We start from the raw sequence: 54,378 nt of genomic DNA on the forward strand, positions 1-54,378 counted from the left end.
TCATATGGGAAGAAGCGTGATACCAGACTTTCCCTACGGCCAGTCATCCGCAATGCCCGCACTATGCCGAGCGAGCTGTACGCAGGAGGCCGTGCCCCAACCAGGTTTCCATCCCTGGTCGACCACCTGTGTACAGCTCGCCCTGTTTGATGCTGCGTGGTCATTGATGCGCGGTGATCTCCTGTGGGAGCTGGCTCCCACATTTGAACGCATTCCACGTCAAAAACAAAAAAGGCGACCTATCCAGGTCGCCTTTTGTCATTGCGCGTACTGCTTGCTCAACCCCGGCGGCACGCCCTGCACGTCGGTTTCTTCCCATGGCCCGTTGGGGCTGATGGCGCGGCTCCAGCCGTTGCTCCAGCGGTAATAGGTGCGCTGACGGTAGAAGGTATCGGGCTGGTCGTCGAGCACGTAGACCTGCATCTTGCCGTCCCAGTGGCTGGCGGCGCCTGGCGGTGGGGCGAAGGTCGGCGATTTGGTTGGCAGTGGCTTGGGCGGCGGGGCCACCGGGCCGGACGGTCTGGTGCTCGGCTGGGTCGACGGGCCTGACGGTGGGATCGTCGGGCCGGTGGGTGCCGGAGGTGGGCGGTGGACCGCACAAGCGCTTAAGCCGAGTACCAGGCTGAGCAGGGTGATGCGTGCAAATGCGGTCATGGGCGTTTCCTCGATTTACTTATCCGGACTGTCGATGGTCAGCTGTTGCAACGCAGTGGTGCTGCTGGCCAGCGGTTGGCTGCGGCCGATCCATTCGCCAGCTGTCGGAACACCTGCCCGGGATATGCGCGCAACCAGTTGGACTTCGGGGAAGTTGGACAGTTTCAACTGCGGCATCATCGCGTCGGCATCGCCCAGTTCGACGGTGATGGGCAGTTCGGCGACGGTGACGCGCTTGGCCGCCAACGGTGCCGGTGGGCCAGAGACGGCACGGGCGAAGATGAACACGCTGTCGGTCGGCAAGGCTTTGGCTTTCGCCTCGGCGGACAAGTCCACACGCACGTTCATGACTGCCTTTTGCGCGACAGTACCGCCGCTCTCTTTAAGCTTCTCGGCAGCGCGGTCGATCCCGCCTTGCAGGGCAATACGAGAATTATCGGCTGGCGGCAGTTGCGCCAACAGACGGTTCCAGTAGTCGATCGCTTCCTGATAACGCTGGCCTTCAAAAGCAGCGATACCGAGCAGGCCGAGGCTGGTGACTTCCTTGGGATCGAGCTTCAAGGCTTCGTCGGTCAGCGCCTGCACCTTGGGCGACCACTGTTTGTTGTCGGCAAAGTACTGCGCCTGGGCCCACTGGCCGAGCAGCTCCGGTTGGCGCCCGGCCAACGCCACGGTGCGTTCAAAGACTTTGGCGGCATCGGCGGAACGGTCCTGGGCCATGTAGGCGCGACCCAGGAAGTAAAGGCCTTCGGCCGAGTCCGGCTGCGCTGCTGCGGCACGTTCCAGGCGCTGAGTCATGTCGGCCATGGACACCGGCGGCTGGGAGAACTCACGGGTCAGTTCGACCTTGTCGCTCGCGCCGTAATGCAGGTACAGCGCAACGCCGAGGACCGGCACCAGAAACGCCGCCAAAAATGGCAGCGGTTTGCCCAGGCGCGATTCACGGGGTTTTTCCACGCCTTCGGTATCAGCGAGCAACTCACGGGCCGCTTCGGCGCGGCCGGTGTCCAGTTGTGCGGCGTTCAATACACCTTCGTCTTGCTGCACTTGCAGCTCGGCGACGCGTTCTTGATACAGCGCCACGTTCAGCGCGGTGCGATCCTCTTCACGCTGGGCGCGGCGGCCGCGCAGTACAGGGATCAACAGAAAACTCAGGGCAATCAGAAGCAGCAAGCCGGCTGCGAGCCAGAAATCAATCATCAGTCTTGGTGTCCAGCAATTGGTCGAGGCGTTTGCGCTCTTCAGGGGACAGCGCATCGGAACCATCAGTCGGCGCGGCGCGGCGACGGCGCACGATCACCGCCATCACCACGACGCCGGCCAGCAGCAGCCCGGCGGGGCCGAACCACAGCAGCGCGGTCTTGCCGGTGAGGGCCGGTTTGTAGCGCACGAAATCACCGTAGCGGTCGACCATGAAGTCGATGATCTGCTGGTCGTCCTTGCCCTCCCCCAGCATGCGGAAGATCTCTCTGCGCAGGTCGGTGGCGATGGGTGCGTTGGAGTCGGCGATGTCCTGGTTCTGGCACTTGGGGCAGCGCAGTTCCTTGGTCAGGTCGCGGAAACGCTCGCGCTCGGCGTCGTTGGCGAATTCGTAGGTGTCGATGGCGGCGTGGGCCACACCGGCCAGGCCCAGGGCTAAAACGGCAGCGGTCAACCAACGCTTCATGGCTTGGCCTCATCGACCAGGGCCTGGTACTTGGCGGCCAGTTGCTCGCGCCACACCACTTCATCGATCACGCCGACGTATTTGTCGCGGATCACGCCCTTGGCGTCGATGAAGAAGGTTTCCGGTGCGCCGTACACGCCGAGGTTCAGGCCGAGGTTGCCGTCTTCATCGCGGATATCCAGCTGGTACGGGTTATGAAATTCCGCCAGCCACTTCAAGGCCGCCGCGTTGTCGTCCTTGTAGTTGATGCCGTAGATCACCACGCCCTTCTCGGCCAGCTTGTTCAACACCGGGTGTTCGACGCGGCAGGAGATGCACCAGGTGGCCCACACGTTGACCAGCGCCGGTTTGCCCTGCAAGTCGGCTTGGGTCAGGGTCTTGTCACCCTGCACCGTTGGCAGGTTAAACGCGGGGAACGGCTTGCCGATCATCGCCGAAGGCAACTCGGCCGGGTCCAGGTACAAGCCGCGATACAGGAACACCGCCACCAGCAAAAACAACGCCAGTGGCACCACCATCAACCAACGTTTCATACCGCCGCTCCTGAAAGGCCCAGTGCTTCACGCACCCGGCTCTTGACCTTGACCCGATAACGCCGGTCCAGCGCCGCGAGCAAACCACCAAAACCGGTGAGCAGGCCGCCGAACCAGATCCAGCGCACGAAGGGTTTGACATGCACGCGCACGGCCCAGGCGCCGTCGCCCAGGGGTTCACCGAGGGCCACATACAGGTCACGGGTGAAACCGGCGTCGATGCCGGCTTCGGTCATCATCGAACTCTGCACGGTGTAGAGGCGTTTTTCCGGGTGCAGCACGGCGATTTCCTTGCCGTTGCGCACGACGCGCACCGTGCCTTTGTCTGAGGTGAAGTTCGGTCCTTCGAAGTGCTTGGCGCCTTCGAAGATGAAGTGGTAACCGGCCAGGTCCATCGATTCACCCGGCGCCAGGCGCAGGTCGCGCTCGGCGCTGTTCTGGCTGGATAACACCACACCGAGGGCACACACCGCGATACCGATGTGGGCGATCTGCATGCCCCAGTAGCTGCGGGTCAGGGTTGGCAGGCCCTTGATCAAGCCTTTGTGGCGGGTCTTGTCGAAGATGTCGCGCACACCGGCCAGCAACACCCAGGCGGCGAGCAGGAAGGTGGCGAGCACCGCCCAGTTGAAGTCGCCGTAGGCAATACCGGCGACCACGGCCAGCGCCACGCTGCCGAGTAGCACCGGAGCGAGCATGCCTACCAGCCACTTCACCGGGGTGTCTTTCCAGCGCACCAGCACACCGACCGCCATCACCACCATCAACAGGCCCATCAATGGGATGAACAACGCGTTGAAGTACGGCGGGCCCACGGACAGCTTGGCGCCGCTCAAGGCATCCAGCACCAGCGGGTAGAGAGTGCCAAGCAGGATCATCGACGCAGCCACCACCAGCACCAGGTTATTGCCCAGCAACAGGGTTTCCCGCGACCACAGGTTGAAACCGACCTGGCTCTTGACCACCGGGGCGCGCAGGGCGAACAGGGTCAGTGAGCCGCCGACCACAAACAGCAGGAAGATCAGGATGAATACGCCACGTTCCGGGTCGGACGCGAACGCATGCACCGACGTCAGTACGCCCGAACGCACCAGGAAGGTGCCGAGCAGGCTGAGGGAAAACGCCGCGATAGCGAGCAATACGGTCCAGCTCTTGAACACGCCGCGCTTTTCGGTGACCGCCAGGGAATGAATCAGTGCGGTGCCCACCAGCCAGGGCATGAAGGAAGCATTTTCCACCGGGTCCCAGAACCACCAGCCGCCCCAGCCGAGTTCGTAATAGGCCCACCACGAACCCAAGGTGATACCGATACCCAGGAAGGCCCAGGCGACGATGGTCCACGGCCGCGACCAGCGCGCCCAGGCGGCATCGAGACGCCCGCCGAGCAAGGCGGCGATGGCAAACGCAAAGGCCACGGAGAAACCGACGTAGCCCATGTAGAGCATCGGCGGGTGCACGATCAGGCCGATGTCCTGCAACAGCGGGTTGAGGTCATGCCCGTCTGCCGGGATCTGCGGCAGCATGCGGCTGAACGGGTTCGAGGTCATGATCAGGAACAGCAGGAAGCCAATGCTGATCATGCCCATCACCGCCAGCACCCGCGCCAGCATCACTTGCGGCAGTTGCCGTGAGAACACCGATACGGCGAAGGTCCAGCCGCCGAGGATCAGCGCCCACAGTAGCAACGAACCTTCGTGGGCGCCCCACACGGCGCTGAACTTGTAATACCAGGGCAAGGCGCTGTTGGAGTTGTTCGCGACGTAGGCGACCGAAAAGTCGTCGGTCATGAAGGCGTAGGTCAGGCAACCAAAGGCGAACAACAGGAAGGCGAACTGCCCCCAGGCGGCCGGCTGCGCCAGGCTCATCCACAGGCGGTCGCCGCGCCAGGCGCCGAGCAAGGGCACCACGGCCTGGACCACGGCAAAGCACAGCGCGAGGATCATCGCCAGTTGGCCCAGCTCCGGAATAAACAGTGCGGACGTCATCACTTAGCCCTCCTTGGCAGGCTGTGGATTTGCGCCAGGCGCGGATTGGCCGCTGTCTTTCAAGGCTTTGGTGACCTCAGGCGGCATGTACTTCTCATCGTGCTTGGCCAGCACTTCGTCAGCCACCACCACGCCGTCGGCGTTGAGCTTGCCCAGGGCGACGATGCCCTGGCCTTCGCGGAACAGGTCCGGGAGGATGCCGCGATAAGTAATGGTCACGGACTTGCTGAAATCGGTGACCACGAAGGTCACGTCCAGGGAGTCGCCGGAACGCTTCAACGAGCCCTGCTCCACCATGCCGCCGGCGCGGATGCGCGTGTCCAGCGGGGCTTCGCCATTGGCGATCTGGGTCGGGGTGTAGAACAGGTTGATGTTCTCCCGCAGGGCGCTCATCGCCAGGCCCACGGCAATACTGACGCCGGCCAGGATGGCAAGGATGATCAACAGACGCTTTCTACGCAGCGGATTCACTTTTCGGTCTCCCGGCGCAGACGTCGCGCCTCTTGTTGCAGATAACGCTTGCGGGCCAGGATCGGCGCGGCAACGTTGAGGGCCAGCACCGCCAGGCAGATGCCATAGGCCGTCCAGACATACAGGCCGTGGTGGCCCATGGCGAGAAAATCACTGAAAGAAGCAAAGCTCATCCACGCGCTCCCAGGCTGGTTTGCACTTCGGCTTTTACCCAACTGGTGCGCGCTTCACGCTTGAGCACCTCAAGGCGCATGCGCAGCAGCAGCACCGCACCGAAGAAGCAGTAGAACCCCAGCACCATCAGCAGCAGCGGCGCCCACATTTCCACGGGCATTGCCGGTTTTTCGGTGAGGGTGAAAGTGGCGCCCTGGTGCAGGGTGTTCCACCACTCCACCGAGTATTTGATGATCGGGATATTGATCACGCCGACAATCGCCAGCACCGCGCAGGCCTTGGCGGCGCTGTCGCGGTTGCTGATGGCGTTGCCCAGGGCAATCAGGCCGAAGTACAGGAACAGCAAGATCAGCATCGACGTCAGGCGTGCGTCCCACACCCACCACGAGCCCCAGGTCGGCTTGCCCCAGATCGCACCGGTGACCAGCGCCACCGCGGTCATCCACGCGCCGATGGGCGCGGCGCATTGCAGGGCCACGTCGGCCAGCTTCATCTTCCACACCAGGCCGACGATGCCGCACACCGCCAGCATCACGTAGCAGGACTGGGCCAGCATCGCGGCGGGAACATGGATGTAGATAATGCGAAAGCTGTTGCCTTGCTGGTAGTCCGGCGGCGCGAAGGCCAGGCCCCAGACCAGGCCGATGCCGATCAGCACTGCGGCGAAGAGGCTCAACCACGGCAGCAGCTTGCCACTGATGCCATAAAACCATTTGGGCGAGCCGAGCTTGTGAAACCAGGTCCAGTTCATTGCAGTTTCCATCACGGGTGCTTTTCGTCGTGGCGAAAAGCTCAGGGTCTTTACTGACTCAACGTCATTAACGCCGGGCCAGACCTCATTATTCACCGACGCTGATTTTCAGGCCGGCGGCTATAGCAAAGGGTGTCAGGGTTACCGCCAGGGCGGTCAGGCTACCAAGCCACAAGAGGTAACCGGTCGCCGGCATGCCCATGAGCGCGGCTTGCAAAGCGCCGCTGCCCAGGATCAACACCGGGATGTACAAAGGCAGAATCAGCAGGGCCAGCAACAGGCCACCGCGCTTCAACCCAACGGTCAGCGCCGCGCCCACCGCGCCCAGCAGGCTGAGGACCGGCGTGCCGAGCAACAGGCTCAGCAACAGGATCGGCAGGCATTCGCTGGGCAATCCCAACATCATTGCCAGCAGCGGAGAGAGCAAGACTAACGCCAAACCGGAAAAAGCCCAGTGTGCCAGCACCTTGGCCAGTACCAGAAGTGGCAGCGGGTGCGACGAAAGGACCCACTGTTCCAGGGAACCGTCTTCGAAATCACTGCGAAACAGCCCGTCCAGCGAGAGCAGGACCGATAAAAGCGCTGCGACCCACACCAGTCCTGGGGACAAGGTTTGCAACAGTTTAGTCTCCGGGCCGACCGCCAGCGGGAACAGCGCGATCACAATCGCAAAGAACACCAGCGGGTTGGCCAGTTCGGCCGGGCGGCGGCACAACAGCCGTGCCTCACGGGCCACCAACAGCGCGAACACACTCACAGCGACCACCGCCCCAGATCCAGCTCGCGATAACCCGCGGGCATGCGCGCCAGCGTGTGGTGGGTGGTAAGTACCACCAGGCCGCCTTTCTCGCAGTGCTGGGCCAGGTGTTCTTCGAGTTGGGCCACACCTTGTTTGTCGAGGGCGGTGAAGGGTTCGTCGAGAATCCACAGCGGCGGGCCGGGCAGGTACAAACGCGCCAGGGCCACGCGGCGCTGCTGGCCGGCGGACAGGGTATGGCAGGGAACGTCTTCAAAACCCTTGAGGCCCACCATGGCCAGGGCCTGCCAGATGGCGTCGCGGGAAGCAGGATGATGCAGGGCGCTGAGCCAACTGAGGTTCTCTTCCGCAGTGAGCACGTCCTTGATACCGGCGGCGTGGCCGATCCAGATCAGGTTGCGCGCCAGCTCGCTACGTTGTTCGTGCAAAGGCTCGCCGTTGAGCCGCACAGCACCGGCCGTCGGCTGCATCAAACCGGCCAGCAGGCGCAGCAAACTGGTCTTGCCGCTGCCGTTGGGCCCGCTGATTTGCACCATGTCGCCGCCCGCCAGCCGCAGTTCGAGTTGCTCGAACAACAGGCGCAGGTCACGTTCACAGGCAAGCGCTACGGCTTCAAGAAGAGGGCTGGTCAAGAGATCGCGGGCCTTTACGGTTCAAGTCGGCGGTGCAGCGGCCGTTATAGAGAGATGCACAATAACGACTTTGGCGACCGATTTTAGAGAGCTGGATCAAATAGTTGTGAGGTTTTTACCGCTCTCTTTGCAGACGGGCGGCATTATACATGCGATGCCCTACTCTAAAGAGGGCAATTTCCCCAGAGACGACGCGCACGATGACCGGTGACATCAACCTACCTCCATTGCCTCCAGCCCCAGCGCTCAAGCCTGCCCCGCTGCCTGCGGCTGGCGAGTTGCTCAAGCTCCTGGAGCCACAGGCCGGGTTGATTGGTGCCGGAAAAACCGTAAACGCCGAGGTCATCGCGCTGAAACAAGGCAGCGAGGCCTTTCAGTTGTTGCTCAAGTTGACCCTCGAGGGCGGCCGCCAGACCTTGGTGCAAGCCAGCAGCGCCCAGCCTTTGCCGTTGGGCAGCAATGTGGCGGTGAGCCAGACGCCTGCGGGCAACCTGGCCATTACCTTGCAGCAAGCCATGAGCGCCAACGTAGCCGCCCTCACCCGCCTCGATACCACACAAATGCCGGTGGGCACGCTGCTGCAAGCCAAGGTGCTGACCACACAGATGCTGCCCCAGGGTACGGCGCAGCCGGCGATCTATCGCTCGCTGGTGAGCGTGCTCAATAACGCCCTGGCCGGTGCCACCCTGACGCTGGAAAGCCCTCAACCGTTACGGGTCGGCAGCTTGCTCAGCGCCGTGGTGCAGAACGCACAGACCCTGAGTTTTGTGCCATTGAGCGGGATGAAGGACCAACTGGCCGTCGCCCAGCAGCTTGCCACTCAGCAAAGTCGCCAAGGCTCACTGGATGCAGTGTTCACCGCCTTGCAAAACCTGCCCCGTGGCGACAGTACCTCCGCCGACCTGCGGGCGGCTGCCGAGCGTTTATTGGCGGCGTTGCCCGATTTGGCACAAGTGAGCAATCCCAAGGTGCTGGCGCAGGTCATCCAGAACAGCGGCGCCTTTTTGGAAGCCAAATTGCTCGCCGGGCAAAATCCACAGATCCCACCGCTGGATATGAAAGGCGCCCTGCTGCGCCTGGTCGCGGACCTGCTGCCCAGCCTGCCCACGAGTACCAACCTGAACGCCATCCTCGCCGCGAATACACTGGCCCAGGTGCTGCCGAACTTTGTCCGCAGCCCGTTGAACACCCTCGGCCAGGTCGGCGCCCGGCAGATACCCGCCGGCTTCCCGCTGCCAGAGCGACTGATGGCCAAACTCGAAGGTGAAGGCGACCTGGAAAACCTGCTGCGCCTGGCGGCCGGGGCGATCTCTCGTTTGCAGAGCCATCAACTGTCGAGCCTGGAACAGACCGGCACCACCGCCGACGGCCGCCTGCAAACCACCTGGCAGCTGGAAATCCCCCTGCGCACCTTGCAGGACATCGTGCCGTTGCAGGTAAAGTTCCAGCGCGAGGAACCGGCACCCGACAAGGAGCAACCCGAGCGCAGGGATAAAAAAGACCCGAAACAGATGCTCTGGCGCGTTGAACTGGCTTTCGATATGGAGCCGCTGGGGCCGTTGCAAGTCCAGGCGCAACTGACCCAGGGCAAACTGTCCAGCCAGTTGTGGGCGAGCCGCCCGTTCACGGCCAGCCTGATCGAAAGCCACTTGGGCAGCCTGCGCGAGCGCCTGGTGTCCTCCGGACTTAACGTCGGCGACCTGGATTGCCACCTGGGCACCCCACCACGCGGGCCAAAAACCGGACTGGAACAACGCTGGGTGGATGAAACTGCATGAAGAACGCCGCACCTCCCCGCCAGGCTATTGCTCTCAAGTACGACGGCCAACAGGCGCCCACCCTGGCCGCCAAGGGCGATGACGCCTTGGCCGAAGCCATCCTCAAGCTGGCCCGGGAAAACGAAGTACCGATCTATGAAAACGCCGAACTGGTGAAGCTGCTGGCGCGCATGGAGCTGGGGGACAGCATTCCGGAGGAGTTGTACCGCACGATTGCCGAGATCATTGCGTTTGCATGGACGTTGAAAGGCAAGTTCCCGGCGGGGTACGACCCGGATGCGGGGCCGGTGGAGCGGGATGTCACAGAGCGTGGGGATGATTACTGAGTAGTCACAGGCCCACGGATTCAAGCCTGCGTCCGGCCAGCGTGGTTTGACGGGGCGTTTGAGATCAAAAGCCACGTCAAAAGCACAGCAAAAGCAGGTGGATATTTACCTGATGTGTGAAGATCAAACTGTGGGAGGGGGCTTGCCCCCGATGGCGGTGGGTCAGTCCCAGATGTGTTTACTGATACTCCCTCATCGGGAGCAAGCCCCCTCCCACATTTGCACCGAGTATCGCCAACCTGAATCGGTCGGCTGTCAGGCCGCCTTGCTGTGTTTTTGATCTTGATCTCAGGCGCCCCGTTAAACCACGCTGGCCGGAATTCGATATTGATTTGGGGGGTAAACCGGCAGGGATGCCGGTTTACCCCCCAAATCCATGTCGGATTACGGGCACACCGAGCCTAGCAGCCTGTCGGACTTGAATTCATAATCTGGCATCAATAGTGGAAACGGAGAAATTTCCCTCCCACATTTTCGATCTGTGTTCAGTTCAAGACTTCACTCAAGGGAATGAAATTGACCCGATCACCGATATCCAGCGTCGTGCCTTCCACCACCTCCACAAACCCTTCCGCCCACGCCGCACTACGCAGCACCCCGGAGCTCTGGTTGCGATAGATAATCGCCTTGCCCTGCTCGATACGCCCACGCAGATATTCGCGGCGGTTGCCCGGCTTGGGCCAGGCGAACCCTGCCGGCACGTCGAAACGCAGCGGCTGCACATCCACCACACCTTGGCGGCGCAGCAAATACGGGCGCGCCAACAGCGCAAAGGTCACCAGGGTCGAGGCCGGGTTACCTGGCAGGCCGATCACCGGCACGCCACGGAAATGCCCGAACGTCAGCGGCTTGCCCGGCTTGATCGCCAGTTTCCACAGCGCCAGCTCGCCCTCTGCACGCAAGGCAATGCCGAGGAAGTCCGCTTCGCCCACCGACACACCGCCGGTAGACAGGATCAGGTCGACGCTGCCCAGGCCCGCCAGGCGCGTGCGGGTCTGCTCCAGGTCATCCGGCAGAATCCCGGCATCGATCACTTCACAGCCCATGCGCGCCAGCCAGCTGCACAGCACGCGGCGGTTGCTGTTGTAGATCTGCCCCGGCCCCAGCGGCAACCCCGGCTCGATCAGCTCATCGCCAGTCGACAACACCGCCACCCGCACGCGGCGTACCACGTCGAGCCGATCACGCCCGAGGGACGCAGCCAGGCCCAGCTCGATAGGCCCCAGGCGGGTTCCGGCACTGAGTACGCATTCACCCACCGTCGTTTCCTGTCCTTGGGGGCGGATGTTGTCACCCACCTTCAACGGCTCGGTGAAACTCACACGCTGGTCGGTATGCACCACCGCGTTTTCCTGCATTTCCACGCAGTCCGCGCCTTGGGGCACCGGCGCGCCGGTGAAGATGCGTGCGCAGGTGCCCGCAGCCAAAGGCTCAGGCGCCTGACCCGCGAAAATGCGCTGGCTCACCACCAGCGGTTCGCCGGTCCAATCCGCCAGGCGCACGGCATAGCCATCCATGGCGCTGTTGGGCCAGGGTGGCAGGTCAAGCGTCGAGATCAGATCCTGGGCCAGGACCCGGCCGTCGCACTCAGCCAAGGGCAGTGCCTGCGGCTCGCGGATCGGCGCGGCTTCGGCCATGGCCAGCAAACGCTGCAAGGCCTCTTCCACCGGCATCAGTGCGCCGGTCTTGCCTGGCTTATCCACGGGATTCACAAGGCTCGGCCTGTTTCAGGTGCGGGACGAAGTTGCACGGGCGATGGCGGTTATCCAGTTGCTCGGCGAGGATGCCGTCCCAACCCGTGCGTACGGCATTGGTGGAACCTGGCAGGCAGCACACCAGCGTGCCATTGGCCAGGCCGGCCAGGGCGCGGGATTGCACGGTGGAGGTACCGATATCGGCCACGGAGATCTGGCGGAACAGCTCGCCAAAACCGTCGACCTGTTTGTCGAGCAGGCAGCTCACAGCTTCAGGGGTGCTGTCGCGACCGGTGAAGCCGGTGCCGCCGGTGATCAACACCACTTGCACCACGTCTTCGGCGATCCAGTGGGCAACCTGGGCGCGGATCTTGTAGAGGTCGTCCTTGAGCAGCACCCGCTCGGCAAGGTTGTGGCCAGCGGCAACCAGGCGGTCGACGAAGACCTGGCCGGAAGTGTCGGTGTCCAGGGTGCGGGTGTCGCTGACGGTCAATACAGCAATATTCAGGGGTACGAAGGGCGCATCGGCCTTGGCTTTCATGGCACGGTCCGGTTGTCGAAGGAACAGCCCGATGTTATATCACAGGCCCCTCTTTACCTGCCGCAGCGGAACCGCCATGTCTCTTGAATCTTCACCTTTGCCTTGTTCGATCCTGTTGTTGGCCGGTGGTCGCGGCCAACGCATGGGTGGCCAGGACAAAGGGTTGCTGCAATGGCAGGGCCAGCCCTTAATCGCGCACCTGCAACAGCTGGCCCGGCCGCTTACAGATGACCTGATCATCTCGTGCAATCGCAACCATGAGTGCTATGCGCCCTATGCCGACCAACTGGTGAGCGATGACAACCTGGACTTCCCCGGCCCGCTTGCCGGGATACGCGCGGGATTGCTCGCCGCACGCCATGAGCATCTGCTGATCCTGCCGTGCGATGTGCCACAAATTGATGAGCGACTGCTTGCCGATTTACGTGGGACCGCCCAACGAAATCCGCAGTTGCCGGTCATGGTGCGCCAAGGCGAGTTCTGGGAACCCTTGCTGTGCATCATCCCGACCCGCCTGAAAGCCCAGGTGGAACAGGCCTGGCAAGCGGGTGAGCGCAGCCCGCGCAATATCTTGCTGCAACTGGGGGGTGTAGCCCTGCAATGCCCGGCCAATGACCCGCGCCTGGCCAATCTTAATACGCCCGAGCTGTTGCACCCACGGGCTGGCGTGTCAGAATGAGCCTTGCACAAGGAACTTTGCCGACGTCCCATACGTCACAAGGTCAGCAATTTAAAAGTATTCTCTCGGAGACAAACTCATGACTCAACGGACCATCGCCGCTCTCATGCTTGCACTGGGCCTCGCCACCCTCGCCGGTTGCGCCTCGCCAACAGTGATCACCCTGAATGACGGTCGCGAAATCCAGGCTGTCGACACCCCGAAATTTGACGAAGATTCGGGTTTCTACGAATTCCAACAGCTTGACGGCAAGCGCACCCGCATCAACAAAGATCAGGTTCGCACCGTTAAAGACCTGTAAGCCTTACGCTTGCACACAAGGCCCGCCTAGCGCGGGCCTTGTTGTTTCTGGCGTTTACCAATCGAGGGTGATCTTGCTGCGAAAGCTGCGTTCTTCACCGCTCACCGGGTCGATAAAACGTACGCCCTGGGCCAGCAACTTGAGCGGGTTGGCGTAGTCATCCTCGGCGTCCTTGATCACCTCGGGATAGAACGGGTCATTGCAGATGCTCGCGCCGAGCGCAGTCATGTGCACGCGCAACTGGTGCTTCTTGCCGGTCACCGGGAACAGGCCATAGCGCCATAAATCGCCGTTCTTCTCTCGCACTTCCACGGCCGTTTCGGTGTTGCTGGTACCCGGCCCTTCTTGCATGCGAAAGAACGGCTCGCCATCCACCAGGCGACTTTTGTGCACCAGCGGAAAGGTCAGGTTCGGCAGGGCCGGGGCGATGGCTTCGTAAAATTTGTCGATACGCCGCGTAGGAAACAGCTGCTGGTACGCCGAGCGGCTTTGTGGGTTGGCCGAGAACAGCACCAGCCCCGCCGTATGCCGATCGATGCGGTGCAGAGGCACCAGGGCGGGGTTATCCAAATGCCGGATCAGGCGCCGTAACAGTGTTTGCTCGACGTACTCGCCAGCGGGCGTGACCGGCAGGAAGTGCGGCTTGTCCGCCACGACCAAATGCTCATCGGCGTACAGGATGGTTTCCTGCGCCGGGATCACTTTCTCGTTGGGCACTTCGCGAAAGTAATAGATGCACAAGCCTTCCTTGTAGGCGAGGTCCAGGCTGATCGGGCTGCCATTGATATCCAGCACTCGCCCCCGGGCAATCCGGTCCAGCCACTGTTCTCGGCCGATGGCCGGGAAGTGCTCGCACAGGCAATCGAGCACCGTTGCCCAAGGACCGGGGGGCAGGTACAAGGTGCTGGCTTGGTGCTGGGCGGGAGAAAAACCGGAACTGGACATGCAGATGCTCAAAGCCTGGGAAACAGGCGGGCATTATCCCGCATGGCGCGCGATTGCCTAGGGCCTATCTCAAGCCTTGGCCAATTGCGCCCGCAGGACCGGCGAAGCGCTCGCGGCCTCGGTGAACTCCTTGAGCCAGCGCAATACGTCCACCGCTTCCCAACGGCCCGGATCATAGAGCGCGTAGAGCAAGCCCTGATAACCCACCACATCCAGTTGCTTGTGATAACCGGCGCGCTGGAACAGCGCCTCGATTTCTGCAAAGCAGGTGTTGAAATGCACCTTGTTAAACGGCGTCTTGCCTTCCGTGACCAGGCCATCGAGGCGCAGCTCGTTCACCGCGTCGCGCACGACATCGGCGGACATGCGATTGACGCTGCTTTTCAGTTGTTCAACATTCACCACGGGCGTTCCCTCTATTCAATCGCTGTACGAATATACAGTAACGTAATATTTGGAAACCCGCCATCGCATAAATATCAGCGCAGGAAGGCGACAACCTGATCAGCGTCGAATGGCCAATCCAGTTCCGCCCCCGTGTCCACCCGCCGCAGCACCGGAATCCTTAGGCCGTAGGCGTCGGTCAGGTCTTCTGGATCGGTGATATCGATCAACTCCACCATCAGACCATGTTCGACCAACGGCATGAGGACCTTTTCCGCGACTTCACAAAGATGGCAACCCAGGGTGCCGAACAACTGGCATTCAGGAGACATGACGAAAGAACCCGGTCAGTAAACAGGCCACCATTCTAAACCCGCTCGCCACATGAAATCCCATCTCCCACAAAACACCTGACCCAGATCACCATGGCCTATAACTGATTCAGCGATTCTCGCGGCTTTTTTGCCCGCTCACCCTGCAACGGAGATGCCTGTGTTTGCCAACCTGCTGATCATTCTGGCCTCATCCCTGGTGGTGATTGCGCTGTTTCGCCGGCTGCAACTGCCGCCCGTGCTGGGTTACCTGTGCGTGGGCCTGGCGGTGGGCCCGACGGCCCTGGACTGGGTGAACGACAACGAAGACCTGCCAGATCTGGCCGAGATGGGCGTGGTGTTCCTGCTATTTTCCCTGGGCCTGGAATTTTCCCTGTCGAAAATGTTCGCCCTGCGCCGCGTGGTCTTTGGCCTGGGCAGTTTGCAGGTGCTGGGCTGCGGGGCGCTGCTGGGCGGCCTATTGATGGGCTTTGGCCTGGCGCCGGGCATCGCGCTGTTGCTTGGCGCAGGGTTGGCGTTGTCTTCCACCGCCATCGTCAGCAAGGAGTTGACCAGCCTCGGTGAGATCTTCAGCAGCCACGGCCAGAATGCGATTGGCGTACTGCTGTTCCAGGACGTGGTGGCGGTATTGCTGCTGACGCTGGTGCCCGTGTTTGCCGGCAGCAGCGACCAGGCCTGGTACTGGGCGCTGCCGCTGACCCTGGGCAAGACCGTGGTGTTGTTCGTGGGCCTGTTGTTCGCCAGCCGGTGGTTACTGCCGCGGTTGTTCCATGAAGTCGCCGCGTCACATTCGGCGGAGTTGTTTGTCTTGCTGGCGCTGGTGATTGTGTTGCTCACCGCCTGGCTCACCCACCTGCTCGGCCTGTCCCCTGCCCTTGGCGCGTTCCTGGCCGGCATGTTGCTGGGCGAAAGTCATTACCGCCACCAGATCGAAGCGGATATCCGGCCGTTTCGCGACATCCTGCTGGGGCTGTTTTTTGTCAGCATTGGGATGTTGATCAACCTGCAGTTGTTCGTCAGCCACAGCCTGTTGATCCTTGGCCTGACCCTCACGCTGATGCTGGTCAAAGGCTGCGTGGTCGCCGTGCTCGTCAAGCTGCGTGGCAGCGACATTGAAACCGCCTGGCGCAGCGGCCTGGCCCTGGCCCAGGGTGGCGAGTTCTGTTTTGCGTTGATGGCGCAGATGCAGCAGAGCCGGCTGATTCCGGATGAGTTCAACGGCCTGCTGCTGGCTGCCACGTTCTGTTCGATGCTGTTGACGCCGTTGCTGTTGCGCGCCGCGCCGGCCATTGCCCTGCGCCTGCACCGCAAGCCAAACCAGCAGGTACAACTGGAGCAAATCACCGCGCTCAACGCCCAACTGCATGGGCACGCGGTGATTTGCGGTTATGGCCGGGTGGGCCAGTCCATCGGGCGTTTTTTACGCCGGGAACACCAGGCGTTCATCGCCCTGGATGACGACCCGGAACGGGTACAGGAAGCCGCCACCGAGGACAGCAGCGTGCATTACGGCGACTGCCGCCGTGGCGCCTTACTGAGTGCCGTTGGCCTGGAGCGGGCGCGGTTGGTGGTGATCGCAGTGGACAACAGCGATGTGGCCCTGGTGGTGCTCAAAGAGGCGCGGCGGATCAACCCTGAGGTGCCGATCCTGGTGCGCACCCGCGATGACAGCCAGTTGGCTGAGCTCAAGGCCGCGGGCGCCAGCGAAGTGGTGCCCGAGTTGCTGGAGTCAAGCCTGATGCTCGCTTCCCACGCGCTGATCCTGCTGGGCCTGCCGGAGCAACAGGTGCAAGCGCGGGTCGATGAAGTGCGACAGAACCGCTATCGCCTGCTGCACGGTTTTTACTCGCACCCGAACGCTCAGGAAGAAGCGCCGATCAATCCTGACTGACCGCACCGATCCTGTGGATCGACAGGTCCGCACCGTAATACTCCTCTTGCTGGCTCAGGCGCAGCCCGCCCTTCTTCAGAGGACGTGAACCGCTTTAGCGCAGCGATCAACACAACGGGCCGTTACCGACAGGGTTTTTCCGCGAGTTTGAGTTATTTAGGGTAAGGTTTTTCAAGGCTCGCGCCTCGACCGCCCGGATTCAGCACAGGCCCCGGGCCTGCGCACCAAGGCAATACAAAAGCTGTACCACACAATTGCAATGAACCTTCAGCGAACCGCGCGACTCGAAACCACACGTACAGATCAGCCACACACGGAGATAACCATGGCCGGTAAAACAGCAAAAACTGCGCAAGAGATACTGATGGCGGATTTTCAAGCCCTGGTCAGTGACACCGAAAGGTTGCTGGACGACACCGCTGTGCTGGCCGGCGACCAGGCAGACGAGCTGCGCACCAAGATCCACGAGAGCCTGCTCAAGGCTCGCGAGACCTTGCAATTGACCGAAGACTCGCTGCGTGAGCGCGGCCAGGCAGCCATTACTGCCACTGAAGACTACGTACAAGCAAACCCTTGGCAGTCGGTCGGTATTGCTGCTGGCGTGGGCTTTTTGATCGGCCTGCTGGCTACAAGGCGCTAATCATGTCTATCGGCGAAACCGGCTCGTCCACGAGCTCTAGCTCTACCTCCCGACGTCTGGGTGCGGCCGTGTTGGGCTTGCTGCACAGCCACGTCGAGTTGTTTGGCATTGAATTGCAGGAACAGAAGTCACGCACCGTCAGCCTGCTGCTGTTTGCCGGCCTGGCGTTGGTGTTTGCCCTACTGTTGTTGGTGGGGTTATCGGCCCTGGTGATGATCCTGGTGTGGGATACTTACCGCCTGACCGGTATCATCAGCCTGTGCGTTTTTTATGTCCTGGCCGCAGCATTCTGCGGGCTGCGCTTGAAAGCGGCGATATTCGATGAGTCCACGCCCTTCCACGCCACGCTCGAAGAGCTGGCCAACGACCGGGAGCGCCTGCTGCCATGAGCATGACCGAGATCCCGCAAAACACCTCCCGCCGGGAAATGCGCAAGGCGCTGATCCGCCTGCGCATGGAAATGCACCGCCAGGAAATCCGTCATGAGTCCCAGCAACTGATGGCGCCGCTGCAAAAAATGCGCAATATGCGCCATAACTGGCAAGACAGCCTGGGCATCAAGCACGCGCCGCTGTGGGGCGTGGCGGCGGTGACGCTGATGGGTTTCTTTACCGGCAAGGGCGCCAAGGGCGGCAGTATCAGCAGCGTGACGCGCCTGGTGCGGCTGGGAGCCGGTTTGATCCCGCTGATCAAGTTGGCGATGCAAGGCGCTTCGCGCAAAAGCTGACCCCGGGAGTCAATGACCGTAATGACCAGATAATTCCTGGTTGTTGCGGTTTTTTGCGCTGCCTGTTAATTGATAAGGACGCGGCCGACCGCTGGATTCGCTTGCTCCGCCAAGGCTGAACCGGGAAGCTGGAACTGTCATTCACCGTACGGAGAGTACCCGCCTTGGATTGGCCCACCCTGCTGACCCGCGAACGTCTTGGTAAGCCCCTGCACAGCCCGGAAGAACTGGGCCGCAGCCCATTCCATAAAGACCACGACCGCATTATCTTCTCCGGCGCGTTCCGGCGCCTGGGGCGCAAGACCCAAGTGCATCCGGTATCGAGCAACGACCATATCCACACGCGCCTGACGCACTCGCTGGAAGTCAGTTGCGTTGGGCGCTCTCTTGGCATGCGCGTGGGCGAAACCCTGCGCAGCGCCCTGCCCGACTGGTGCGATCCAAGCGACCTGGGCATGGTGGTGCAATCGGCCTGCCTGGCCCATGACATCGGCAACCCTCCGTTCGGGCACTCCGGCGAAGATGCCATTCGCCACTGGTTCCAACAGGCTGCCGGACGCGGCTGGCTGGACGACATGAGCAGCGCTGAACGCAATGATTTCCTCAACTTCGAAGGCAATGCCCAGGGCTTTCGGGTGCTGACCCAGCTCGAATACCATCAGTTCGACGGCGGCACGCGGCTGACCTACGCGACCTTGGGCACTTATCTCAAGTACCCCTGGACCGCCCGCCACGCCGACTCGCTGGGCTACAAGAAACACAAGTTCGGCTGTTACCAGAGCGAGTTGCCGATTCTTGAGCAGATCGCCCACAAGCTCGGCCTGCCTCAGTTGGAGGAGCAACGCTGGGCCCGTCATCCGCTCGTGTACCTGATGGAGGCGGCCGATGACATCTGCTACGCGCTGATCGACCTGGAAGACGGCCTGGAAATGGACTTGCTGGGATACGCCGAAGTCGAGTCGCTGCTGCTCGACCTGGTGGGCGATGACCTGCCGCAGACGTACCGGCAATTGGGTCCGCTGGACTCGCGGCGGCGCAAGCTGGCGATCCTGCGCGGCAAAGCCATCGAGCACCTGACCAATGCGGCGGCGCGAGCATTTGTTGAACAGCAGGACGCCCTGCTCGCCGGCACGCTGCCTGGTGACCTGGTCGAGCACATGCACGGCCCGGCAAAACGCTGTGTGCTGGATGCGAAGGACATGGCACGCAATAAAATCTTCCAGGACAAGCGCAAGACCCTGCATGAAATCGGTGCCTACACCACGTTGGAAATCCTCCTGAACGCATTCTGCGGCGCGGCCCTGGAGCAACATGGCGGGCGCACGCCATCGTTCAAGAACCGCCGCATTCTCGACTTGCTGGGCAATAGCGCACCGGATCCGGCCTGGCCGTTGCACGCCTCGTTCCTGCGGATGATCGACTTCATCGCCGGCATGACCGACAGCTACGCTACCGAAATGGCCCGTGAAATGACCGGGCGCTCCAGCCCTCAATAACGACTCGATCAAGCCACCTGTTCCCTGAAGCGAATAGCCCTACGATGGGAACAGAGCGGCCTGATCGAATTCGTACAAGCACCCGAAGAATAATCACGCACGCTCCTAACAGACCAACCGAGCAATTCCTACTCCCCCATCGACGCTTGCCTCACTGTGTACTCTCTATGCCCAGATACTCTCTTCGTATTCTTTTGGTGGAGGATCACCCTTTTCAACTCCTGGCCACCCAATGTTTGCTCAAAAGCTTCGGCTTCCACCAACTGACGCCAGTGGAAAACGCCGAGCAGGCCATACGTACAATGAGCCAGTCCGAATTTCCCTTCGACCTGATGCTATGTGATCAGTGCCTGCCTGACCTGCCCGGACTTGAACTCGTGGACATCGCCAGTCGCCAGCGCTTCATAACCAACGCCATTCTGTTAAGCGGGTTACCCAGCAGGGAACTGGTCAACCTGACGAAACAAGCCTTGCAACGACGCCTTCCACTCCTTGGCTATTTATCAAAACCTTTGAACAGAGATGAGCTTGAAAAGTTAATCCGATTAACTGTTAACCCATTTATGTAGGATTTTAAACATTACCTTCAACGAAAAACGCTACGAGGCCCGCCATAAATACCCAGGCTTCGCTTCTTGCCACTATCGCCTTCAAACCCTTCACACGCCCTGTCACGATTACCTAACAACTTGTAGGCCGATACCTTATTAAACGTAGGAACTTTCCTGTTTTGCATCTACTCCTCGTGAGCTCCATGCTGCGCCCTCACCTTCTGAGCTAATGTGCCCGCTTTATTTGTATCTGCACGGAATGTGATTATGAACTCAGTTTTTATTATCGATGACCACCCAGTTATCCGGCTTGCCATTCGAATGTTGTTGGAGCACGAAGGTTACAAAGTGGTCGGCGAAACAGACAATGGGTGTGATGCCATACAGATGGTCCGCGAATGCCTTCCAGACCTGGTGATTCTGGACATCAGCATCCCGAAACTTGACGGACTCGAGGTGCTCTGCCGATTCAACGCCATGAACACCTCCATGAAAACCCTGGTGCTCACGGCCCAATGCCCCACTCTGTTTGCCACGCGGTGCATGCGCTCGGGGGCCGAAGGCTATGTGTGCAAGGAGGGCGACCTGAGCGAGTTGCTGAGCGCCATCCGCGCAGTCCTGTCCGGCTACAACTACTTCCCCAGCCAGGCCTTGATTGGTCCCGGAACGGAAGGCATGGACGTGCAAGAGCTGGAACTATTCAAAACAGTCAACGACCGGGAGCTGATGGTCTTGCAACTTTTTGCACAAGGGCGCACTAACAAGGAGATAGCCAAAGGCATGTTTTTAAGCAACAAAACGGTCAGCACTTATAAAAAGCGGCTAATGCAGAAACTCAAAGCCAAATCCTTGGTAGAACTCATCGAGATGGCAAAACGAAACGCGTTAGTGTGAGAAAGCGGATGCCCAGGCGTATAAAGGACTATCTAATTATATTGAGTGCCGGTTTGTACTTCAGCACGACCGTGCTTGCAGAGCATCAAACAAACCCGGAACGCTTCACCTTACTGAGTCGTGCGGGAGCCGTCCAACTCGGCACTCATTTTGACAAGGCTCAGCGCCAGTGGCTGCAGAACAAACGCGAACTGGTGCTGGGTACCTCCGCACCTGACTACCCGCCCTTCGACCTGACTTCGAGCGGCCACGATTATGAGGGGCTCACTGCTGACTACGCGGGACTGCTGGCCAAAGCGCTCTCCCTGCCGGTCAACGTGATGCGCTACCCCTCCCGGGCGGCTGCCATTCGAGCCCTGGAAGCCGGGGAAATCGACTTGCTGGGCTCATCCAACGGCTTTGAGGCTGCAAAGCCCAATCTTATCCTCTCCGAGCCCTACGCGGTCGACCAGCCAGTACTGGTCACCCGCGAGAGCGAAACCCGTAGCCTCAACGACGGCCTTGATGGGCTGCGCCTGAGCCTTGTTTATCATTACCTGCCGCTCAATGAGGTAGAGAAGCTCTATCCCAAGGCAACGATCCGCGCCTATCCGTCGTATCAGAATGCCTTGAATGCGGTGGCCTTCGACCAGGCAGATGTGTTTCTCGGCGACACCATTTCCACCCATTACATGATCAACAAGGGTTATCTCAAAAACATTCGCATGGCCAACTTCGGCAAGCATGAGGCTTATGGTTTCAGCTTCGCCATGCGTCAAGACAACCGAATCCTGTTGAGCCTTGTCGATGCAGTCCTGGCAGCCGTGCCCATCAATGAGCGGGACAGCATCGCCAAGCGCTGGAGCGCCGGCAGCGATATCCTGCTGACCGATAAGAAACTGCAACTGACCCACCGCGAAGAGCGCTGGCTCAACGAGCACCCGGTGGTAACGGTCATCGTCAACGAAACCTTCGCGCCACTCACTTTCTTCGATGCAGACGGCAACTTTCGCGGCATTACCGCCGACCTCCTGGAGTTGATTCGACTGCGCACCGGCCTGCGCTTTTCGATCCAGCGCGGGCGTGATGTCAACGCGATGGTCGATCAAGTCGCCGCCCAGAAAGTCGATATGATCGGGGCTATCGTTCCGAGCAACGAAAGAGACCCACAGCTGAATTTCAGCCGCCCCTACCTGGAAAACTCCTACGTCCTGTTAACACGCAAAGAGCCTGGGGCGCCTTCAAACATGGAGCAAATGGCAGGAAAACGCCTGGCGATAACCCAGGGCAATCCCTTGGCCGCAACTTTGGGCAAGGACTTCCCGCAAGTTCATCTGGTGGAAACCAGTGATACGTTCAGGGCCGCGGAGTTACTCGCACAAGGGCAAGTGGATGGTGCCGTGAACACGTTGGTGATCGCCAACTACTTCCTGTCCTCCCAGGTATTCCAGGACAGGCTGCAAATGAGCGCCAGCATCGGCACCACCCCTGCAACGTTTACCTTGGCCACATCGCGTCACGCCACAGAACTGAGTTCAATCCTCGACAAGGCGCTGCTCAGTATCGCCCCGGATGAAATGGGCGTGATCAACAGCCGTTGGCGTGGCTACACCGCCGCCTCCGACAGCTACTGGCGCAACTACCATCAATTGATAGCCCGGATCATCATCGGTACCGGGCTATTGCTATTGATTTCCTTGGCCTGGAACGCCTACATGCGCCGCCAGATCAATCAGCGCAAAATGGCCGAACGCGCGCTCAACGACCAATTCGAGTTCATGCGTGCACTGGTCAATGAAACCCCGCACCCGATCTACGTGCGGGATCGCAAGGGCCTGCTACAGACCTGCAACGACAGCTACCTTCAGGTGTTCGACGTCAAGCGCGAAGACGTGATCGGCAAAAGCGTGATCCAGATGAGCATGGCCCTGGAGTCAGAGGCGGCGCAGTATCATGCCGACTATCAGCGCGTAGTGCTCGAGGGCAACCCACTGATCCTGGATCGCACCCTGCATATCCATGAGAAGAAGCTGACCATCTACCACTGGATCCTGCCCTACCGCGACTCTACCGGTGAAGTCCAGGGCGTCATCGGTGGCTGGATCGACATCAGTGACCGGCGCCAGTTGTTTGATGAGCTACGCGCCGCCAAGGAACGCGCCGACGAGGCCAACCGCGCCAAAAGTACTTTCCTTGCCACCATGAGCCATGAGATTCGCACGCCGATGAACGCCGTGATCGGCATGCTCGAACTGACACTCAAGCGCGCCGACCAGGGGCATCTCGACCGCCCCGCCATCGAAGTGGCGTACAACTCGGCCAAGGATCTGCTGGAGCTGATCGGCGACATCCTCGACATCGCACGTATTGAATCCGGTCGTCTCAGCCTGGCCCCGGAGCGGGTCAACCTGCGGGAGGTGATTGAGTCGGTGGTGCGCGTCTTCGACGGTCTTGCGCGCCAGAAAACCCTCAGCCTGCTGCTGGAGTTCAAGCCAGACCTGAACGATATCGAGGTGCTGATCGACCCTCTGCGCTTCAAGCAAGTGCTATCGAACCTTGTGAGCAACGCGATCAAGTTCACCGAACAGGGGCAGGTGAAGATCAAAGTGGAGATACAGCCTACCCAGGCACCCGAGCAGATCGAGCTGAAACTGGTGGTGGAGGACACAGGCATCGGCATCAGCAGGAAGGACCAACGGCGCCTGTTCGAACCCTTTGCCCAGGCGGACAATTCCGGGCACCTGGCCAGGAGTGGCGCTGGGTTGGGGCTGGTGATCTGCCGCAGCCTCTGCGCAATGATGGGCGGCCAACTGAGCCTGAGCAGCGTGCCCATGGTGGGAACCGAGGTGCACGTCAACCTGAGGATGCCCCGCCTGCAGGCGCTCACGGCGGTGAGCGAACACAAGCCCGAAACGCCGGCTGCTGCACCGGTGCTTAACGTACTGGTGGTGGACGATCACCCGGCGAACCGCCTGCTGATGTGCCAGCAACTGGGCTATCTCGGGCATCAATTCACTGCTGCCGAGCACGGCGCGGCAGGCTTCCAGGCTTGGCGCAAAGAGCATTTCGACCTGGTGATCGCCGATTGCAACATGCCCATCATGAACGGCTATGAGCTGAGCCGTTCAATCCGCGAGTATGAGCAACGTGAACAATTGGCGCCCTGTGTTGTGCTCGGTTTTACCGCCAACGCCCAGCCGGAGGAGAGGCAACGGTGCGTACAGGCCGGCATGGATGACTGCCTGTTCAAGCCCATCAGCCTTACCGTATTGGAGCGCCAACTGGCGCAAATTGCCCCTGAAGCTGCACATCAACGACTGGACCTCGAATGCCTGGAGGCTCTGACCGGTGGTGACCCGAACTTGAGTCGCCGCTTGCTCGAGGAGCTACTGAGCAGCAGCCGTAACGACCGTCAGGTACTCGTCGAGCTGCTCAATCGTCAGGCACCGCTCACGGACGTTATTGAGCAAGCCCACAAAATCAAGGGCGCGGCCCGTATCGTCCAGGCTCATTCATTGGCAGGGCAATGCGAAGCATTGGAGCAAGCCTGTTCCCACACTGAGGATTGGCCGACAGTCGAATCCGGTATCAAGGCTTTGGAAAAACTCATGCTGGAATTGGAGAGAATGCTGCAGGTCCAACTGGGTGAGCTGGAAAGCCGATAAGCGCCAAGGTGAACTGCTGCAGGAGCGAGCGCGCTCGCTCCTGCAAGGCCTGCATTAAACCCGACAGGTTCAGCAATCGGTCAACCGCAGGAATATGCCTGCCAGTCGTTCGATTCCTACCTGATCCTGAGGTGTAAAACGCGCCAACAGCGGGCTGTCGAGGTCGAGGACGCCAATCAAGCGGCCATCCTTGACCAATGGCACCACCAATTCACTGTTCGAGGCACTGTCGCAGGCGATATGCCCCGGGAACGCGTGCACATCGTCCACGCGCTGGGTTTGCCGTGATGCCGCAGCGGCACCACACACGCCACGACCGAATGGGATTCGCACACAGGCGATCTGCCCCTGGAATGGCCCAAGCACCAGTTCTTCATTGCGATTGAGGTAGAAGCCTGCCCAATTCAGGTCATCCAGCTGATTGAACAGGAACGCGGAGAACTGCGCACTGTTGGCAATAAAATCCCGCTCATCGGCCAGCAACGACTCCAGTTGCGCGCACAGCATGGCATAGCCGTCGAGGCCGCTGCCGGCCTGTTGTAAATCAATCATGGTTGACGTTCCAGCAATTTAAGACCCACCCAGTAACGGGCGAACTGATAGGCACAACGGCCATTGCGGTTGCCGCGCCCAGTGGCCCAACGCACCGCGAGCACATCAAGCTGTTCATCGCGCTGCCACTGCAAGCCGGCCTTGCTGGCCAGTTCGCCGATCCAGTGTTCAACCACATCCAGGAAATGTTCCTGGGAAAACGGATAGAACGACAGCCACAAGCCAAAACGGTCTGACAAGGCAATCTTGTCTTCTACCGCTTCGCTCGGGTGCAACTCGCCATCCACACGCTTCCAATTGTCGTTGTCACTCTGGTTTTCCGGCACCAGGTGACGGCGGTTGGACGTGGCGTACAACAGCACATTTTCCGGCGCCTGCTCGAGGGAGCCGTCCAGCACGCTCTTGAGCACCCGATAGTCGCCTTCGCCAGCCTCGAACGATAGGTCATCGCAAAACAAAATGAACCGCTGCGGCAGCTTGATCAGTTGCTCGACCACTCGAGGCAGGTCGGCCAGGTGATCACGTTCGATTTCGATCAAGCGCAGACCCGCCTTGGCGTGCTGGGCGAGCAACGCGCGTACCATGGATGATTTGCCGGTGCCACGCGAGCCCCACAAGAGCGCATGGTTGGCGGGCAAGCCATCGAGGAACTGCTGGGTGTTGCGCGCCAACTGTTCACGCTGTTTATCGACACCGATCAGGTCCGACAGGCGCATATCCAGGCTCACGTCCAGTGGTAACAGAAAGCCACTGCGGCCTTCACGCTGCCAACGGGCGGCCAGGCACTGGTTCCAGTCGATGGCTTGGCGCGGGGCAGGTAACAAGGGTTCCAGGCGAGCCAGCACCGCATCGGCGCGTTCAAGAAACGCATTCAATCGAGCATCCACATCTAATCCTCTGGCAAGTTCTTGTAAAAGATGGCGTATTGGCAACCCTGCGGCAGACCACATGGGGCTGCATCAAAAAATGATTCATGCCGGGCACGCTGGAGCTTGTGGATGTTCAGCTATGCTTGCCGGGCGAAGGGAAACGTGAAGTGGTTCAACACTCGATGGATATCAAGTTCGCCCACCGCTTGTCTTATAAACAAGCCAGATTGACTGTGCTGGTCGGTTTCGTCTTGGGAACCTTGCTCAGCCTGATCCAAATCGGTATTGATTATGCCAGTGAAGACGCTTCCATCAACCGTGAAATACGCTCACTGATCGAAATCAGCCATAACCCAGCCTCGCGCATCGCCTACAACATCGACGCCGAACTCGCCCAGGAACTGACCCTGGGCCTGCTGCACTCGCCGGCCATCACCCGCGCACAGTTAGTCGACAACAATGGCGTAGTCCTGGCCGACGTCAACCGACCACGCAAGGAAAGTAACTATCGGCCCGTCAGCGACTTTCTGTTTGGTGCCAACCGTCAGTTCGAGGACCGGCTGTACCTCAGCCATATGCCCGACGAATCCCTCGGCGTGCTGCGCCTCGACGTCGATACCTACGCCTTTGGCGGCCGTTTCCTGCACCGTGCCGAGATCACCCTGCTCAACGGTTTCGTCCGCAGCCTGCTTTTGACCGGAATATTACTAGGCTTGTTCTACGTGATGCTCACTCAACCGCTGGTGCGCATCATCCGGGAGCTGAGTACACGCAGACAGGCGCGCCTGGATTGCCCACCGGGGCATGAACACGATGAAATCGGCGTGTTGGTCAACGTCGCCAATCAGCAGTTCGAAAACATGGAAACCGAAATCCAGCAACGGCGCCATGCCGAAGATCGCCTTACGGAATACTTGGGCCAACTGGAAAATATCGTTTCCGCACGCACTCTTGAACTCAAGGCCAGCAACCAGCGTTTGAGCCAGTCCAACGATGAACTGGAGGCGGCAAAGAAGACCGCACTGGGCATGGCTCAGGCGCGGGCCGCGTTCCTGGCCAATATGAGCCATGAAATCCGCACGCCGCTCAATGGGCTGTTGGGGATGATCGCACTGTCGCTGGACAGCCCGCTGAACGCCGAACAGCGCCAGCAACTGTCCATCGCCCATGATTCAGGCAAAGTGTTGGTCGAATTGCTCAACGATATTCTCGACCTGTCCAAGTTTGACGCCGGCCAACTGGAACTGGAACATATCCCGTTCGATCTTGGTTCACTGGTAGAGGACACTGCCAACCTGCTATCGCAGAACGCCGCGCCGAGTGTCGAACTGACCTGCCTGATCGACCCGCAATTTCCCGCCCAAGTCGTCGGTGACCCGACCCGCGTGCGGCAGATTGTCAGTAATTTGCTCTCCAATGCCTTGAAGTTCACCCGCTTCGGTCGGGTCGACGTGCGCCTGCGTGCCCGTGAAGGCTGGGTCAAGATTGAGGTGTGTGACACCGGCATCGGCATCGCCCAGGAAGCCCAGGTGAAGATCTTCCAGCCGTTCACCCAGGCGGGTGCTGGCATCACGCGTCAATTTGGCGGCACGGGGTTGGGGTTGGCGTTGACCCACAACTTGTGCGAAGCCATGCAAGGCCGCTTGAGTATCAGCTCAGAGGTGGGATTTGGCAGCCAGTTCTGCGCCGACCTGCCGCTGCCCACACATTTGCCTGCCAACCGCCACACACCACTCACAGGCGAAGTGATTGCCATCACCAGCGCCGGTGGTGGGTTGACAGAGCTGCTCACCACCCTACTGCCCTCTTGGGGGCTGACGCCAAGCTGCTACTCCCAAGACGATGATTTGAGCGCACTGGCTCCCGACCTGTTGATCACCGACTGCCCGGAATGCCTGTTCCGCTTGCGTCCCGGCATCAGCGCGCCAATTTTGCTGATCACTGCCTACGGCAACTTCATGCCCAGCGAAGAGGTGGCCGCCCTGGCGCCACTGCAGCAGCAAGCACGCCCCTTAAGCCGTAACGCGCTGTACCAGATACTTCAGCGCAACCTGCGTACCGACACGCCACCGATCCTCGACCCGATCCAGATGGAAGCCGCGCCGCTTGCTCATCGGGCACGCATCCTGTTGGTGGAGGACAACGCGGTCAATCAGCTGGTAGCCAAGGGTATGCTCAGTAAGCTCGGCTGTGAGGTCATCGTGGCCGCCCATGGCGGCGAAGCGCTCAAGCTGCTTGAGGACCAGCGCTTCGATATGGTGTTGATGGACTGCAACATGCCAGTGATGGATGGCTACGAAGCCAGCCGGCAAATTCGCCGCAGTGGGCGCTGGCCGGATCTGCCCATTGTCGCGTTGACCGCCAACGCGCTCTCCGAAGAGCGCGAACGTTGCCGGGCGGCGGGGATGAACGATTACCTGGCCAAGCCTTTTCGCCGTGAAGAACTCAACGCCCTGCTGCAACTGTGGGTACCGACCACGACAAGCCTGTGATCCGTCACCGCAATACATTCGGTCATTTGAGCAGGGCTTCGATCTCCTGGGTCAAGGCCTGGGGCTTGGTCGTCGGCGCAAATCGCTTGATCAGCTTGCCGTCACGGCCGATGAGGAACTTGGTGAAGTTCCACTTGATGTTCTTGGAACCCAGCAGCCCCGGAGCCTGTTTTTTCAACTGAACGAACAAAGGGTGGGCATCGCTGCCGTTGACATCGATTTTCTTGAACAGCGGGAAACTGACGCCGAAGTTCAGCTCACAGAACTCGGATATCGCGTCTTCGTTACCGGGCTCCTGCTTACCGAACTGATTGCAGGGAAAGCCGAGCACTACCAGGCCCTGATCCTTGTATTGCTGCCAAAGTTGCTCCAGCCCTTTGTACTGCGGGGTGAAGCCGCATTTGCTGGCGGTGTTGACCACCAGAATGGCCTTGCCGGCGAAATCGGCCAAGGTCTTTTGCTCACCCTTGATGGTGGTGCACGGGATGCTCAACAGTGAGTCGCTCATGGCAATGCCTCAAGTCAGCGGAAGAAGAGGAACCCTAGGCGTGCTCCCCCATTTGGACCGGTTTACAACCTGACGCCTAGCGCGGCACCAGGTCCAGGCACACCGAGTTGATGCAATATCGCAGCCCAGTAGGCGGCGGACCGTCCGGGAACACGTGCCCCAGGTGCGCGTCGCACTTGGCGCAGGTGACTTCGGTACGGATCATGCCGTGGCTGACGTCGCGGATTTCGACCATCGCGCGGTCGGCAATCGGCTCATAGAAGCTGGGCCAGCCGCAGCCAGAGTCAAACTTGGCCTTGGAATCGAACAGCGGCTCGTTGCAGCAAATACAGTGGTACACACCATCGGTCTTGGTGGCGTTGTACTTGCCGCTGAACGGTCGCTCGGTGCCTTTGAGACGGCACACGTTGTACTGCTCCGGGTCGAGCATCGCCTTCCATTCATCCACGGTTTTCTGCAACTTTTCCATAGGTATACCTCGGCAACTGAAAAACCCTGATCTGTGTCTTTTCCATGGATCAGGCGGCACGTATGATTGCGCCTCTTCAAAACGCCAGTCTGGCACCCGCGCCAGCGGCATTCAAACGTATTTATGGGTGCGGGCTACGCAGTTTTCACCCTACGGTAGTGCCTACGCCGTCTGGATCGTTCATTTTCAGGATCACATCGCCATGCAGGTCAGCAAATCGAACAAGCTCGCCAACGTCTGCTACGACATTCGCGGCCCAGTGCTCAAGCACGCCAAACGCCTGGAAGAGGAAGGCCATCGCATCCTCAAGCTGAACATTGGCAACCCGGCGCCGTTTGGTTTCGAAGCGCCGGACGAAATCCTCCAGGATGTGATCCGCAACCTGCCGACCGCCCAAGGCTACAGCGACTCCAAGGGCCTGTTCAGTGCGCGCAAGGCGGTGATGCAGTACTACCAGCAAAAGCAGGTTGAAGGTGTCGGCATCGAGGACATCTACCTGGGCAACGGCGTGTCCGAGCTGATCGTAATGTCGATGCAGGCACTGCTCAACAACGGCGATGAAGTCCTGGTGCCAGCACCGGACTACCCGCTGTGGACCGCCGCCGTGACCCTGGCGGGCGGCCATCCGGTGCACTACCTGTGCGACGAAGGCGCCGACTGGTTCCCGGACCTGGCCGACATCAAGGCCAAGATTACTCCGAATACCAAGGCCCTGGTGATCATCAACCCGAACAACCCCACTGGCGCCGTGTACTCCCGGGAAGTACTGCTGGGCATGCTCGAGCTGGCGCGCCAGCACAACCTGGTGGTGTTCTCCGACGAGATCTACGACAAGATCCTCTACGATGACGCGGTACATATATGCACCGCCTCCCTGGCCCCGGACCTGCTGTGCCTGACCTTCAACGGCCTGTCCAAGTCCTACCGCGTCGCAGGTTTCCGCTCCGGCTGGATCGCCATCTCCGGTCCCAAGCACAACGCCCAGAGCTACATCGAAGGCATCGACATGCTGGCCAACATGCGACTGTGTGCCAACGTGCCGAGCCAGCATGCCATCCAGACCGCCCTCGGCGGCTACCAGAGCATCAACGACCTGGTCTTGCCCCAAGGTCGCCTGCTGGAGCAGCGTAACCGCACCTGGGAGCTGCTCAATGCGATTCCGGGCGTGAGCTGTGTGAAGCCCATGGGCGCGTTGTACGCGTTCCCGCGGATCGACCCGAAAGTCTGCCCGATCCTCAACGACGAGAAGTTCGTGCTCGACCTGCTGCTGTCGGAGAAACTGCTGGTGGTGCAGGGTACCGCGTTCAACTGGCCATGGCCGGATCACTTCCGCGTAGTAACCTTGCCACGAGTGGATGACCTGGAAATGGCAATTGGTCGCATCGGCAACTTCCTGAAATCCTATCGCCAGTAGGGACATTGACGCTGTACGACTCACACTGAGTCGTACAGTGATTATCTCGCAACACTTCTTTGTCGCTTACTTGCAGTTGTATTTCACTTGCCTGCTGCCGGTGGCGTACCCCCTATAATCAAGGGGCGTCAAGGCAGCCTCGCGCTGGTCATGGCCGACAATACAGGTCGGAAAATCCCTTCAAGGCCCTACGTTCAAGCTGTAGGACACAGTTTGAAATAGTCGCTCGGTTGAATCACCCCATCCCGCACCTTATATACCCCGCAGTACGCGACATATTAAGCATGAGGAGAACCCTACAACCATGATGCGCATCCTGCTGTTCTTGGCCACTAACCTGGCGGTCGTGCTGATTGCCAGCATCACCCTGAGCCTTTTCGGCTTCAACGGGTTCATGGCGGCCAACGGGGTTGACCTGAACCTCAATCAGCTGCTGGTTTTCTGTGCGGTCTTTGGTTTTGCCGGCTCGCTGTTTTCGCTCTTCATCTCCAAGTGGATGGCGAAGATGAGTACCAGCACCCAGATCATCACCCAACCACGCACCCGGCATGAGCAATGGTTGCTGCAGACCGTCGAGCAACTGTCCCGCGAGGCGGGTATCAAGATGCCCGAGGTCGGGATCTTCCCGGCCTATGAAGCCAACGCCTTTGCCACCGGTTGGAACAAGAACGACGCGCTCGTCGCCGTCAGCCAGGGCATGCTCGAACGCTTCTCATATGAGGAAGTGAAAGCGGTACTGGCCCATGAAATCGGCCACGTGGCCAACGGTGACATGGTCACCCTGGCGCTGGTGCAAGGCGTGGTGAACACCTTCGTGATGTTCTTCGCGAGGATCATCGGCAATTTTGTCGACAAGGTGATCTTCAAGAACGAAGAAGGCCGTGGCATTGCCTACTTCGTGGCGACCATCTTTGCTGAGGTGGTGCTGGGCTTCCTGGCCAGCGCAATCACCATGTGGTTCTCGCGCAAACGCGAGTTCCGCGCAGACGAAGCAGGCGCGCGCCTGGCCGGCACCGGGGCAATGATCGCGGCGCTGCAACACTTGCGCTCCGAGCAGGGCCTGCCGGTGCACATGCCGGACAGCCTGACCGCCTTTGGCATCAACGGTGGTATCAAACAGGGCATGGCTCGCCTGTTCATGAGCCACCCGCCACTGGAAGAGCGGATCGACGCACTGCGTCGCCGGGGCTGATAACCGGAAATACCAAAAGGGGCGATTGAATCGCCCCTTTTTCGTGGCCGTGTCTCTACGCCTTGGCCAGCCGGTAAACGCGCTCTTCAAGACGGGTAACGCCGTCCTGCACAAACTTCCAACTCTCGGCGAGAATGTCCTGCTCCTCGATCCGCTCCAAAGCCCAATGCAGCCCCAGCAGCAACCGCACTTCCTCATCCGTAACGGCAAATGGCGGGCCGGCCTTCTGCGCCTGGTCGTAGTCCAAAGTGATCAGCAGCCCCAGGCAGCCTGGAGCCAGCAAGGCATTAAGATGCTCTGTGTATTGCACCCGCATCAGCGGCGGCAAGGCGATCAACGCCGCACGGTCATACAGCGCCTGGCATTCGGCCAGGACGTCAGCATCGAGGTCGAAGAAATCACCGCACCAGACTTCGATCAGGCCCGCCTGATACACCTTGAACGCGCCTCTTTGATTGATCTGCGGCGCAAGCCCCTGCTCGCTGAAGAAAGCCTCCACGGCCTGCTCAGACAGCTCCACGCCCATCACGTGATGCCCGTGGCTCGCCAGCCATATCAAATCCAGGCTTTTGCCACACAAGGGCACCAGGACCTTCGCGCCCTTGGCCAGCGCCAGTGTTGGCCACTGCCGTTGTAGATAAGGGTTGACCTGGGGCTGATGGAAACCGATCTGGTTGCTTTCCCAGCGTTCCTGCCAAAATTTAGGCTGCATAAATCACCTGAAAATTCGATTAAAAGGCGCTAAAACTTATATTAGATTTAGATCGATGATCTGATTGAAGATGGGCCCATGTTAACCCTCAGGACCCCTCCTATGCTCCCCAGCCTGTTTATCTCCCACGGTTCGCCCATGCTGGCGTTGCAGCCGGGTGCCAGCGGGCCCGCATTGTTGCGCCTGGCCGCAGAGCTGCCTCGGCCAAAGGCGATCGTAGTCGTATCGGCGCATTGGGAAAGCCACGAACTGTTGGTCAGCGGCAGCGCCGCTCCCGAAACCTGGCACGACTTTGGTGGATTCCCTCGCGAGCTGTTTGCCGTGCAATACCCTGCGCCTGGTGATCCAGGGCTGGCGAATGAAATTGTCGATTTATTACAGGCTGACGGCCTGAATGCACACATCGATGATCAACGGCCCTTCGACCATGGCACCTGGGTGCCCCTGTCGCTGATGTACCCGGCGGCCGACATTCCCGTGGTGCAAGTCTCCTTGCCCAGCCGCATGGGCCCTGCCCTGCAAACCCGTGTTGGGCATGCCCTTTCCAGCTTGCGCGAGCAAGGAGTATTGCTAATCGGCTCCGGCAGCATCACCCATAACCTTGGTGAGCTGGACTGGCGCGCCGGGCCGGAGACCATTACACCGTGGGCTCGGGAGTTTCGCGATTGGGTGGTCGACAAACTCGCTGCCAACGACGAAGCGGCCTTACATGACTATCGCCACCAAGCGCCCCATGCAGTGCGCAGCCACCCCAGCGACGAGCATTTGCTGCCGCTGTATTTTGCGCGAGGCGCAGGTGGGGAATTCGGGTTGGCGCACCAAGGATTCACCATGGGGGCATTGGGCATGGACATCTATCGATTCGACTGACACAAGCCCCTCCCACATTGGATCGAGTACAGATCCCAACCCTGAAATTCCAGGCAAAAAAAATCCCCGAACCAGTCGGGGATTTTTTTATGTGCGATCAATCAACCCAAGGGCAGATCAATCCTCGCGGTAGCGACGCAGCTTGAGCTGCTTACCGGCAACGCGCGTATCTTTGAGCTTGGCCAGCAGTTTTTCCAGACCATCTTCCGGCAGCTCTACCAGGGAGAAGCTGTCACGCACCTGGATGCGACCGATAGCTTCACGTGCCAGGCCACCCTCGTTGAGGATAGCGCCCAGCAGGTTCTTGGCAGCGATACCATCACGCGCACCCAGCGCGGTACGGCAACGAGCACGGCCTTCAGCCAATGGAACCGGAGCACGACGCTCACGATCACCACGGTCTGGACGGTCGCCGGTACGCTCTGGACGATCACCGCGTGGCGCGTTGTTCGGCACCAGTGGGCGCTCTTTCTCGATGGCTGCCAGGGTCAGGGCCTGACCGTTGGTAGCTTTGCGCAGCAGCGCTGCAGCCAGGGCACGCGGGGTGCAACCGATATCGGCAGTCAGGCGGTCCAGCAGGTCGCCGTGGGTCGATTCAGCGTCAGCCACCAGCGGCGACAGGCTGTTGGTCAGTTTCTTGATGCGGGCATCGAGAACAGCCTGGGCATCCGGCAGACGCACTTCGGCAACCTTCTGACCGGTTACACGCTCGATCACTTGCAGCATGCGGCGCTCACGTGGAGTCACCAGCAGCAGTGCACGACCTTCGCGACCGGCACGGCCGGTACGGCCGATACGGTGAACGTAGGACTCTGGATCGTAAGGCATATCAACGTTGAACACGTGGGTGATACGTGGAACGTCGAGGCCACGAGCAGCAACGTCGGTCGCTACAACGATGTCCAGACGGCCATCCTTGAGGGAGTCGATCACGCGCTCACGTTGGTTCTGGGCGATGTCACCGTTCAGCGCAGCGGCTTTGTAGCCTTTGGCTTCCAGGGCACTGGCCAGGTCCAGGGTCGCTTGCTTGGTGCGTACGAACATGATCAGGGCGTCGAAGTCTTCGACTTCCAGCAGGCTCAATACAGCCGAGGTCTTCTGGTCAGCGTGAACCAACAGGTGAGCCTGTTCGATCGCGGTAACGGTCTGGGTCTTGGTCTGGATCTTCACGTGTTGCGGATCGCGCAGGTGGCGTTCGGCAATGGCACGGATGGACTGCGGCAGTGTGGCCGAGAACAATACGGTCTGACGGGTCGCAGGCAGCGCCTTGAAGATGACTTCCAGGTCATCCATGAAGCCCAGCTTCAACATTTCGTCAGCTTCGTCCAGAACCAGGTGGTTCACGGTCGACAGGACTTTCTCGTCACGACGCAGGTGGTCGCACAGACGGCCTGGGGTGGCAACGACGATCTGTGCGCCATTACGGATGGCTTTCAGTTGTGGGCCCATAGGCGCGCCGCCGTAAACGGCCACAACGGTAACGCCCGGCATCTGCTTGGCGTAGGTTTCGAAAGCGGTTGCTACTTGCAGCGCCAACTCACGGGTTGGCGCCAGGATCAGGGCTTGCGGCTCGCGCTTGGCAGGATCGATGCAGTGCAGGATAGGCAGGGCGAACGCGGCGGTTTTACCGGTACCGGTTTGGGCCTGGCCAATCATGTCCTGGCCGGCCATGATGATCGGGATCGATTGCTGCTGAATCGCCGAAGGTTCTTCGTAGCCAGTCGCGATGACGGCAGCAAGAATATTCGGGTTAAGATTAAAAGCGGCGAAGCCGCCGGTTTCCTGGGTCATGGGTCTGCCTCTAAGTGCATCCGCAAAGACCCATGCTCCAAAGCTGCGCATGCCGTGTTGAGACTCAAGAGTCGCCCTGGCTGCTTTGTCGGCGGGGATTTGCGAAAACGAATGAATGAAAAAGATTCGTCAAGGGAGAGTCCGCTGTGCGGACGTGCAGCCGAAGCTGACTTCGGGGAATTGCGCTACCTAAACGCGGCCCGGTTAAAGGCCGGCGCGCACTATACCGGAAATACCTGAAAAAGGGAGCTTTTTTTATCGCAACGCACTGATAAACCGCGCTGCGTCACGGTCTTTGCAGATATCCACGCCAAGGTCTATTTTTCAAAGGCCCGGCCCTGCTGGTCATGACGCTTAAACGGTTCACCCACCCACACAGACCCTTTGGTCTAAAACTTTACCCGCGCCCGAGGGCACACCCGATGAATCAACCCAGCAGCAGCCGTGTCAGCCGTGCACTTGAGGGCCATGTTCTGTTGCTGGGCCTGGACCGCGTGGCCAAACGCAACGCCTTCGACCTGGATTTGCTCAACGAGCTGAGCCTGGCCTATGGCGAATTTGATCGCAACGATGACGCGCGGGTGGCCGTGGTGTTTGCTCACGGCGAACACTTTACCGCCGGGCTGGACCTGGCCAATGTCAGCGCGGTGATGGCGGGCGGCTGGCAGCCGCCGCTGGGAGGATGCGATCCCTGGGGCGTATTCGCCGGCCCCAGGGTGAGCAAACCGGTGATCGTCGCGGCCCAGGGCTATTGCCTGACAATTGGTATCGAGTTGATGTTGGCGGCGGATATCAACCTCTGCGCCAGCAATACGCGCTTTGCGCAAATGGAAGTGCAGCGTGGGATTTTTCCGTTTGGTGGTGCGACATTGCGCTTTCATCAGATTGCCGGCTGGGGCAATGCGATGCGCTGGTTGCTCACCGGCGATGAGTTCGACGCCCATGAAGCTTTGCGCCTGGGGCTGGTGCAGGAAGTGATGGCCAGCGAGGACCTGCTGCCCCGCGCCATCGAACTGGCAAACCGAATTGCCCGCCAGGCGCCGCTCGGCGTACAGGCGACGTTGATGTCGGCGCGCCAGGCGCGGATGGAAGGCGAAGCCGTCGCAGCCGCCGCATTACCGCCGATGGTGGATAAGTTGCTTAACAGTGAAGATGCCAAAGAGGGCGTGCGGGCGATGCTTGAGAAGCGCCCGGGGGTGTTCAAGGGTATTTGAACAGCCTGGACGTGTTGGCGACAGTGATGGCCTCTTCGCGAGCAAGCCCGCTCCCACAGGTTGAAATGCATTCCCCTGTGGGAGCGGGCTTGCCCGCGATGACGTCGGTACAGGCGACTACGTAGCCGGCCGAATTGCCTTGATCAACGGCTGCAACGAGTACCCCAATCGTGGCGCCAACGCTTCGGCGCGAGCCGACAGTGCCTCCAGATCCAGCTCTTGATCCAGCTCCGAAGGCACCAGCAAAATCACATTGCCCTCCTTCACCGGCAGCTCCCAATAATGCCGGTGGTACAACCCACGCAGCAGTGCCGCGCCCAGCGGTTTGCCGTCATCGGTCGCCCACTGGTTGATCACCAGCCAGCCACCGGGGTTGAGTTTCTTCTGGCAATTTTCCAGGAAGGTCCAGGCCAAGTGCCCCACGCCCGGGCCGACATCGGTGTAGAGGTCGACAAAAATCAGGTCGGCTGATTCGGCGGTTTCAAGCAATTGCAGCGCGTCACCAATGCGAATGTACAAACGCGGGTCGTCGTCCAGCCCCAGATACTCAATCGCCAGGCGCGGCACATCAGGCCGCAGCTCAATGGCCTCGACATCTTCCAGTTGCAGGAACTTGAGGCACGCCTGGGTCAACGTGCCGGCCCCCAGGCCAAGGAACAACGCGCTCTCCGCCTGCTCATGGCATAAGGCGCCGATCAACATGGCGCGGGTGTAGTCATACTCCAGCCAGCTCGGGTCCGCGGTGAACACACAGCTTTGCTCGATGGCGTCACCAAACTCGAGAAAACGGTAATCGGCCACTTCAAGCACACGAATCATGCCGAAATCATCATGGACTTCGGCCAGCAGGTGCTCGACACGCTCCTCGCTCATCACTACTCCTAAAGGGTTTACCGCACGGCAAAGGCGCGATTGTCGGCCAAGCAGCAGCAACAGGTCACGCACTAATTGCTGCTAACATTGGCGCCCCAACATCCACCCATCACACGAGTTCACGATGAGCCAACCCTGGAGCCCCGACAGCTGGCGTGCCTTGCCAATCCAGCAACAACCCCAGTACCCGGACGCTGCGCACTTGCTGCAAGTGGAGCAGAACCTGGCCAGCTACCCGCCGCTGGTGTTTGCCGGGGAAGCCCGTGAGTTGCGCCGCCAGTTTGCCGAAGTGACCCAGGGGCGCGCATTCCTGCTGCAAGGCGGCGATTGCGCCGAGAGCTTTGCCGAGTTTTCCGCCGCGAAAATCCGCGACACCTTCAAGGTGCTGTTGCAGATGGCCATTGTCATGACCTTCGCCGCCGGTTGCCCGGTGGTGAAAGTCGGGCGCATGGCCGGCCAATTCGCCAAGCCGCGCTCGGCCAACGATGAAACCATCGACGGCGTCACCCTGCCCGCCTACCGTGGCGATATCGTCAACGGCATCGGTTTCGACGAAAAAAGCCGTGTGCCGGACCCGGACCGCCTGTTGCAGTCCTACCACCAGTCCACGGCCACCCTCAACCTGTTGCGCGCCTTTGCCCAGGGCGGCTTCGCCGACCTGCACCAGGTGCACAAGTGGAACCTGGACTTTATCGCCAACTCCGCCCTGGCCGAGAAGTACAGCCAACTGGCCGACCGCATCGACGAGACCCTGGCCTTCATGCGCGCCTGTGGCATGGACAGCTCGCCGCAATTGCGCGAAACCAGCTTCTTCACCGCCCATGAAGCGTTGCTGCTCAACTATGAACAAGCCTTCGTGCGCCGCGATAGCCTGACCAACGACTACTACGACTGCTCGGCCCATATGCTCTGGATCGGCGACCGTACCCGCCAGTTGGATGGCGCCCATGTCGAATTCCTGCGCGGGGTGAACAACCCGATCGGCGTGAAGGTCGGGCCGAGCATGAACCCGGACGACCTGATCCGCCTGATCGACATCCTTAACCCGGACAACGACCCTGGCCGCCTCAACCTGATCGCCCGCATGGGCGCTGGCAAGGTCGGCGACCACTTGCCCAACCTGATCCGCGCCGTGCAGCGCGAGGGCAAGCAGGTGCTGTGGAGCAGCGACCCGATGCACGGCAACACCATCAAGGCCAGCAGCGGCTACAAAACCCGCGACTTTGCGCAGATCCTCGGCGAAGTGAAGGAGTTCTTCCAGGTGCACCAGGCAGAAGGCAGCTACGCCGGCGGGATTCATATCGAGATGACCGGGCAGAACGTCACCGAATGCATCGGCGGCGCACGGCCGATCACCGAAGACGGCCTGTCGGACCGCTATCACACCCATTGCGACCCGCGGATGAACGCCGATCAGTCGCTGGAGCTGGCGTTCCTGATTGCCGAGACCTTGAAGCAGGTCAAACGCTAACCAACAGCGCCGCCCTTAGTCGGGCGGCACTGGGCCGCTGGCAATTGAGCTGGACCTGCTCCAGCCCCAGCCAGTCGGCCATTTGCCGCAGGCTTAACGCCAGCGCCAACATGCCTTCGTCATCCAGCCCCGGTTCTTCCTCGTGCACTGCATGCACCGCCAGGCGCCCATGGGCACGCTCGGCCCGCAGGTCGACGCGTGCGGCGATTCGCTCATTGTGCAAAAACGGCAACACGTAATAGCCGTACACCCGCTTGTCTTGCGGGGTGTAGATCTCCAGCCGATAGCGGAAATCGAACAAGCGCTCGGTGCGGCTGCGCTCCCATATCAACGAATCGAACGGCGACAGCAAGGCACTCGCCGGTACTTTGCGTGGCACCTTCGGCTCCGGCAGGCAGTACGCCGGTTGTTTCCAACCCTGCACCTGGCACGTCAGCAACTGCCCATCCTCGACCAGTTCGGCCAAGCGCATGCGGCTGTCAGCGGGGTCGAGGCGGAAGTAATCGCGCAGGTCCTTTTCGGTGGCGACGCCCAACGCCGTCGCGCTATGCAGCAGTAAGCCGCGCAGAGCTTCGGCCTCGGTCATGCAGGCTTGAAGAATTTCACCAGGGATAACACGCTCCGGCAAATCATAGAGTCGCTCAAATCCCCGCCGCCCCGCGACGGTGACCAAACCGGCGGCAAACAGCCATTCCAGCGCGTGCTTTTCATCACTCCAATCCCACCAAGGCCCGGCGCGTTCCTCGCGGGTCGATAAGCTGCCCGCCCCCAATGCGCCCTGTTGCTCGACGCTGCGCAGCACGCGCTGGATAGTCGCCTGCTGTTCGCGGCCAAAACGCGCCATCTGCGAATAGATCCCCTGCCCCTGCCTGGCCCGCTCCATGCGCCAACGCATCAACGGGTACAGCGACATGGGCAGCAGCGACGCCTCATGCCCCCAATACTCGAACAGCGAACGCCGCCTGCCCTGACTCCAGGCCGCTTGCTCGAGGATCAACGGGGCGTATTGGCCCAGGCGGGAAAACAACGGCAGGTAATGGGAACGCACCAGTGCGTTGACCGAGTCGATCTGTACGACGCCCAGGCGCTCGATCAGTCGATTGACGTGAGCGGCCTTTATCTGTGCAGGCGCCTGGCGCCCGGAAAAACCCTGGGCTGCCAGCGCCATGCGTCGAGCTTGCTTGAGTGAAAAAGACAGGTCGGCGGACATGGGAATCTCCATAGAAGCTCGCCCCCTACCCTACTGCATCCTGGCTTATTTTCGCAGCGGGTCTCCCCATAAATGCCTATGGGCTTGCTGCTCAACATCGGCGCGATTGAGCCCGATGTCCTTGAGCGCGTCATCGTTCAAGGTCGCCAGCAAATGGCGCTCCTGATGCAACAGTTGCCAACGCGCGATCGTATGGAACAGCCCGGCAAGCGGCCATTTATGCAGCCACACGAAACCTTTTTGACCTTTCATCTTCTCGCCCTCCAGTGGGGATGACGAAAGTGTGGGCCTGGCGCTATGATCAATCCAACGAATGTTTCTTATGCAATACATCTCTGAGATTGATCAATTGTCCGGCTACCCGAGCATCGACACAGAAGTGCTACGAACCTTCGTCGCCATCGCCGACCAGGGCGGTTTTACCCGCGCTGGCGAACTGATCAACCGCACCCAATCGGCGGTGAGCATGCAGATGAAACGACTGGAGGAAGATGTACTGCAGCGCAAGCTGTTCGAACGTGATGGCCGCCAGGTACGGCTCACCCCCGAAGGCCAGGTGCTGCTGGGTTATGCGCGGCGCATTCTGAAACTGCACAGCGAGGTGTTCAATACCCTGCGCGAGCCACATATGGTGGGGCTCGTGCGCATCGGCACGCCGGATGACTACGTGATGCGCTTTCTACCGGGGATTCTGAAGCAGTTTTCCAAAGCGTACCCCCTGATTCAGATAGAGATGCACTGTGAAGCATCGACCGTATTGATGCAGCGGCGAGACCTGGCGCTGACTGTTATCAGCCGCGAGCCCGGCAATGATATCGGTGAGCTGTTGCGCACCGAGCGCATGGTATGGGCAGCGTCACCGTGCTTCTGCGTGGATGAGCACGATGCGCTGCCCCTGGCGATTTCCGGCGACGATTGCCTGTACACCCATTGGGCACGCGCCGCACTGGATGCAGTCGGACGCGATTATCGCCTGGCTTACCACAGCTCCAACGGAGCGGCGATCCAGGCAGTGGTCAGTGCTGGCCTGGCGACCATGATCAGCATGGAAAGCCTGATCACCGAAGACCTGCGAGTGCTCGGCAGCGACGAAGGCTTTCCACCGTTGCCGTCGATGAATCTGCGCTTGCTGCGTAACCCGCAGATGACGTCACCGATCACCGAATGCCTGGCCGAGTACATCCTCGAAGGCTTCAAACTTTAAAGGTCAGCATCACCGCGCACACCACGAGGAAGCCACAGAACAGGCCGCGCAACAGGCGCTCGGGCAAGGCGTGGGCGACTTTCACCCCCCAACTGATACTGAGCAGGCCCCCCACCGCCAACGGCAGGCCGATCATCCAGTCCACCTCATGGTGCCAGGCATAGGTGACCAGGGTCACGCCCGTGCTGGGCAGCGCCAAGGCCAGCGACAAGCCTTGGGCGACCACTTGGCTGGTGCCGAAGACACTGGTGAGCACCGGCGTGGCCACCACCGCGCCACCTACCCCGAACAATCCACCCATGGAGCCGGACGCCGCACCCAATACCCCGAGCCAGGGCCATGAGTAACGCATCTGCGCCGTTGGCGGGGCGTTTCGAGTGAACATACGCAACAGGTTGTAGGCCGACAGCGCCACCAGGAAAGCAATAAAACCGATACGCATAGCCCCGGCATCCAGCCCCACCGCCCAGATCGACCCCAGCCAGGCAAAGCAAAAGCCCATCACGCCCAGCGGCAAGGCGTGGCGCAATTCGATGCGATTACGTTGGTGATAGCGCCACAGGGCGAGCATCACATTGGGTACCACCATGACCAGCGCGGTGCCTTGGGCAATTTGCTGATCGAGGCCGAACAGCACGCCGAGCACTGGGATAGCAATCAGCCCGCCGCCGATACCAAACAGCCCGCCCACCGTACCCAACGCCGCGCCCAATAGCAGGTACATGACTAGATCCAACACCGCTCAATACTCCGAAATCCCAAGATTGGCATGCTACGCAGTCCGCCCTGGCGTGGAAACGCACAGCAACGCAAAATGGCTATGCCAATCTCGCATAAGCGCTCGCCTATGAACGCCAATACCGTGACCGATCAACTGGGCCTGTTTCTCGATGTGATGGAAACCGGCAACTTTTCCGCCGCCGCGCGTCGCCACCCGCTGACGCCGTCTGCCGTAGCCCGGCGCATAGACAGCCTGGAAAACTCAGTGGGCAGCCGCCTCTTCCCGCGCAGCACCCATGCGGTAGTGCCCACACCGGCCGGCCTGGCCTTTGCCGAGCGGGCGCGGCGGATTGTCAGTGAATTGCAATTGGCCCGGGCCGAAGCGGTCTCCCTGAGCCATGCGCCGGAAGGGTTGATCCGGGTGGATGCACCCGCAGCATTTGGCCGGGTTGGGCATTGCGCACCTGCCGTCCTGGCTGGCCAGCGAATACCTGGTACATGGCGAACTGTTGCCACTGTTTTGTGAAAACGATTTGCCCATCCCGGAAACCGCGGGCATTTACGCGTTGCACCTTGAACAACAGCCCAATGCAAGAAGTCGGTTGTTGCTCGAATACCTCAAATCCCGCTTCAGTCTGGTGCCGCCTTGGGATCTGGCATTGCAAAACGGCCTGGTCTGACCACGTGGGCAGAATTATCTGGCGCATTAAAGATTCGCCCGCTAGATTCCAGCACAGACACGTTTTTTCGAGGCACCACAATGAGCAAAAACCCTGAGCCCTGCCAATCCCTGCTGCTGGATAACCAGTTGTGCTTCGCCCTGCACTCCACCTCACTGCTGATGACCAAGGTCTACAAGCCCCTGCTCCAAGCCCTGGGCCTGACTTACCCGCAATACCTGGCCATGATGGTGCTGTGGGAAGAGGATGGATTGACCGTCGGTGAAATCAGCAGCCGCCTGCTGACCGACCCTGGCTCACTGACGCCGCTACTCAAGCGCCTGGAAGCTGAGGGCCTGCTCAGCCGCACCCGCAGCCGCGAAGATGAGCGAGTGGTGGTGGTGGAACTGACCGACGCCGGTCGCGCGTTGCAGGGTAAAGCCAAGGATGTGCCCCAGTGCATCCTCGGCGCCAGCGGGTTGGCGCTGGAGCAATTGCGCAAGCTGCAAGCCGACTTGATTGCATTGCGGGGCAATCTGCAGAACGCAATCTAAAGGCAGCAAAGCACTGAAAATGTGGGAGGGGGCTTGCCCCCGATGGCGGTGGGCCAGCTAAGTATTGAGTGGCTGACAAACCGTTATCGGGGGGCAAGCCCCCTCCCACGTTGGTTTTCCATGGCTCGAAAAAATGTCTATAAAAATATATTGCGCGCTAAACGTTAGCGCTATACATTGATCCCGCCAACTAATTAGCGCACAAATAATTAGCGCTACCAAATCAAGAGGAATGCCCATGCAAGCGCTCTATACAGCAGTAGCTACCGCCACGGGCGGCCGTGATGGTCGTGCAGTTTCCAGCGACAACATCCTTGACGTAAAACTCTCCACCCCCAAGGAATTGGGCGGTGCCGGTGGCCAGGCCACCAACCCAGAGCAACTGTTCGCCGCCGGCTACTCCGCCTGCTTTATCGGCGCGCTTAAATTTGTCGCCAGCCAGACCAAACGCAAAATCCCGGATGACGCCTCGATCACCGCCCACGTAGGCATCGGCCAGATCCCCGGTGGTTTTGGCCTGGACATTGACCTGCACATCAGCCTGCCGGGCCTGACCCAGGACGATGCGCAAAGCCTGGTCGACGCCGCCCATCAAGTCTGCCCGTACTCCAACGCCACCCGTGGCAATGTTGATGTGCGCTTGCATGTAACGGCCTGAAAACAGACGCCCACAAAAAAGCCCGACTCAAGGTCGGGCTTTTTTTCGTATCGGCGGGGCCAGAATTACTTCTTGGCGCGACCTTTGTACGAACCACCTTCGCGGGTGTCGATCTCGATCAGGTCGTCGATTTCGATGAAATCGGCCACTTGCAGTTCGGTACCGTTGCTCAGCTTGGCAGGCTTCATCACCTTGCCCGAAGTGTCGCCGCGAGCGGAACCTTCGGTGTAGGCAACCTTACGCACGATAGTGGTCGGCAGCTCTACGGAAACCAGGCGCTCTTCGAAGAAAATAGCTTCGCAGACGTCTTCCATGCCTTCTTCGATGAACGGCAGAACGGCTTCGATATCTTCAGCGTTCAGCTCGTACATGGTGTAGTCGGTAGTGTCCATGAACGTGTAGGTGTCGCCGCTGATGAAGGACAGGGTCGCTTCCTTGCGGTCGAGGATCACGTCGTCCAGTTTGTCATCGGCGCTGTAGACGATCTCGGTCTTGTAACCGGTCAGCAGGTTCTTCAGCTTGGTCTTCATGATTGCGCTGTTACGACCAGACTTGGTGAACTCAGCTTTCTGAACCAGCCAAGGGTCGTTTTCGAGACGGATCACTGTACCGGGTTTCAGTTCTTTACCAGTTTTCATTGCATATATCCGAAATTTGGATGGGATTTACAAAAATCAAGGTGGCGTATCATATCCAACTTTCATAAAACTGTACCAGCGCCGTTGCAAGATCGGCTTGCAAGCCCTGTTCCAGACACCAGTTCTCAGCGTGCCCGCTCACCTCGGGCCAGTGTTCCAGGAGCATTTTCCAGGACTGGGCCATATCGCCTTGCGTGTTCCAGGCCTGCCAAAGCGCAACGACAGCGGCTTTGGCGGAGGGCGACAGTGCGGCGGTGTACAACGCCAGGAAGGCATCGAGCTTGTCCAGGTGGATGTCTTCGTCCTGGCGATAGATGTGCCACAGTAATGGCCTGCCTGCCCACTGGGCGCGCACGAAGGAGTCTTCACCGCGCACGGCGTTGAACGCGCAACACCACAGCAGCTGGTCATATTGCTCCTGGCGTACGAATGCAATGACTTGCACCGTCAGCGCGCCACGCATCTGGATATCGCCCGCGGCCAAGCTGCCCACCCCGAGCCAGCGCTGCATGTCGCCAAGGATGCGCCCTTCCGGTACCAGCAAGTGAGTCTCGTGCCTATCTGCTGCCAATACGTCCAACCAACCGGCCAGCCCGGGATTCTCATAGGCAAACAACGACATCAATCGCGCACCGGCCGCAGGGAATACGCCCAGGGTTTGCAGGAATTGTTGCTGCGCGATGTCATCCTGCTGAAACGCCTGGCGCCGCTCCAACAATCCGGCTTCACGTAACAGGCCACCGGTACCGGGGCGAAAGCCGGGGAAGAAAAAGTACTTCTGCACGCCCTTGAACTTCACCGACGGCAAGCAGTGACAACCCACCACCCAGTCTTCAGCGCTGAGGTAGTCCAGATTCATCCACAACGGCGGACGATCACACTCGGCCATGCTGTCCATGTACGCCAGCGGTAGCTGGCAGGCAAACGCGGCAATTACTACATCGGCCGAGTGCGCGCCCGGCCATTCGGTCGGCCAGTGGCGCACTTCGACGCCCTCTTGCCACTGCTGGCTCACCTGCACGTCAATGTCCGGGCACATGCGCTCGAAGGCACGCAGGTCATCGACCCACAAACGCACTTCACAGCCATGCTCCACCACCAACTGCCGGGCCAGGCGCCAGGTCACGCCGATGTCGCCGTAGTTGTCGACGACGCTGCAAAAAATATCCCAGCGGGCTTTCATTCCGGGCTCCATCGATCAAAGCCTCGATTGTCCGCATAAATGCGCCGATGCAGAAGGCTTGATCGCGATTATTCTGCACAGTGGCTGTGCGACAATCGCCGTCGCACCGTTAAGCCCCGCCAGGAGGCCATCATGTCTGACCGCCCGTTGTCGCTGTTCAAGCTCAGCATCGCCATTTCCACAGGCGTGTGGCTGGGCTTTATCGCCATTGCGCTGACCACCTGGCTGGCGTCTCGCTACCTGTTCCCGCAGAGCCTGGCGCCTGTGGCCCAAGCAGTTGAGCAACTGGGCAAGCCGCCCGCCACTGCGCCGGAGCCACCGAACCGCATGTTCGAACAGTACCAGCAGAACCTGCAAAAACAGGAACAGCAACAGGCCCCGGACCAGGCCCGAAGCAACGCACGCAACCTGTCCAACCCCAAATGCCAGTTCTGGCTGCAACAGGACCAGAACGCCCCCAGTGAAAAGACTCGGGCCAATGTCCTGCAATTCTGCGATTGAAGACCATGAATAAACACGCTGTCCTCCAGTTGATCCTGGAAAAACTCACCGTCGACCTCGATATCGCCCAACGTGCTGCGCAGACCGCCTACGAAACTGCGACCCACGAAGAAAACATTGCCGAGAACAAATACGACACCCTGGGCCTGGAGGCGTCTTACCTGGCGGCCGGGCAGGCCAAGCGAGTCGAGGAAATCAAGCAGTCGCTGGCGCTGTGCCAGAACCTGCAATTGCGTGCTTTCGATGATCAGCGGGGTGTGGAGATAGGCACGCTACTGGGCCTGGAAGACGAGAGGGGTCGCCAGCAATGGTTGTTCCTGGCACCGGACGCGGCGGGTTTGAAGGTCGATGTGGTCGGACAACCGGTGACCGTCATCACCCCGCGCTCGCCCCTGGGCAAAAGCCTGCTGGGCAAGTTTGAAGGTGATGAGGTGGAGATTCTGGTGGCAGGCGCCCGGCAACACTTTACGGTTACCGAGGCCAAATAGACCGTTGCAGGCGATATCAGTGGACGGGCAGTTCCACGCCGTCGAACAGTTCTTCCAGCTCCTGCTTGTTGTGGCACTGGATCGCCTTGGCCATCACCTCGCGAGTCAGGTGCGGTGCGAATTTCTCGATGAAATCGCACATGAACCCCCGTAGGAAGGTTCCGCGGCGGAAACCGATCTTCGTCACGCTCGATTCGAACAGTTCGCTGGCATCCAGCACCACCAGGTCTTTGTCGAGGTTGGTGTCGACCGCCATCTTGGCGACGATACCCACGCCCAGGCCGAGGCGAACATAGGTCTTGATCACGTCGGCATCAGCCGCGGTGAACACCACTTTGGGCGTGAGGCCGCGATGGCTGAAAGCTTCGTCCAGCTTGGAACGCCCGGTAAAACCGAACACATAAGTCACGATTGGGTATTCAGCCAAGGCTTCCAGGGTCAGCTTCGGCAGCTTGGCCAAAGGGTGACCTTGGGGCACGACCACGCAGCGATTCCAGCGGTAGCAGGGCATCATCACCAGGTCGCCGAACAGTTCCAGCGCTTCAGTGGCGATGGCAAAATCTACGGTGCCATCAGCGGCCATCTCGGCAATCTGCATCGGCGAGCCCTGGTGCATGTGCAGGGCCACATCCGGGTATTGCTTGATGAAATCACGGATCACCGGCGGCAATGCATAACGCGCCTGCGTGTGGGTGGTGGCGATCGACAGAGTGCCTTTCTTCTCGTTGGAGAATTCCTGGGCGATCTGCTTGATGCTTTCGACCTTACGCAGGATCTCGCCGGCGGTGGTGATGATGCGCTCGCCAGCCGGGGTGACGCGGGTCAGGTGCTTGCCACTGCGTGCGAACACTTCGACGCCCAGCTCGTCTTCGAGCAGGCGAATCTGCTTGCTGATACCGGGTTGCGAGGTGTAGAGGCTTTGAGCGGTAGCGGAAACGTTGAGGTCGTGGTGCGCCACTTCCCAGATGTAGCGCAGTTGTTGAAGCTTCATATGAATCCCTCAAAGCAGATAGACGCCACGGGTATCAGCGACGGTATATAACTATATTAAAGGTTAGACTGATAAATCTAGAACTTTTTATCAACTTCTACCGATCAACTATCATCACTGCGCCGATGCTGCAGCGACGGCACCAAGTAGACCGGTACCGGGGACAACTGCAATACCCGTGCGGCAGTACGCCCAAGGGGCACGGCCACCCCGGTTGCCTGGCTGTGACTACCTACGATCAGCAGGTCGACGGAAAGTTTTCGCAGTTGGTCGAGAATCACCTCGCAGGGGTCCCCCTGGATCACCCTGACCGAGCGAATCAATTGCAGGTCCTGCTCCCCTTCCCCCAACTCCTCGCGAAAGCTGTCCAGCACCCGCTGTTCAATCGTCGCCATGACCGTGCTCAACCCCTGGCTCTGCCATTCGCTCAGGGCCTTCTCATCAAGGTAGCTCTGCAACACCGATTCGGCGAACAGCCCGATGGGCTCGACGACGTGGATCACATACAGGTCAGCCTTGAACGTTCGCGCCAGCGCCAGTGCATGTTGCATCACATACGGTGCATATAGACCCAGGTCCGTGGCGTACAGCATCGAACGAATCATAGAACCTCCTGGACTGCCAGGATGGCGGGGATTGAATGAGCTTAGCAGCTAGCTCTCGGTCTGGATTTGCAACTCATTACTGATGCCATGGGGCACATGCCCGGTGGCCACCACCTCCCTGGCTTTCTCACAATGACCCGCCTGGTCGTCGAAAAATACGTCGGCGGCGAAGGCTTCCAGGAACGCGGCTTTTTCCAGGCCACCGAGGAATAGCGACTCGTCCAGGCGGATATCCCATTCACGCAACGTACGAATCACGCGCTCATGGGATGGAGCCGAGCGTGCAGTGACCAGTGCGGTACGGATCGGGCAGGCGTCATCGGCAAACTCCCGCTGCAACAAGTTGAGCGCCGCCAGGAAGCCTTTGAACGGGCCGCCGTGCAAAGGCTCGCGCGCGGACTCTCGCTCACTGGCCTGGAAAGCTTCCAGGCCGCCGGCCTGATAGACACGTTCGGACTCGTCGGAAAACAACACCGCGTCGCCGTCGAATGCGATGCGCAGTTCCTCACTCGAAGCACGACGTGCACCGCCCGACAGAATCGTCGCCGCCGCAAACCCGGCGTCGAGGGCGCTGCGCACATCTTCAGCATGGGTCGAGAGAAACAGATGGCAACCGAAGGCGGCCAAATACGGGTAAGGACTACGCCCTCCTACGAAAGCGGCGCGGGAAATATCCAGCCCGTAATGCTGGATCGAGTTGAATACTCGCAGGCCGGTATCGGCACTGTTACGCGACACCAACACCACCTCGACCCGCGCACGTCCCAAGCTGGCATTCAGGCTCAGCAATTTCTTGACCAGTGGGAAGGCGTCGCCGGGCTCGAGGGTCTCTTCCTCATGTTCAATCTGGTATTTGCGGTAAGCCTCTACACCTTCGGCCAGGTACACCTTGTGACTGTCACTCAGGTCGAACAGCGCCCGCGACGAAATCGCCAGCACCAGCTTGTCACCCAATCCCTTCGCCATGGCGTCTCCCCCAATCAGCGGTTATGCCGATCAATAAAACTCAAGGCCTGGTAGAGCGCCTGCATGCGCGGCAGTTCGCAACCGGCCGCTTTGGCGGCGGCCAAAGGCCGGGCGTAGATGGCCGCCAGTTCCAACGGGCGCTTGTGCACATGGTCGTGATACATGCTGGGCAGGTAGTCGTCCATGGTTTCGGTCATGGCGAACATCTGCCCGGCGTAGCTGGCGGGAATTTCATGGCCACAGGCGTGAGCGCCCTGCACCACCTCCGCCATCAGCGCCTGGATCAATTCGCGGCTGGACTCGTCAGCCATCATCGCCGTGGTCCCCGTGCCCAGCAAGACCGAGAGGCCGTTATACGGCACGTTCCACACCAGTTTATGCCAGCGCGCCTGATGCACGTTGGCCATGGCCTGGGATTCGATGCCAGCTCGATGGAACAGCCCGGCGCCTGCTTCGACAATTGCCTTTTGCTGCGCCTCATCGTTGGCAGCCGTACCGCTGTGATAACCCAGGTTGACCCGGCCCAGCGCCTGATGCTCGACAACGCCCGGAGCCGAGCGGTGCACACCGATGTAGCACAGGCCACCCAGCAGGTGCAGCGACGGCGGCAGGTGTTCGCGCAGACTGTCCTCCACGTCGAGGCCGTTTTGCAGGAGCACCACCTTGGCATCCGGCGCCGCAACTTGGGCGATGGTCGGGGCCAGGTCCACGTTGCCAGTAGACTTGGTGCCCACCAACAGCCAGTCGCACGGCGGCATGTCGGCGGCGCGGGCATAAGCCTGTACCGGATGCAGGTGCAAGCGGCCATGTACCGCGCTGTTGAGGTGCAGGCCATGTTCACTGACCGCTGCATATTCGCTGCGCAGCAGGAAATGCACATCGAAGCCGGCACGCGCCAGCATCAATCCATAGTAACCACCAATAGCACCGGTGCCGATAATGCCAATGCGTGGCGACGGGGATTCAACTGCTGTCATGGCAAATCCTCTGGTGTACGGCTGAGTGCCTGGTTCACGCTCTCTGCAATATCGGATGCTGTAAGCCGTGTCTGTAATTGCCCAAGAAATTGACCCTCGCACACGAGGAACAACGCCGGCAAATGAAAGATCTGGTAGCGTTCGACCGCACCACCGTTGTGCCCGGCGTCAACCCAGCACACGCGGTCCACCGGCAAATGCCAGCCCGGCAATTGCTGGCGGGCCCAGCGGCAACTGGAACAACCGGCACTGGTGAACACTAACAGCGAAATGCCTGGCAATCCCAGCAATTGCTGGTCAATATCCAGGTCGGTCAATTCCAGTTCCTTCACTTTACTGCTGCCACTGCCGTCAATTGGACGGCGCTCGGAGTCCGTGTACATGGGTCGTTTTCTACCTCACCCTGATGATGTCGCTGTCGAGTTGATCCAACGTCCCTCTCCCGCCCTGCCCCGCCAACGCCTGCACACTATCGGTCGCGGCGGCGTTGCCTGCAATTGGCCGTATGCCTGGCGCGCTGGCACAGCGGTCGACCTGCATATCCCCTCGCTGGGCCCCAGCGCGCGCTATCCGGGCTATGTAGCCTGGTGCCGCAAAGTCGAAAATGGTTACCGCATCGGTATTTGCTTTACCGATGAACATGCCTTGTTCGGTGCGCGGATGGGCGAGCAAGTGTGCCAGATCGAACGCTACTGCCGCCTGCACGAAGACGCCGGGCCGTCGCCCCAGCAACTCGAAGCCATGGCCCGCGATTGGGTATCGCGCCATGCCGGTGAGTTCTCCCATGAGACAGTTGTGCAGCCAGCGCTGGATTAAACCGGACTTTGCCCATTGTCGCGGGCCAGTGTTACGCGCTAAGGTTCCTCCCCCCTGTATTCAAATCATGCTGTGCCCGCCGCACGGGGATGGCTGGCGGCCGGCACCCGTGACCCTGGCGAGTAACACGATGGCTGATTTACCGATCAATGACCTTAACGTCGAATCCAACGAGACCCTGATCACACCCGATCAGCTCAAGCGCGAAATTCCCCTGAGCGACGCTGCCCTGCAGACCGTCACCAAGGGCCGCGAAGTCATCCGCGACATCCTCGATGGCACCGACCACCGCCTCTTCGTCGTGATCGGGCCCTGCTCGATCCACGACCTCAAGGCCGCCCACGAATACGCCGAGCGCCTCAAGGTGCTGGCGGCAGAAGTGTCCGACACCTTGTACCTGGTGATGCGCGTTTACTTCGAGAAGCCGCGTACCACCGTGGGCTGGAAAGGCTTGATCAACGACCCGTACCTGGACGACTCGTTCAAGATCCAGGACGGCTTGCACATCGGTCGCAAACTGTTGCTGGACCTGGCTGAAATGGGCCTGCCCACCGCCACCGAAGCCCTTGACCCGATCTCCCCGCAGTACCTGCAGGACCTGATCAGCTGGTCGGCCATCGGCGCACGTACCACCGAATCCCAGACCCACCGCGAAATGGCGTCCGGCCTGTCTTCGGCCGTAGGCTTCAAGAACGGCACCGACGGCGGCCTGACCGTGGCGATCAATGCCCTGCAATCGGTCTCCAGCCCTCACCGTTTCCTGGGTATCAACCAGGAAGGCGGCGTCTCCATCGTCACCACCAAGGGTAATGCCTACGGCCACGTGGTGCTGCGTGGCGGTAATGGCAAGCCCAACTATGATTCGGTCAGCGTCGCCCTGTGCGAGCAGGCACTGAACAAGGCCAAGATCAAGCCGAACATCATGGTCGACTGCAGCCATGCCAACTCCAACAAGGACCCGGCCCTGCAGCCGTTGGTGATGGAGAACGTCGCCAACCAGATCCTCGAAGGCAACCAGTCCATCATCGGCTTGATGGTCGAGAGCCATTTGAACTGGGGTTGCCAGGCGATTCCAAAGGACTTGGCCGACTTGGAGTACGGCGTGTCGATCACCGATGCCTGCATCGACTGGGCTGCCACCGAAACCACCCTGCGCAGCATGCACGCCAAGCTCAAGGACGTGCTGCCCAAGCGCAAACGCAGCTGAACCTGAGTTGTGCACGCAAAAACGCCGGGCTAAGCCCGGCGTTTTTTTATGCTTTCGAGTATCGCTTACAGCTTTGCGGCATGGCGCTGGTGGCGTTCCATATAGCGCTCGACATAGGAGCACGACGGAATCACCGTATAGCCCGCCTCTTCGGCAAACTTCAAGGCCTCTTCGGTCAATGCGGCCGCAATGCCTCGCCCCCGCAACGCGTTGGGCACGAATGTGCGATAGATATCCAGGGTCTGCTTCCCGAGGTCCATATAGGTCAGATAGGCACGATGACCGTCCACATTGGTCTCGAACTGATGACCAGCCTGGTCATGGTGGATGGACAACGCCTCGCTCATCACTACTCCTCGCGGGTCTAAGATTGCGACCCCTACCTTACCGATGTTTTTCCGGCGAAGGAACATCTACGCCACCCCGTGCCGGTTTCGACAACGAGAAAACCGTGAGCGCTCACAACCAGCACGTAGGGAATAGTAGGCACCAATCCTGCGATTGCTCAAGGTGCGCTCATCATTCCCTGCCCCGGGTGGTTATAGAAAGGGCCTCGATCAACCGGTGACCGATAGCCTGAACATTGCCGGCAGTTGAACCTTAAGACGAACTGCCGCTCTTAAAGTCACCTCTAGATGCGCAAAAGATACCTGCCACGGTAAAGCCAACCGGAACGAAAGTGTTCGCCTCGATATATAAATTTTCATCTATTTACAAGGCTTAACACATGCGGGCCGGCCCTTTCAGCCTGGATCCAATGTCCGTGGAGATGCAGAAAATTGGACAGTTTTTATACAAACCTTCAAAAGCTTAGCCAAAATAGATTCGGCACAAGAAATTTTTTTGCTTCTTGCGCAACGTCAGTTTACTTACTACAAGTAATGAGTAGTATGTACGCCGGCTATTAGCTCACTCTGAGAAAGTAGCCATCTAATTGAAAGTCCTTGAAGGGGAACACGATGAACAACGTTCTGAAATTCTCTGCTCTGGCTCTGGCCGCAGTTCTGGCTACCGGTTGCAGCAGCGTATCCAAAGAAACCGAAGCTCGTCTGACTGCAACTGAAGACGCAGCAGCTCGCTCCCAGGCTCGTGCAGACGAAGCCTACCGTAAAGCTGATGAAGCTCTGGCTGCTGCTCAAAAAGCACAACAGACTGCTGACGAAGCTAACGAGCGCGCTCTGCGCATGCTTGAAAAAGCAAGCCGCAAGTAATAATCCTCCGGGGTTGTTATCAAGCCGATCCATTTTTGGATCGGCTTTTTTATTGCCTCGGGCTTGGCACTCCATTTGTAGGAGCGAGCTTGCCCGTGAAGGAGGCCAACGATCACGCGGGTCTGCTGAGTTAACGCAGCGCTCTCAGGTTTTTCGCGAGCAAGCTCGCTCCTACAGGTCAACCGGAGCGCTGGCGGCTGCTGATGCTGCGCCGGGTACGCCAATTTCAGTCGGCAAACCATCTTCAGCCGCAACGACATCACGCACCTGGTCCCAGTTCACCCGCAGGTTATTGGCCAAATCCTCGCGCTTGAGCAACGCGTTGATCACCGCCGTGTGCTTGTCGACCACCGACGGCGTGCCGTCATCGTTCAACGGTGTATGCGCTTCCAGGTAAACCTTGCCACCGCTACTGCCGAACTTGTAGGCGTCGTTGATAATGCGCACCGACGTGCCCACCGGCACCATGCCCGCCATCTCCAATACGTTGTTATTGAACATGCGGAAGCAGCCGTGGCTGGTACGCGTGCCGATACCAAATTTCATGTTGGAACCGTGGATCAGGTAACCCGGTGTGCCGAGGGTGAACTTGAACGGCCCCAGCGGGTTATCCGGGCCAGCGGGCACCACGTTGGGCAACGGATCACCATTGGCGGCATGTTCGGCCTTGATCGAGGCCGGTGGCGTCCAGGTCGGGTTCGGCGTCTTGGCAATGATACTGGTGTGGGCGATCGGCGAACCCCAACCTTCACGCCCAATGCCCAGCGGGAAGGTGTAGACGACGTTCTGGCCCTTGGGATAGTAGTACAGCCGGTATTCCGCCAGGTTGATCACAATGCCTTCCCGCGGCCCGGGCGGGAGGATAAAGCGTGTCGGCAATACGATGTCAGTACCCGCGCCCGGCAACCAGGCATCGA

At 60.0% G+C, this 54,378-nt stretch carries 60 protein-coding genes and 1 pseudogene (1 of these 61 only partly in view); 27 read left to right on the top strand and 34 right to left on the bottom strand.

The features are described from left to right. Positions 1-258 precede the first annotated feature (258 nt). The 10 genes from JFT66_RS00785 to ccmA form a co-directional block, all read right to left on the bottom strand. On the bottom strand, positions 259-654 hold the full coding sequence (locus JFT66_RS00785) for a hypothetical protein (RefSeq protein WP_198858601.1): 396 nt from the start codon (positions 652-654) through the stop codon (positions 259-261). A gap of 15 nt (positions 655-669) precedes the next feature. Continuing rightward, positions 670-1,854 (bottom strand): c-type cytochrome biogenesis protein CcmI, encoded by a 1,185-nt coding sequence (gene ccmI / locus JFT66_RS00790; RefSeq protein ID WP_153870598.1) that lies wholly within the window; start codon positions 1,852-1,854, stop codon positions 670-672. Further along, the gene (locus JFT66_RS00795; RefSeq protein WP_122732673.1) at positions 1,847-2,320 is read right to left on the bottom strand and encodes a cytochrome c-type biogenesis protein; all 474 of its coding nucleotides are present in this window, start codon (positions 2,318-2,320) and stop codon (positions 1,847-1,849) included. The genes ccmI and JFT66_RS00795 overlap by 8 nt, the downstream gene beginning before the upstream one ends. Beyond that, entirely contained in the window at positions 2,317-2,853 is a 537-nt protein-coding gene (locus JFT66_RS00800) for a DsbE family thiol:disulfide interchange protein (RefSeq protein WP_057014552.1), read from the bottom strand. The genes JFT66_RS00795 and JFT66_RS00800 overlap by 4 nt, the downstream gene beginning before the upstream one ends. Further along, a complete protein-coding gene (locus tag JFT66_RS00805; protein ID WP_034118891.1) occupies positions 2,850-4,838 on the bottom strand; it encodes a heme lyase CcmF/NrfE family subunit in 1,989 nt (662 codons plus the stop codon). The genes JFT66_RS00800 and JFT66_RS00805 overlap by 4 nt, the downstream gene beginning before the upstream one ends. A gap of 3 nt (positions 4,839-4,841) precedes the next feature. Beyond that, positions 4,842-5,309 (bottom strand): cytochrome c maturation protein CcmE, encoded by a 468-nt coding sequence (gene ccmE / locus JFT66_RS00810; protein ID WP_034118890.1) that lies wholly within the window; start codon positions 5,307-5,309, stop codon positions 4,842-4,844. After that, positions 5,306-5,482, bottom strand: coding sequence for a heme exporter protein CcmD (gene ccmD, locus JFT66_RS00815; RefSeq protein WP_003172771.1), 177 nt, complete (start codon positions 5,480-5,482; stop codon positions 5,306-5,308). Before ccmD ends, ccmE begins: the two co-directional genes overlap by 4 nt. Beyond that, complete coding sequence (locus JFT66_RS00820; RefSeq protein WP_153837810.1) at positions 5,479-6,234, bottom strand: heme ABC transporter permease; 756 nt, start codon at positions 6,232-6,234, stop codon at positions 5,479-5,481. Before JFT66_RS00820 ends, ccmD begins: the two co-directional genes overlap by 4 nt. A gap of 88 nt (positions 6,235-6,322) precedes the next feature. Beyond that, entirely contained in the window at positions 6,323-6,991 is a 669-nt protein-coding gene (gene ccmB, locus JFT66_RS00825; RefSeq protein WP_003172769.1) for a heme exporter protein CcmB, read from the bottom strand. Further along, positions 6,988-7,623: a cytochrome c biogenesis heme-transporting ATPase CcmA gene (ccmA, locus tag JFT66_RS00830; protein ID WP_034118887.1), complete on the bottom strand. Its 636-nt coding sequence runs from the start codon at positions 7,621-7,623 to the stop codon at positions 6,988-6,990. Before ccmA ends, ccmB begins: the two co-directional genes overlap by 4 nt. A gap of 200 nt (positions 7,624-7,823) precedes the next feature. Here ccmA and fliK point away from each other — a divergent pair, with 200 nt between their 5' ends. After that, positions 7,824-9,401, top strand: a complete 1,578-nt coding sequence (gene fliK, locus JFT66_RS00835) for a flagellar hook-length control protein FliK (protein WP_198858602.1) — start codon at positions 7,824-7,826, stop codon at positions 9,399-9,401. Continuing rightward, positions 9,398-9,727, top strand: a complete 330-nt coding sequence (locus JFT66_RS00840; RefSeq protein ID WP_034118885.1) for an EscU/YscU/HrcU family type III secretion system export apparatus switch protein — start codon at positions 9,398-9,400, stop codon at positions 9,725-9,727. The genes fliK and JFT66_RS00840 overlap by 4 nt, the downstream gene beginning before the upstream one ends. 485 nt (positions 9,728-10,212) lie before the next feature. Here JFT66_RS00840 and JFT66_RS00845 read toward each other — a convergent pair whose 3' ends face one another. Continuing rightward, a complete protein-coding gene (locus JFT66_RS00845; protein WP_198858603.1) occupies positions 10,213-11,439 on the bottom strand; it encodes a molybdopterin molybdotransferase MoeA in 1,227 nt (408 codons plus the stop codon). After that, positions 11,423-11,962, bottom strand: coding sequence for a molybdenum cofactor biosynthesis protein B (gene moaB / locus JFT66_RS00850; protein WP_034118883.1), 540 nt, complete (start codon positions 11,960-11,962; stop codon positions 11,423-11,425). Before moaB ends, JFT66_RS00845 begins: the two co-directional genes overlap by 17 nt. A gap of 76 nt (positions 11,963-12,038) precedes the next feature. Between moaB and mobA the strand changes: the two genes are divergently transcribed. Together mobA and JFT66_RS00860 are read left to right on the top strand one after the other, a co-directional pair. Then, on the top strand, positions 12,039-12,641 hold the full coding sequence (mobA, locus tag JFT66_RS00855; RefSeq protein WP_034118882.1) for a molybdenum cofactor guanylyltransferase MobA: 603 nt from the start codon (positions 12,039-12,041) through the stop codon (positions 12,639-12,641). Between the two features lie 79 nt (positions 12,642-12,720). After that, on the top strand, positions 12,721-12,942 hold the full coding sequence (locus JFT66_RS00860; RefSeq protein WP_005786486.1) for a YgdI/YgdR family lipoprotein: 222 nt from the start codon (positions 12,721-12,723) through the stop codon (positions 12,940-12,942). A 54-nt stretch (positions 12,943-12,996) separates the two neighbouring features. Here the strand turns inward: JFT66_RS00860 and JFT66_RS00865 are convergent, their stop codons facing one another. The 3 genes from JFT66_RS00865 to JFT66_RS00875 all read right to left on the bottom strand — a co-directional run bounded on the left by JFT66_RS00865 (position 12,997) and on the right by JFT66_RS00875 (position 14,603). Further along, on the bottom strand, positions 12,997-13,887 hold the full coding sequence (locus JFT66_RS00865; protein ID WP_198858604.1) for a pseudouridine synthase: 891 nt from the start codon (positions 13,885-13,887) through the stop codon (positions 12,997-12,999). A 69-nt stretch (positions 13,888-13,956) separates the two neighbouring features. Then, the gene (locus JFT66_RS00870; RefSeq protein ID WP_003189932.1) at positions 13,957-14,292 is read right to left on the bottom strand and encodes a hypothetical protein; all 336 of its coding nucleotides are present in this window, start codon (positions 14,290-14,292) and stop codon (positions 13,957-13,959) included. Between the two features lie 74 nt (positions 14,293-14,366). Beyond that, complete coding sequence (locus tag JFT66_RS00875; RefSeq protein ID WP_198858605.1) at positions 14,367-14,603, bottom strand: glutaredoxin family protein; 237 nt, start codon at positions 14,601-14,603, stop codon at positions 14,367-14,369. 154 nt (positions 14,604-14,757) lie between these two features. Here JFT66_RS00875 and JFT66_RS00880 point away from each other — a divergent pair, with 154 nt between their 5' ends. The 8 genes from JFT66_RS00880 (at position 14,758) to JFT66_RS00920 (ending at position 24,446) form a co-directional block, all read left to right on the top strand. Then, positions 14,758-16,494, top strand: coding sequence for a cation:proton antiporter (locus tag JFT66_RS00880; RefSeq protein WP_153837809.1), 1,737 nt, complete (start codon positions 14,758-14,760; stop codon positions 16,492-16,494). 325 nt (positions 16,495-16,819) lie between these two features. After that, positions 16,820-17,134: a DUF883 family protein gene (locus JFT66_RS00890; RefSeq protein WP_034118877.1), complete on the top strand. Its 315-nt coding sequence runs from the start codon at positions 16,820-16,822 to the stop codon at positions 17,132-17,134. A 2-nt stretch (positions 17,135-17,136) separates the two neighbouring features. Further along, positions 17,137-17,523 (top strand): phage holin family protein, encoded by a 387-nt coding sequence (locus JFT66_RS00895; protein WP_034118876.1) that lies wholly within the window; start codon positions 17,137-17,139, stop codon positions 17,521-17,523. Beyond that, positions 17,520-17,861, top strand: a complete 342-nt coding sequence (locus tag JFT66_RS00900) for a hypothetical protein (RefSeq protein ID WP_153870590.1) — start codon at positions 17,520-17,522, stop codon at positions 17,859-17,861. Before JFT66_RS00895 ends, JFT66_RS00900 begins: the two co-directional genes overlap by 4 nt. A 164-nt stretch (positions 17,862-18,025) precedes the next feature. Continuing rightward, positions 18,026-19,357, top strand: a complete 1,332-nt coding sequence (locus JFT66_RS00905; protein WP_034118874.1) for a deoxyguanosinetriphosphate triphosphohydrolase — start codon at positions 18,026-18,028, stop codon at positions 19,355-19,357. 167 nt (positions 19,358-19,524) lie between these two features. Next, a complete protein-coding gene (locus tag JFT66_RS00910; protein ID WP_153870589.1) occupies positions 19,525-19,926 on the top strand; it encodes a response regulator in 402 nt (133 codons plus the stop codon). Positions 19,927-20,175: 249 nt separating this feature from the next. Further along, positions 20,176-20,802 carry a response regulator transcription factor gene (locus tag JFT66_RS00915; RefSeq protein ID WP_034118872.1) on the top strand — a complete coding sequence of 209 codons (627 nt, stop codon included), beginning with the start codon at positions 20,176-20,178 and terminating at the stop codon, positions 20,800-20,802. An 8-nt stretch (positions 20,803-20,810) separates the two neighbouring features. Further along, positions 20,811-24,446, top strand: a complete 3,636-nt coding sequence (locus JFT66_RS00920) for a transporter substrate-binding domain-containing protein (RefSeq protein ID WP_198858606.1) — start codon at positions 20,811-20,813, stop codon at positions 24,444-24,446. Positions 24,447-24,515: 69 nt separating this feature from the next. Here the strand turns inward: JFT66_RS00920 and JFT66_RS00925 are convergent, their stop codons facing one another. Further along, the gene (locus tag JFT66_RS00925; protein WP_034118870.1) at positions 24,516-24,998 is read right to left on the bottom strand and encodes a GAF domain-containing protein; all 483 of its coding nucleotides are present in this window, start codon (positions 24,996-24,998) and stop codon (positions 24,516-24,518) included. Next, the gene (locus tag JFT66_RS00930; RefSeq protein ID WP_034118869.1) at positions 24,995-25,885 is read right to left on the bottom strand and encodes an ATP-binding protein; all 891 of its coding nucleotides are present in this window, start codon (positions 25,883-25,885) and stop codon (positions 24,995-24,997) included. The genes JFT66_RS00925 and JFT66_RS00930 overlap by 4 nt, the downstream gene beginning before the upstream one ends. Positions 25,886-26,049: 164 nt before the next feature. Here JFT66_RS00930 and JFT66_RS00935 point away from each other — a divergent pair, with 164 nt between their 5' ends. Next, the gene (locus JFT66_RS00935) at positions 26,050-28,359 is read left to right on the top strand and encodes a hybrid sensor histidine kinase/response regulator (protein ID WP_198858607.1); all 2,310 of its coding nucleotides are present in this window, start codon (positions 26,050-26,052) and stop codon (positions 28,357-28,359) included. Positions 28,360-28,381: 22 nt separating this feature from the next. On the opposite strand, the gene JFT66_RS00940 is transcribed toward JFT66_RS00935, so the two are convergent. Then, positions 28,382-28,867 (bottom strand): glutathione peroxidase, encoded by a 486-nt coding sequence (locus JFT66_RS00940; RefSeq protein ID WP_034118868.1) that lies wholly within the window; start codon positions 28,865-28,867, stop codon positions 28,382-28,384. Between the two features lie 76 nt (positions 28,868-28,943). Then, a complete protein-coding gene (msrB, locus tag JFT66_RS00945) occupies positions 28,944-29,336 on the bottom strand; it encodes a peptide-methionine (R)-S-oxide reductase MsrB (protein ID WP_034118867.1) in 393 nt (130 codons plus the stop codon). A gap of 202 nt (positions 29,337-29,538) precedes the next feature. Here msrB and JFT66_RS00950 point away from each other — a divergent pair, with 202 nt between their 5' ends. Both JFT66_RS00950 and htpX read left to right on the top strand, forming a co-directional pair. Then, positions 29,539-30,750, top strand: coding sequence for a pyridoxal phosphate-dependent aminotransferase (locus JFT66_RS00950; protein WP_003209058.1), 1,212 nt, complete (start codon positions 29,539-29,541; stop codon positions 30,748-30,750). 304 nt (positions 30,751-31,054) lie between these two features. After that, positions 31,055-31,942, top strand: a complete 888-nt coding sequence (gene htpX / locus JFT66_RS00955; RefSeq protein WP_034118866.1) for a protease HtpX — start codon at positions 31,055-31,057, stop codon at positions 31,940-31,942. A 55-nt stretch (positions 31,943-31,997) separates the two neighbouring features. Here the strand turns inward: htpX and JFT66_RS00960 are convergent, their stop codons facing one another. Next, positions 31,998-32,654, bottom strand: a complete 657-nt coding sequence (locus tag JFT66_RS00960; protein ID WP_198858608.1) for a thiopurine S-methyltransferase — start codon at positions 32,652-32,654, stop codon at positions 31,998-32,000. Positions 32,655-32,756: 102 nt separating this feature from the next. Between JFT66_RS00960 and JFT66_RS00965 the strand changes: the two genes are divergently transcribed. Beyond that, positions 32,757-33,524, top strand: a complete 768-nt coding sequence (locus JFT66_RS00965) for a DODA-type extradiol aromatic ring-opening family dioxygenase (protein ID WP_198858609.1) — start codon at positions 32,757-32,759, stop codon at positions 33,522-33,524. A 117-nt stretch (positions 33,525-33,641) separates the two neighbouring features. On the opposite strand, the gene JFT66_RS00970 is transcribed toward JFT66_RS00965, so the two are convergent. Beyond that, positions 33,642-35,315 carry a DEAD/DEAH box helicase gene (locus JFT66_RS00970; protein ID WP_034118863.1) on the bottom strand — a complete coding sequence of 558 codons (1,674 nt, stop codon included), beginning with the start codon at positions 35,313-35,315 and terminating at the stop codon, positions 33,642-33,644. Between the two features lie 422 nt (positions 35,316-35,737). Between JFT66_RS00970 and JFT66_RS00975 the strand changes: the two genes are divergently transcribed. Continuing rightward, positions 35,738-36,529, top strand: a complete 792-nt coding sequence (locus JFT66_RS00975) for a crotonase/enoyl-CoA hydratase family protein (RefSeq protein ID WP_034118862.1) — start codon at positions 35,738-35,740, stop codon at positions 36,527-36,529. Positions 36,530-36,646: 117 nt separating this feature from the next. On the opposite strand, the gene JFT66_RS00980 is transcribed toward JFT66_RS00975, so the two are convergent. Then, positions 36,647-37,402, bottom strand: coding sequence for a spermidine synthase (locus JFT66_RS00980; RefSeq protein ID WP_153870583.1), 756 nt, complete (start codon positions 37,400-37,402; stop codon positions 36,647-36,649). Between the two features lie 124 nt (positions 37,403-37,526). Between JFT66_RS00980 and JFT66_RS00985 the strand changes: the two genes are divergently transcribed. After that, positions 37,527-38,873, top strand: coding sequence for a class II 3-deoxy-7-phosphoheptulonate synthase (locus JFT66_RS00985; RefSeq protein ID WP_078047560.1), 1,347 nt, complete (start codon positions 37,527-37,529; stop codon positions 38,871-38,873). Here JFT66_RS00985 and JFT66_RS00990 read toward each other — a convergent pair. Next, positions 38,863-40,083, bottom strand: coding sequence for a winged helix-turn-helix domain-containing protein (locus JFT66_RS00990; RefSeq protein ID WP_198858610.1), 1,221 nt, complete (start codon positions 40,081-40,083; stop codon positions 38,863-38,865). The genes JFT66_RS00985 and JFT66_RS00990 overlap by 11 nt on opposite strands. A 45-nt stretch (positions 40,084-40,128) precedes the next feature. After that, positions 40,129-40,335: a DUF1127 domain-containing protein gene (locus JFT66_RS00995; RefSeq protein ID WP_034118858.1), complete on the bottom strand. Its 207-nt coding sequence runs from the start codon at positions 40,333-40,335 to the stop codon at positions 40,129-40,131. A gap of 70 nt (positions 40,336-40,405) precedes the next feature. Between JFT66_RS00995 and JFT66_RS01000 the strand changes: the two genes are divergently transcribed. Further along, positions 40,406-41,287: a LysR family transcriptional regulator gene (locus JFT66_RS01000; RefSeq protein ID WP_034118857.1), complete on the top strand. Its 882-nt coding sequence runs from the start codon at positions 40,406-40,408 to the stop codon at positions 41,285-41,287. On the opposite strand, the gene JFT66_RS01005 is transcribed toward JFT66_RS01000, so the two are convergent. Next, complete coding sequence (locus JFT66_RS01005) at positions 41,277-42,026, bottom strand: sulfite exporter TauE/SafE family protein (RefSeq protein WP_034118856.1); 750 nt, start codon at positions 42,024-42,026, stop codon at positions 41,277-41,279. The two genes, JFT66_RS01000 and JFT66_RS01005, sit on opposite strands and share 11 nt — an antisense overlap. A 108-nt stretch (positions 42,027-42,134) precedes the next feature. Between JFT66_RS01005 and JFT66_RS01010 the strand changes: the two are divergent. The 3 genes and pseudogenes from JFT66_RS01010 to JFT66_RS01020 all read left to right on the top strand — a co-directional run bounded on the left by JFT66_RS01010 (position 42,135) and on the right by JFT66_RS01020 (position 43,878). Beyond that, positions 42,135-42,687: pseudogene (locus tag JFT66_RS01010) on the top strand (LysR family transcriptional regulator). An 80-nt stretch (positions 42,688-42,767) separates the two neighbouring features. After that, complete coding sequence (locus JFT66_RS01015; protein WP_198858611.1) at positions 42,768-43,220, top strand: MarR family winged helix-turn-helix transcriptional regulator; 453 nt, start codon at positions 42,768-42,770, stop codon at positions 43,218-43,220. Between the two features lie 238 nt (positions 43,221-43,458). Continuing rightward, on the top strand, positions 43,459-43,878 hold the full coding sequence (locus JFT66_RS01020) for an organic hydroperoxide resistance protein (RefSeq protein WP_034118854.1): 420 nt from the start codon (positions 43,459-43,461) through the stop codon (positions 43,876-43,878). 65 nt (positions 43,879-43,943) lie between these two features. Here the strand turns inward: JFT66_RS01020 and JFT66_RS01025 are convergent, their stop codons facing one another. Together JFT66_RS01025 and earP are read right to left on the bottom strand one after the other, a co-directional pair. Beyond that, positions 43,944-44,516 (bottom strand): elongation factor P, encoded by a 573-nt coding sequence (locus JFT66_RS01025; protein ID WP_003172723.1) that lies wholly within the window; start codon positions 44,514-44,516, stop codon positions 43,944-43,946. A 49-nt stretch (positions 44,517-44,565) separates the two neighbouring features. Next, positions 44,566-45,699: an elongation factor P maturation arginine rhamnosyltransferase EarP gene (earP, locus tag JFT66_RS01030; protein ID WP_198858612.1), complete on the bottom strand. Its 1,134-nt coding sequence runs from the start codon at positions 45,697-45,699 to the stop codon at positions 44,566-44,568. Positions 45,700-45,831: 132 nt separating this feature from the next. On the opposite strand from earP, the gene JFT66_RS01035 reads away from it, so the two are divergent. After that, on the top strand, positions 45,832-46,200 hold the full coding sequence (locus tag JFT66_RS01035) for a hypothetical protein (protein WP_198858613.1): 369 nt from the start codon (positions 45,832-45,834) through the stop codon (positions 46,198-46,200). Between the two features lie 5 nt (positions 46,201-46,205). After that, a complete protein-coding gene (locus JFT66_RS01040) occupies positions 46,206-46,688 on the top strand; it encodes a GreA/GreB family elongation factor (RefSeq protein WP_034118851.1) in 483 nt (160 codons plus the stop codon). A gap of 16 nt (positions 46,689-46,704) precedes the next feature. Here JFT66_RS01040 and cysB read toward each other — a convergent pair whose 3' ends face one another. From cysB to JFT66_RS01065, 5 genes are all read right to left on the bottom strand, one after another. After that, positions 46,705-47,679, bottom strand: coding sequence for an HTH-type transcriptional regulator CysB (gene cysB / locus JFT66_RS01045; RefSeq protein ID WP_003189876.1), 975 nt, complete (start codon positions 47,677-47,679; stop codon positions 46,705-46,707). Positions 47,680-47,783: 104 nt separating this feature from the next. Beyond that, complete coding sequence (locus JFT66_RS01050; protein WP_034118850.1) at positions 47,784-48,284, bottom strand: universal stress protein; 501 nt, start codon at positions 48,282-48,284, stop codon at positions 47,784-47,786. A gap of 48 nt (positions 48,285-48,332) precedes the next feature. Continuing rightward, positions 48,333-49,250 (bottom strand): 5'-nucleotidase, encoded by a 918-nt coding sequence (locus JFT66_RS01055; protein WP_153870580.1) that lies wholly within the window; start codon positions 49,248-49,250, stop codon positions 48,333-48,335. A 14-nt stretch (positions 49,251-49,264) separates the two neighbouring features. Beyond that, entirely contained in the window at positions 49,265-50,227 is a 963-nt protein-coding gene (locus JFT66_RS01060; protein ID WP_153837804.1) for a putative 2-dehydropantoate 2-reductase, read from the bottom strand. Continuing rightward, complete coding sequence (locus tag JFT66_RS01065) at positions 50,224-50,610, bottom strand: thioredoxin (RefSeq protein WP_198858614.1); 387 nt, start codon at positions 50,608-50,610, stop codon at positions 50,224-50,226. The genes JFT66_RS01060 and JFT66_RS01065 overlap by 4 nt, the downstream gene beginning before the upstream one ends. On the opposite strand from JFT66_RS01065, the gene JFT66_RS01070 reads away from it, so the two are divergent. Next, on the top strand, positions 50,609-51,043 hold the full coding sequence (locus JFT66_RS01070) for a PilZ domain-containing protein (RefSeq protein ID WP_198858615.1): 435 nt from the start codon (positions 50,609-50,611) through the stop codon (positions 51,041-51,043). The two genes, JFT66_RS01065 and JFT66_RS01070, sit on opposite strands and share 2 nt — an antisense overlap. Positions 51,044-51,173: 130 nt before the next feature. Further along, on the top strand, positions 51,174-52,250 hold the full coding sequence (locus tag JFT66_RS01075; RefSeq protein WP_198858616.1) for a 3-deoxy-7-phosphoheptulonate synthase: 1,077 nt from the start codon (positions 51,174-51,176) through the stop codon (positions 52,248-52,250). Between the two features lie 65 nt (positions 52,251-52,315). On the opposite strand, the gene JFT66_RS01080 is transcribed toward JFT66_RS01075, so the two are convergent. After that, positions 52,316-52,597: a GNAT family N-acetyltransferase gene (locus JFT66_RS01080; RefSeq protein ID WP_003189869.1), complete on the bottom strand. Its 282-nt coding sequence runs from the start codon at positions 52,595-52,597 to the stop codon at positions 52,316-52,318. 612 nt (positions 52,598-53,209) lie between these two features. Here JFT66_RS01080 and oprI point away from each other — a divergent pair. Beyond that, positions 53,210-53,461 carry an outer membrane lipoprotei OprI gene (gene oprI, locus JFT66_RS01085; RefSeq protein ID WP_003172710.1) on the top strand — a complete coding sequence of 84 codons (252 nt, stop codon included), beginning with the start codon at positions 53,210-53,212 and terminating at the stop codon, positions 53,459-53,461. Between the two features lie 171 nt (positions 53,462-53,632). On the opposite strand, the gene JFT66_RS01090 is transcribed toward oprI, so the two are convergent. Further along, positions 53,633-54,378 carry the 3' portion of a L,D-transpeptidase family protein gene (locus tag JFT66_RS01090; protein ID WP_198858617.1) on the bottom strand. Its footprint extends 217 nt past the window's final position, so only the last 746 of its 963 coding nucleotides appear in the window; the start codon falls outside the window, past its right edge — the gene reads right to left on this strand; the stop codon is at positions 53,633-53,635.

Origin of the sequence: Pseudomonas sp. MF6755, from assembly GCF_016405635.1 — a bacterium.
In the GTDB taxonomy this organism is placed as follows: Bacteria; Pseudomonadota; Gammaproteobacteria; order Pseudomonadales; family Pseudomonadaceae; genus Aquipseudomonas; species Aquipseudomonas haemolytica.

What these genes read in the sequence shown, in the direction of transcription:
- JFT66_RS00785 (WP_198858601.1), bottom strand. Translation starts at nt 654, where the DNA reads ATGACCGCATTTGCACGCATCACCCTGCTCAGCCTGGTACTCGGCTTA.
- ccmI (WP_153870598.1), bottom strand. Translation starts at nt 1,854, where the DNA reads ATGATTGATTTCTGGCTCGCAGCCGGCTTGCTGCTTCTGATTGCCCTG.
- JFT66_RS00795 (WP_122732673.1), bottom strand. Translation starts at nt 2,320, where the DNA reads ATGAAGCGTTGGTTGACCGCTGCCGTTTTAGCCCTGGGCCTGGCCGGT.
- JFT66_RS00800 (WP_057014552.1), bottom strand. Translation starts at nt 2,853, where the DNA reads ATGAAACGTTGGTTGATGGTGGTGCCACTGGCGTTGTTTTTGCTGGTG.
- JFT66_RS00805 (WP_034118891.1), bottom strand. Translation starts at nt 4,838, where the DNA reads ATGACGTCCGCACTGTTTATTCCGGAGCTGGGCCAACTGGCGATGATC.
- ccmD (WP_003172771.1), bottom strand. Translation starts at nt 5,482, where the DNA reads ATGAGCTTTGCTTCTTTCAGTGATTTTCTCGCCATGGGCCACCACGGC.
- JFT66_RS00820 (WP_153837810.1), bottom strand. Translation starts at nt 6,234, where the DNA reads ATGAACTGGACCTGGTTTCACAAGCTCGGCTCGCCCAAATGGTTTTAT.
- fliK (WP_198858602.1), top strand. Translation starts at nt 7,824, where the DNA reads ATGACCGGTGACATCAACCTACCTCCATTGCCTCCAGCCCCAGCGCTC.
- JFT66_RS00840 (WP_034118885.1), top strand. Translation starts at nt 9,398, where the DNA reads ATGAAGAACGCCGCACCTCCCCGCCAGGCTATTGCTCTCAAGTACGAC.
- moaB (WP_034118883.1), bottom strand. Translation starts at nt 11,962, where the DNA reads ATGAAAGCCAAGGCCGATGCGCCCTTCGTACCCCTGAATATTGCTGTA.
- mobA (WP_034118882.1), top strand. Translation starts at nt 12,039, where the DNA reads ATGTCTCTTGAATCTTCACCTTTGCCTTGTTCGATCCTGTTGTTGGCC.
- JFT66_RS00860 (WP_005786486.1), top strand. Translation starts at nt 12,721, where the DNA reads ATGACTCAACGGACCATCGCCGCTCTCATGCTTGCACTGGGCCTCGCC.
- JFT66_RS00865 (WP_198858604.1), bottom strand. Translation starts at nt 13,887, where the DNA reads ATGTCCAGTTCCGGTTTTTCTCCCGCCCAGCACCAAGCCAGCACCTTG.
- JFT66_RS00875 (WP_198858605.1), bottom strand. Translation starts at nt 14,603, where the DNA reads ATGTCTCCTGAATGCCAGTTGTTCGGCACCCTGGGTTGCCATCTTTGT.
- JFT66_RS00880 (WP_153837809.1), top strand. Translation starts at nt 14,758, where the DNA reads ATGCCTGTGTTTGCCAACCTGCTGATCATTCTGGCCTCATCCCTGGTG.
- JFT66_RS00890 (WP_034118877.1), top strand. Translation starts at nt 16,820, where the DNA reads ATGGCCGGTAAAACAGCAAAAACTGCGCAAGAGATACTGATGGCGGAT.
- JFT66_RS00895 (WP_034118876.1), top strand. Translation starts at nt 17,137, where the DNA reads ATGTCTATCGGCGAAACCGGCTCGTCCACGAGCTCTAGCTCTACCTCC.
- JFT66_RS00900 (WP_153870590.1), top strand. Translation starts at nt 17,520, where the DNA reads ATGAGCATGACCGAGATCCCGCAAAACACCTCCCGCCGGGAAATGCGC.
- JFT66_RS00910 (WP_153870589.1), top strand. Translation starts at nt 19,525, where the DNA reads ATGCCCAGATACTCTCTTCGTATTCTTTTGGTGGAGGATCACCCTTTT.
- JFT66_RS00915 (WP_034118872.1), top strand. Translation starts at nt 20,176, where the DNA reads ATGAACTCAGTTTTTATTATCGATGACCACCCAGTTATCCGGCTTGCC.
- JFT66_RS00920 (WP_198858606.1), top strand. Translation starts at nt 20,811, where the DNA reads ATGCCCAGGCGTATAAAGGACTATCTAATTATATTGAGTGCCGGTTTG.
- JFT66_RS00925 (WP_034118870.1), bottom strand. Translation starts at nt 24,998, where the DNA reads ATGATTGATTTACAACAGGCCGGCAGCGGCCTCGACGGCTATGCCATG.
- JFT66_RS00935 (WP_198858607.1), top strand. Translation starts at nt 26,050, where the DNA reads ATGGATATCAAGTTCGCCCACCGCTTGTCTTATAAACAAGCCAGATTG.
- JFT66_RS00940 (WP_034118868.1), bottom strand. Translation starts at nt 28,867, where the DNA reads ATGAGCGACTCACTGTTGAGCATCCCGTGCACCACCATCAAGGGTGAG.
- msrB (WP_034118867.1), bottom strand. Translation starts at nt 29,336, where the DNA reads ATGGAAAAGTTGCAGAAAACCGTGGATGAATGGAAGGCGATGCTCGAC.
- JFT66_RS00950 (WP_003209058.1), top strand. Translation starts at nt 29,539, where the DNA reads ATGCAGGTCAGCAAATCGAACAAGCTCGCCAACGTCTGCTACGACATT.
- htpX (WP_034118866.1), top strand. Translation starts at nt 31,055, where the DNA reads ATGATGCGCATCCTGCTGTTCTTGGCCACTAACCTGGCGGTCGTGCTG.
- JFT66_RS00960 (WP_198858608.1), bottom strand. Translation starts at nt 32,654, where the DNA reads ATGCAGCCTAAATTTTGGCAGGAACGCTGGGAAAGCAACCAGATCGGT.
- JFT66_RS00965 (WP_198858609.1), top strand. Translation starts at nt 32,757, where the DNA reads ATGCTCCCCAGCCTGTTTATCTCCCACGGTTCGCCCATGCTGGCGTTG.
- JFT66_RS00970 (WP_034118863.1), bottom strand. Translation starts at nt 35,315, where the DNA reads ATGACCCAGGAAACCGGCGGCTTCGCCGCTTTTAATCTTAACCCGAAT.
- JFT66_RS00975 (WP_034118862.1), top strand. Translation starts at nt 35,738, where the DNA reads ATGAATCAACCCAGCAGCAGCCGTGTCAGCCGTGCACTTGAGGGCCAT.
- JFT66_RS00980 (WP_153870583.1), bottom strand. Translation starts at nt 37,402, where the DNA reads ATGAGCGAGGAGCGTGTCGAGCACCTGCTGGCCGAAGTCCATGATGAT.
- JFT66_RS00985 (WP_078047560.1), top strand. Translation starts at nt 37,527, where the DNA reads ATGAGCCAACCCTGGAGCCCCGACAGCTGGCGTGCCTTGCCAATCCAG.
- JFT66_RS00990 (WP_198858610.1), bottom strand. Translation starts at nt 40,083, where the DNA reads ATGTCCGCCGACCTGTCTTTTTCACTCAAGCAAGCTCGACGCATGGCG.
- JFT66_RS00995 (WP_034118858.1), bottom strand. Translation starts at nt 40,335, where the DNA reads ATGAAAGGTCAAAAAGGTTTCGTGTGGCTGCATAAATGGCCGCTTGCC.
- JFT66_RS01000 (WP_034118857.1), top strand. Translation starts at nt 40,406, where the DNA reads ATGCAATACATCTCTGAGATTGATCAATTGTCCGGCTACCCGAGCATC.
- JFT66_RS01015 (WP_198858611.1), top strand. Translation starts at nt 42,768, where the DNA reads ATGAGCAAAAACCCTGAGCCCTGCCAATCCCTGCTGCTGGATAACCAG.
- JFT66_RS01020 (WP_034118854.1), top strand. Translation starts at nt 43,459, where the DNA reads ATGCAAGCGCTCTATACAGCAGTAGCTACCGCCACGGGCGGCCGTGAT.
- JFT66_RS01025 (WP_003172723.1), bottom strand. Translation starts at nt 44,516, where the DNA reads ATGAAAACTGGTAAAGAACTGAAACCCGGTACAGTGATCCGTCTCGAA.
- earP (WP_198858612.1), bottom strand. Translation starts at nt 45,699, where the DNA reads ATGAAAGCCCGCTGGGATATTTTTTGCAGCGTCGTCGACAACTACGGC.
- JFT66_RS01035 (WP_198858613.1), top strand. Translation starts at nt 45,832, where the DNA reads ATGTCTGACCGCCCGTTGTCGCTGTTCAAGCTCAGCATCGCCATTTCC.
- JFT66_RS01040 (WP_034118851.1), top strand. Translation starts at nt 46,206, where the DNA reads ATGAATAAACACGCTGTCCTCCAGTTGATCCTGGAAAAACTCACCGTC.
- cysB (WP_003189876.1), bottom strand. Translation starts at nt 47,679, where the DNA reads ATGAAGCTTCAACAACTGCGCTACATCTGGGAAGTGGCGCACCACGAC.
- JFT66_RS01050 (WP_034118850.1), bottom strand. Translation starts at nt 48,284, where the DNA reads ATGATTCGTTCGATGCTGTACGCCACGGACCTGGGTCTATATGCACCG.
- JFT66_RS01055 (WP_153870580.1), bottom strand. Translation starts at nt 49,250, where the DNA reads ATGGCGAAGGGATTGGGTGACAAGCTGGTGCTGGCGATTTCGTCGCGG.
- JFT66_RS01060 (WP_153837804.1), bottom strand. Translation starts at nt 50,227, where the DNA reads ATGACAGCAGTTGAATCCCCGTCGCCACGCATTGGCATTATCGGCACC.
- JFT66_RS01070 (WP_198858615.1), top strand. Translation starts at nt 50,609, where the DNA reads ATGGGTCGTTTTCTACCTCACCCTGATGATGTCGCTGTCGAGTTGATC.
- JFT66_RS01065 (WP_198858614.1), bottom strand. Translation starts at nt 50,610, where the DNA reads ATGTACACGGACTCCGAGCGCCGTCCAATTGACGGCAGTGGCAGCAGT.
- JFT66_RS01075 (WP_198858616.1), top strand. Translation starts at nt 51,174, where the DNA reads ATGGCTGATTTACCGATCAATGACCTTAACGTCGAATCCAACGAGACC.
- JFT66_RS01080 (WP_003189869.1), bottom strand. Translation starts at nt 52,597, where the DNA reads ATGAGCGAGGCGTTGTCCATCCACCATGACCAGGCTGGTCATCAGTTC.
- oprI (WP_003172710.1), top strand. Translation starts at nt 53,210, where the DNA reads ATGAACAACGTTCTGAAATTCTCTGCTCTGGCTCTGGCCGCAGTTCTG.